The organism is Flavobacterium tegetincola DSM 22377, assembly GCF_000425485.1.
GTDB lineage: Bacteria > Bacteroidota > Bacteroidia > Flavobacteriales > Flavobacteriaceae > Flavobacterium > Flavobacterium tegetincola.
Genome location: NZ_AUDN01000015.1, coordinates 115,344 through 173,014, shown reverse-complemented (window position 1 = coordinate 173,014; position 57,671 = coordinate 115,344). Strand labels below are relative to the sequence as shown.

General features: G+C 32.6%; 64 protein-coding genes (2 of these 64 cut by a window edge). 9 read left to right on the top strand and 55 right to left on the bottom strand.

Features of this window, described 5'->3' with window-relative positions; genetic code table 11:
- The 3 genes from H602_RS0103830 to H602_RS0103820 all read left to right on the top strand — a co-directional run.
- Positions 1 to 353: the 3' portion of a hypothetical protein gene (locus tag H602_RS0103830; protein WP_211224026.1), read on the top strand. The gene continues 1,333 nt to the left of window position 1, outside the view; only the last 353 of its 1,686 coding nucleotides appear in the window; its start codon lies off the left edge, out of view; it ends in the stop codon at positions 351 to 353.
- Positions 354 to 452: 99 nt separating this feature from the next.
- Entirely contained in the window at positions 453 to 896 is a 444-nt protein-coding gene (locus H602_RS0103825) for a hypothetical protein (RefSeq protein WP_157504877.1), read from the top strand.
- 151 nt (positions 897 to 1,047) lie between these two features.
- Positions 1,048 to 1,563, top strand: a complete 516-nt coding sequence (locus H602_RS0103820; protein ID WP_026976821.1) for a pyridoxamine 5'-phosphate oxidase family protein — start codon at positions 1,048 to 1,050, stop codon at positions 1,561 to 1,563.
- Positions 1,564 to 1,764: 201 nt separating this feature from the next.
- On the opposite strand, the gene H602_RS0103810 is transcribed toward H602_RS0103820, so the two are convergent.
- From H602_RS0103810 to H602_RS0103670, 25 genes are all read right to left on the bottom strand, one after another.
- The gene (locus H602_RS0103810) at positions 1,765 to 2,211 is read right to left on the bottom strand and encodes a tetratricopeptide repeat protein (RefSeq protein WP_026976819.1); all 447 of its coding nucleotides are present in this window, start codon (positions 2,209 to 2,211) and stop codon (positions 1,765 to 1,767) included.
- Between the two features lie 170 nt (positions 2,212 to 2,381).
- A complete protein-coding gene (locus H602_RS0103805) occupies positions 2,382 to 2,987 on the bottom strand; it encodes a hypothetical protein (RefSeq protein WP_026976818.1) in 606 nt (201 codons plus the stop codon).
- Between the two features lie 149 nt (positions 2,988 to 3,136).
- On the bottom strand, positions 3,137 to 3,313 hold the full coding sequence (locus tag H602_RS19820) for a hypothetical protein (RefSeq protein WP_157504875.1): 177 nt from the start codon (positions 3,311 to 3,313) through the stop codon (positions 3,137 to 3,139).
- Between the two features lie 98 nt (positions 3,314 to 3,411).
- Positions 3,412 to 3,834 (bottom strand): hypothetical protein, encoded by a 423-nt coding sequence (locus H602_RS0103790; RefSeq protein ID WP_026976817.1) that lies wholly within the window; start codon positions 3,832 to 3,834, stop codon positions 3,412 to 3,414.
- Positions 3,835 to 4,189: 355 nt separating this feature from the next.
- Complete coding sequence (locus tag H602_RS0103780; RefSeq protein WP_026976816.1) at positions 4,190 to 4,774, bottom strand: hypothetical protein; 585 nt, start codon at positions 4,772 to 4,774, stop codon at positions 4,190 to 4,192.
- A complete protein-coding gene (locus H602_RS0103775; protein WP_026976815.1) occupies positions 4,775 to 5,521 on the bottom strand; it encodes a LytR/AlgR family response regulator transcription factor in 747 nt (248 codons plus the stop codon).
- Between the two features lie 11 nt (positions 5,522 to 5,532).
- Positions 5,533 to 7,356 (bottom strand): histidine kinase, encoded by a 1,824-nt coding sequence (locus tag H602_RS0103770; RefSeq protein WP_211224025.1) that lies wholly within the window; start codon positions 7,354 to 7,356, stop codon positions 5,533 to 5,535.
- A 279-nt stretch (positions 7,357 to 7,635) separates the two neighbouring features.
- Positions 7,636 to 8,163: an STM3941 family protein gene (locus H602_RS0103765; RefSeq protein WP_026976813.1), complete on the bottom strand. Its 528-nt coding sequence runs from the start codon at positions 8,161 to 8,163 to the stop codon at positions 7,636 to 7,638.
- 38 nt (positions 8,164 to 8,201) lie between these two features.
- Positions 8,202 to 8,495 carry a hypothetical protein gene (locus H602_RS0103760; RefSeq protein WP_026976812.1) on the bottom strand — a complete coding sequence of 98 codons (294 nt, stop codon included), beginning with the start codon at positions 8,493 to 8,495 and terminating at the stop codon, positions 8,202 to 8,204.
- A gap of 27 nt (positions 8,496 to 8,522) precedes the next feature.
- Positions 8,523 to 9,191 (bottom strand): WG repeat-containing protein, encoded by a 669-nt coding sequence (locus H602_RS0103755; RefSeq protein ID WP_026976811.1) that lies wholly within the window; start codon positions 9,189 to 9,191, stop codon positions 8,523 to 8,525.
- A gap of 11 nt (positions 9,192 to 9,202) precedes the next feature.
- Entirely contained in the window at positions 9,203 to 9,463 is a 261-nt protein-coding gene (locus tag H602_RS0103750) for a hypothetical protein (RefSeq protein WP_051224159.1), read from the bottom strand.
- Between the two features lie 24 nt (positions 9,464 to 9,487).
- Entirely contained in the window at positions 9,488 to 10,324 is an 837-nt protein-coding gene (locus tag H602_RS0103745; RefSeq protein ID WP_026976809.1) for a DKNYY domain-containing protein, read from the bottom strand.
- A gap of 32 nt (positions 10,325 to 10,356) precedes the next feature.
- On the bottom strand, positions 10,357 to 11,256 hold the full coding sequence (locus H602_RS0103740) for a WG repeat-containing protein (protein WP_026976808.1): 900 nt from the start codon (positions 11,254 to 11,256) through the stop codon (positions 10,357 to 10,359).
- An 81-nt stretch (positions 11,257 to 11,337) separates the two neighbouring features.
- Complete coding sequence (locus H602_RS0103735) at positions 11,338 to 12,294, bottom strand: hypothetical protein (protein ID WP_169516018.1); 957 nt, start codon at positions 12,292 to 12,294, stop codon at positions 11,338 to 11,340.
- A 147-nt stretch (positions 12,295 to 12,441) separates the two neighbouring features.
- Complete coding sequence (locus H602_RS0103730; protein ID WP_051224154.1) at positions 12,442 to 13,227, bottom strand: hypothetical protein; 786 nt, start codon at positions 13,225 to 13,227, stop codon at positions 12,442 to 12,444.
- Between the two features lie 42 nt (positions 13,228 to 13,269).
- Positions 13,270 to 14,232, bottom strand: a complete 963-nt coding sequence (locus H602_RS0103725) for an XAC2610-related protein (protein WP_026976805.1) — start codon at positions 14,230 to 14,232, stop codon at positions 13,270 to 13,272.
- 15 nt (positions 14,233 to 14,247) lie between these two features.
- Complete coding sequence (locus H602_RS0103720; RefSeq protein WP_211224023.1) at positions 14,248 to 14,856, bottom strand: hypothetical protein; 609 nt, start codon at positions 14,854 to 14,856, stop codon at positions 14,248 to 14,250.
- Positions 14,857 to 14,939: 83 nt separating this feature from the next.
- The gene (locus H602_RS19260) at positions 14,940 to 15,599 is read right to left on the bottom strand and encodes a leucine-rich repeat domain-containing protein (RefSeq protein WP_051224151.1); all 660 of its coding nucleotides are present in this window, start codon (positions 15,597 to 15,599) and stop codon (positions 14,940 to 14,942) included.
- A gap of 17 nt (positions 15,600 to 15,616) precedes the next feature.
- Positions 15,617 to 16,669, bottom strand: coding sequence for a leucine-rich repeat domain-containing protein (locus tag H602_RS18125; protein ID WP_084404201.1), 1,053 nt, complete (start codon positions 16,667 to 16,669; stop codon positions 15,617 to 15,619).
- 26 nt (positions 16,670 to 16,695) lie between these two features.
- Entirely contained in the window at positions 16,696 to 17,304 is a 609-nt protein-coding gene (locus H602_RS18120; protein ID WP_035758829.1) for a zinc-ribbon domain-containing protein, read from the bottom strand.
- 750 nt (positions 17,305 to 18,054) lie between these two features.
- A complete protein-coding gene (locus tag H602_RS0103690) occupies positions 18,055 to 18,393 on the bottom strand; it encodes a hypothetical protein (RefSeq protein WP_026976802.1) in 339 nt (112 codons plus the stop codon).
- 62 nt (positions 18,394 to 18,455) lie between these two features.
- Complete coding sequence (locus H602_RS0103685; RefSeq protein ID WP_026976801.1) at positions 18,456 to 19,427, bottom strand: hypothetical protein; 972 nt, start codon at positions 19,425 to 19,427, stop codon at positions 18,456 to 18,458.
- 6 nt (positions 19,428 to 19,433) lie between these two features.
- The gene (locus H602_RS0103680) at positions 19,434 to 21,224 is read right to left on the bottom strand and encodes a hypothetical protein (RefSeq protein WP_026976800.1); all 1,791 of its coding nucleotides are present in this window, start codon (positions 21,222 to 21,224) and stop codon (positions 19,434 to 19,436) included.
- 5 nt (positions 21,225 to 21,229) lie between these two features.
- Positions 21,230 to 22,780 (bottom strand): hypothetical protein, encoded by a 1,551-nt coding sequence (locus H602_RS0103675; protein WP_157504869.1) that lies wholly within the window; start codon positions 22,778 to 22,780, stop codon positions 21,230 to 21,232.
- Between the two features lie 24 nt (positions 22,781 to 22,804).
- The gene (locus H602_RS0103670; protein ID WP_026976798.1) at positions 22,805 to 23,275 is read right to left on the bottom strand and encodes a recombinase family protein; all 471 of its coding nucleotides are present in this window, start codon (positions 23,273 to 23,275) and stop codon (positions 22,805 to 22,807) included.
- Between the two features lie 365 nt (positions 23,276 to 23,640).
- Here H602_RS0103670 and H602_RS0103665 point away from each other — a divergent pair, with 365 nt between their 5' ends.
- A complete protein-coding gene (locus tag H602_RS0103665) occupies positions 23,641 to 24,063 on the top strand; it encodes a hypothetical protein (RefSeq protein WP_026976797.1) in 423 nt (140 codons plus the stop codon).
- A gap of 121 nt (positions 24,064 to 24,184) precedes the next feature.
- Positions 24,185 to 24,994 carry a hypothetical protein gene (locus tag H602_RS0103660; protein WP_157504866.1) on the top strand — a complete coding sequence of 270 codons (810 nt, stop codon included), beginning with the start codon at positions 24,185 to 24,187 and terminating at the stop codon, positions 24,992 to 24,994.
- 55 nt (positions 24,995 to 25,049) lie between these two features.
- On the opposite strand, the gene H602_RS0103655 is transcribed toward H602_RS0103660, so the two are convergent.
- From H602_RS0103655 to H602_RS0103555, 20 genes are all read right to left on the bottom strand, one after another.
- On the bottom strand, positions 25,050 to 25,451 hold the full coding sequence (locus H602_RS0103655; RefSeq protein ID WP_026976795.1) for a hypothetical protein: 402 nt from the start codon (positions 25,449 to 25,451) through the stop codon (positions 25,050 to 25,052).
- A 268-nt stretch (positions 25,452 to 25,719) separates the two neighbouring features.
- Positions 25,720 to 26,412, bottom strand: coding sequence for a hypothetical protein (locus H602_RS19255; protein ID WP_051224143.1), 693 nt, complete (start codon positions 26,410 to 26,412; stop codon positions 25,720 to 25,722).
- Positions 26,413 to 26,485: 73 nt separating this feature from the next.
- Entirely contained in the window at positions 26,486 to 27,607 is a 1,122-nt protein-coding gene (locus tag H602_RS19250) for a hypothetical protein (RefSeq protein WP_051224141.1), read from the bottom strand.
- Between the two features lie 28 nt (positions 27,608 to 27,635).
- Complete coding sequence (locus H602_RS0103640) at positions 27,636 to 28,652, bottom strand: hypothetical protein (RefSeq protein ID WP_026976794.1); 1,017 nt, start codon at positions 28,650 to 28,652, stop codon at positions 27,636 to 27,638.
- Positions 28,653 to 28,681: 29 nt separating this feature from the next.
- Positions 28,682 to 29,701: a hypothetical protein gene (locus H602_RS0103635; RefSeq protein ID WP_026976793.1), complete on the bottom strand. Its 1,020-nt coding sequence runs from the start codon at positions 29,699 to 29,701 to the stop codon at positions 28,682 to 28,684.
- On the bottom strand, positions 29,698 to 30,744 hold the full coding sequence (locus tag H602_RS0103630) for a toxin-antitoxin system YwqK family antitoxin (protein WP_169516017.1): 1,047 nt from the start codon (positions 30,742 to 30,744) through the stop codon (positions 29,698 to 29,700). Before H602_RS0103630 ends, H602_RS0103635 begins: the two co-directional genes overlap by 4 nt.
- Positions 30,745 to 30,800: 56 nt before the next feature.
- Positions 30,801 to 31,907: a hypothetical protein gene (locus H602_RS0103625; protein WP_157504860.1), complete on the bottom strand. Its 1,107-nt coding sequence runs from the start codon at positions 31,905 to 31,907 to the stop codon at positions 30,801 to 30,803.
- 55 nt (positions 31,908 to 31,962) lie between these two features.
- A complete protein-coding gene (locus tag H602_RS0103620) occupies positions 31,963 to 32,721 on the bottom strand; it encodes a toxin-antitoxin system YwqK family antitoxin (protein ID WP_211224021.1) in 759 nt (252 codons plus the stop codon).
- Between the two features lie 86 nt (positions 32,722 to 32,807).
- Complete coding sequence (locus tag H602_RS0103615) at positions 32,808 to 33,182, bottom strand: hypothetical protein (protein WP_026976789.1); 375 nt, start codon at positions 33,180 to 33,182, stop codon at positions 32,808 to 32,810.
- 147 nt (positions 33,183 to 33,329) lie between these two features.
- Complete coding sequence (locus tag H602_RS0103610) at positions 33,330 to 33,695, bottom strand: hypothetical protein (RefSeq protein WP_026976788.1); 366 nt, start codon at positions 33,693 to 33,695, stop codon at positions 33,330 to 33,332.
- Between the two features lie 24 nt (positions 33,696 to 33,719).
- Positions 33,720 to 34,391, bottom strand: a complete 672-nt coding sequence (locus H602_RS0103605; RefSeq protein WP_051224138.1) for a hypothetical protein — start codon at positions 34,389 to 34,391, stop codon at positions 33,720 to 33,722.
- 198 nt (positions 34,392 to 34,589) lie between these two features.
- Positions 34,590 to 35,792 carry a hypothetical protein gene (locus H602_RS0103595; RefSeq protein ID WP_026976786.1) on the bottom strand — a complete coding sequence of 401 codons (1,203 nt, stop codon included), beginning with the start codon at positions 35,790 to 35,792 and terminating at the stop codon, positions 34,590 to 34,592.
- Positions 35,789 to 36,790 carry a hypothetical protein gene (locus H602_RS0103590; protein WP_026976785.1) on the bottom strand — a complete coding sequence of 334 codons (1,002 nt, stop codon included), beginning with the start codon at positions 36,788 to 36,790 and terminating at the stop codon, positions 35,789 to 35,791. The genes H602_RS0103595 and H602_RS0103590 overlap by 4 nt, the downstream gene beginning before the upstream one ends.
- Positions 36,791 to 36,801: 11 nt before the next feature.
- Positions 36,802 to 37,296 carry a hypothetical protein gene (locus H602_RS0103585; protein ID WP_157504857.1) on the bottom strand — a complete coding sequence of 165 codons (495 nt, stop codon included), beginning with the start codon at positions 37,294 to 37,296 and terminating at the stop codon, positions 36,802 to 36,804.
- Between the two features lie 216 nt (positions 37,297 to 37,512).
- A complete protein-coding gene (locus tag H602_RS0103580) occupies positions 37,513 to 39,339 on the bottom strand; it encodes a DKNYY domain-containing protein (RefSeq protein WP_026976783.1) in 1,827 nt (608 codons plus the stop codon).
- Between the two features lie 68 nt (positions 39,340 to 39,407).
- Positions 39,408 to 40,691 (bottom strand): hypothetical protein, encoded by a 1,284-nt coding sequence (locus tag H602_RS0103575; RefSeq protein ID WP_157504854.1) that lies wholly within the window; start codon positions 40,689 to 40,691, stop codon positions 39,408 to 39,410.
- The gene (locus H602_RS19245; RefSeq protein ID WP_051224136.1) at positions 40,692 to 41,354 is read right to left on the bottom strand and encodes a hypothetical protein; all 663 of its coding nucleotides are present in this window, start codon (positions 41,352 to 41,354) and stop codon (positions 40,692 to 40,694) included.
- A gap of 3 nt (positions 41,355 to 41,357) precedes the next feature.
- Complete coding sequence (locus tag H602_RS0103565) at positions 41,358 to 42,656, bottom strand: outer membrane protein assembly factor BamB family protein (RefSeq protein ID WP_026976781.1); 1,299 nt, start codon at positions 42,654 to 42,656, stop codon at positions 41,358 to 41,360.
- A 222-nt stretch (positions 42,657 to 42,878) separates the two neighbouring features.
- Positions 42,879 to 43,304, bottom strand: coding sequence for a hypothetical protein (locus tag H602_RS0103560; protein WP_026976780.1), 426 nt, complete (start codon positions 43,302 to 43,304; stop codon positions 42,879 to 42,881).
- An 83-nt stretch (positions 43,305 to 43,387) separates the two neighbouring features.
- Positions 43,388 to 44,281, bottom strand: a complete 894-nt coding sequence (locus H602_RS0103555; RefSeq protein ID WP_026976779.1) for a hypothetical protein — start codon at positions 44,279 to 44,281, stop codon at positions 43,388 to 43,390.
- An 818-nt stretch (positions 44,282 to 45,099) separates the two neighbouring features.
- Here H602_RS0103555 and H602_RS0103550 point away from each other — a divergent pair.
- The 4 genes from H602_RS0103550 (at position 45,100) to H602_RS0103535 (ending at position 47,886) form a co-directional block, all read left to right on the top strand.
- Positions 45,100 to 45,684, top strand: coding sequence for a hypothetical protein (locus H602_RS0103550; RefSeq protein WP_026976778.1), 585 nt, complete (start codon positions 45,100 to 45,102; stop codon positions 45,682 to 45,684).
- 212 nt (positions 45,685 to 45,896) lie between these two features.
- Positions 45,897 to 46,853 (top strand): hypothetical protein, encoded by a 957-nt coding sequence (locus tag H602_RS0103545; protein WP_026976777.1) that lies wholly within the window; start codon positions 45,897 to 45,899, stop codon positions 46,851 to 46,853.
- Between the two features lie 64 nt (positions 46,854 to 46,917).
- A complete protein-coding gene (locus tag H602_RS0103540; RefSeq protein ID WP_026976776.1) occupies positions 46,918 to 47,388 on the top strand; it encodes a hypothetical protein in 471 nt (156 codons plus the stop codon).
- A gap of 183 nt (positions 47,389 to 47,571) precedes the next feature.
- Entirely contained in the window at positions 47,572 to 47,886 is a 315-nt protein-coding gene (locus tag H602_RS0103535; protein ID WP_026976775.1) for a hypothetical protein, read from the top strand.
- 508 nt (positions 47,887 to 48,394) lie between these two features.
- On the opposite strand, the gene H602_RS0103525 is transcribed toward H602_RS0103535, so the two are convergent.
- The 10 genes from H602_RS0103525 to thiC all read right to left on the bottom strand — a co-directional run.
- Positions 48,395 to 48,988, bottom strand: a complete 594-nt coding sequence (locus tag H602_RS0103525; protein WP_026976774.1) for a hypothetical protein — start codon at positions 48,986 to 48,988, stop codon at positions 48,395 to 48,397.
- A gap of 36 nt (positions 48,989 to 49,024) precedes the next feature.
- Positions 49,025 to 49,483, bottom strand: coding sequence for a hypothetical protein (locus tag H602_RS0103520; RefSeq protein ID WP_026976773.1), 459 nt, complete (start codon positions 49,481 to 49,483; stop codon positions 49,025 to 49,027).
- Positions 49,484 to 49,486: 3 nt separating this feature from the next.
- Entirely contained in the window at positions 49,487 to 50,482 is a 996-nt protein-coding gene (locus H602_RS0103515; RefSeq protein ID WP_157504851.1) for a hypothetical protein, read from the bottom strand.
- Positions 50,483 to 51,438: 956 nt separating this feature from the next.
- Positions 51,439 to 52,494 (bottom strand): molybdopterin-synthase adenylyltransferase MoeB, encoded by a 1,056-nt coding sequence (gene moeB, locus H602_RS0103510; RefSeq protein WP_026976771.1) that lies wholly within the window; start codon positions 52,492 to 52,494, stop codon positions 51,439 to 51,441.
- 10 nt (positions 52,495 to 52,504) lie between these two features.
- Complete coding sequence (thiH, locus tag H602_RS0103505; RefSeq protein ID WP_026976770.1) at positions 52,505 to 53,626, bottom strand: 2-iminoacetate synthase ThiH; 1,122 nt, start codon at positions 53,624 to 53,626, stop codon at positions 52,505 to 52,507.
- Positions 53,619 to 54,392 (bottom strand): thiazole synthase, encoded by a 774-nt coding sequence (locus tag H602_RS0103500; RefSeq protein WP_026976769.1) that lies wholly within the window; start codon positions 54,390 to 54,392, stop codon positions 53,619 to 53,621. Before H602_RS0103500 ends, thiH begins: the two co-directional genes overlap by 8 nt.
- A gap of 3 nt (positions 54,393 to 54,395) precedes the next feature.
- A complete protein-coding gene (thiE, locus tag H602_RS0103495) occupies positions 54,396 to 55,049 on the bottom strand; it encodes a thiamine phosphate synthase (protein WP_026976768.1) in 654 nt (217 codons plus the stop codon).
- 12 nt (positions 55,050 to 55,061) lie between these two features.
- Positions 55,062 to 55,841: a hydroxymethylpyrimidine/phosphomethylpyrimidine kinase gene (locus H602_RS0103490; protein WP_026976767.1), complete on the bottom strand. Its 780-nt coding sequence runs from the start codon at positions 55,839 to 55,841 to the stop codon at positions 55,062 to 55,064.
- Positions 55,834 to 56,421, bottom strand: coding sequence for a thiamine phosphate synthase (locus tag H602_RS0103485; protein ID WP_026976766.1), 588 nt, complete (start codon positions 56,419 to 56,421; stop codon positions 55,834 to 55,836). Before H602_RS0103485 ends, H602_RS0103490 begins: the two co-directional genes overlap by 8 nt.
- A 32-nt stretch (positions 56,422 to 56,453) precedes the next feature.
- Positions 56,454 to 57,671, bottom strand: the 3' portion of a protein-coding gene (gene thiC, locus H602_RS0103480) for a phosphomethylpyrimidine synthase ThiC (RefSeq protein WP_026976765.1). Its footprint extends 642 nt past the window's final position; 1,218 of the gene's 1,860 nt are visible here — the last part of the coding sequence; its start codon lies off the right edge, out of view — the gene reads right to left on this strand; the stop codon is at positions 56,454 to 56,456.

Below are 57,671 nucleotides of genomic sequence, written 5' to 3'. Positions count from 1 at the left end.
AAGTAATTGGCAAAATAAGTTTAGAAGTTCCCAATTATTACGATAAAACTTTCACGCCTAATAATTTACCGAAATGGATAACGATAGATAGCAATGGCAACAACTTGAAATTTTACAATAACGACCCTGATAAGATAAATTTGGTAGAGTTGTTAGTATTTGATAAGCAAGGCGGAACAAAGCCAATGGACATTATCAATCAAAAGTATGACGACGCGACCAGTCTTGTGACCAATAAATATGCTGAAAAAATAGAAAAAGTCATCATTAGGTTTATAAATACCGAGAAAGGTTTGAGTGAGGAAATTCCCTTTGAACTGGACATTCCGCAGGTAAAAAAAGATGAAGATTGATTTTTTATTGGATAGGTCTTGAAGTCTGACTAATAAAAAATTAGAGTTACGAACTCTGCCGAAAACCAAACAAAAAACACCTTAATAAAAACCAGAACAATGGAATACAAAATTTGTTTATCAAAAACAACCGTGATTTTTTACGCTTTGTTATGCCTAATTATTGTTTACGCATCAATTGCAAACCTGCTAAGTATCATCGATGGTACAGGTAACGTAATTGGGTTAGGTGCATTTAGTTTAGGTGGGTTTGTTTTGCTCCCGCTGATGGTGTTTTTCACCTATCGCAATAATCTTTGCACTGTTAAAGCCGATGGGGTTAAAATTGGAAAACACTTTTATCCGTTAGCTAGTTATCAGTTTTCGATTGTTGAATATAAGGTTGCTTTTAAAGACAGACCACTGTTCTCCTTATTAAAAAAAACAAAGGAAACATTTATAGTGAAGAGAAAAGGCGAGCAACAGGTGTATTTTCAGGAAGATTTAGCCATTTTTAACAGAGATATAAAAAAATTAAAAGAAGCAATTCAACAGTTTAACTAACGGAAAAATTAGTACTATTCGAAAATTTTAATGTTGCAATTAACTTAAAACTTATTTGGTTTTGGATTGTTTTTAGGTAAGCGAAACTGGTAGCACCTTGTAGAGAGGTTACTTAATTCCAACATCATTTAACAATTAATCATTTAAATTTATGGGACAAGCACAATCACCGCACAAAGATCTTAGCGGAAAAGAAGCAATTGAGACAATCAAAAAATTAACTGAGAAAGCTGGAGTATGTTTTTTCGTAACGAACATTGGTAAGGCTGCACACAGCATTCCGATGTCTTTGCAAGAAGTGGATGCCGAAGGTACTTTATGGTTAATAAGTTCTTCACAAAGCACTCACAATCAAAATTTGGAGAAAGACCCCACTACACAACTTTATTTTTTAAATAACGGTTCTTATGAGTACGTATTTATTCAGGGACGGGCAGTAGTTTCAAAAGATAGAGAATTGATTGAGAAATACTATAGCCATTTCGCAGATGCTTGGTTTGATGGCAAAGACGATCCGTGGATTACGGTTATCGGCATTAAGCCTGACGATGGCTATTATTATGAAACCAAAGACAACAAAATTTTTGCGATGGCAAAAATGGTTTTCGCCGCTGTAACAGGGGCTAAAATCGAAGACGGAGGCATAGAGGGTGGTTTAGAAGTTTAAGTTTAGCGCTTTTAACAAAAAAACACCTTCTATTTTAGGATGTGTTTTTTTTTGAAACTTTTTCTGAGTTTTATTTATTTTTAGCTTAGCTATTTCCTGTAGAGAGACGAAAAGTCGATTATCGATTAGCATTGGTTTTATGTTAAATTTTTTGTGTTGATTACATCCCTGACTATATTTACATCGGATATAAAACATTTTTTAGTATCCATGAGGGTCAAAATAAGATTCAATTGTCAGTTCGTTAGGTTTTAGCTTTTTAGCCATTTCAAAATATTTCTTCGCATCTTTCATTTCTGTCCCCACGTTTATTTTTGCAATTGCAATGTTGTTGTAAAGATTGGCATCGGCAGCGTTCAATTTTTCCGCTTTTAGCAATACTTTCAGTGCGTGTTTGTGTTCTCCTCTAAGCGAATATATAGCGCCAAGATTAGTCAATACTCTGGTATCATTTGGATTTACCGCTAATACTCCGTTTAAATATTTCTCAATTTTAACAACATTTTCCTTCCATTTTGTTGAGTCATTCCAAATTTCTTGATATAAATCAACAATAATTCTGAGTATTGACTCCAAGTCTTTTAAATTCAAAGTATCCATATCATTTGATTTAGTTTGAAGTTTAAATACGCTATTTAAAATCCCCATTTATCTATTGATTTTTTAAAACGCCGACTTATGTTGGGTCTCTGTAACATGGCGGATAAAGAAACCTGCAGGTTTGAAAAATTACTTATTTTTTAAGACGAGCAATATTCAGCTGAATAAAAAAACCTACATATTTCCAAACTGATTTTAGAGGTTCGTTTTCTAATTTGCTATGCTTTATAAAATATAACGAACCATAAAATTATAGTCAATAAGATGATAGACGGAAACGCAATTTTAAAAAACAAAGGGAACTTTTTTGTTTCTCCTGATTTATCAGCGAAATAGCGATAAACAATATAAACAAATAGCGTAATCAAATAGGAAAGTATCGTAAATACAATGCCGTATTTGATTGCAGAGGGGTTTCCACTGTCAAACAAGAAAATGGACGTGTATAACAAAAGAAAATAAACAGCACCTATATTACTTGCCAAAACATCCCATATTTTATCCCTTTCAAACCATTTTTTCTTTTCCTTATTGATTAACAATTCATTTCCGGTTGTCAAAAATTTGTACCTGTTGTTGTTTCTGCTCCAAAACTGCCAAGCAAATACAATTCCTAGCGGAATGCCAAGCGCAAAAATTAAAATTGAAAGTGGCGCCAACGATTCAAAGAATTTGTTTTCAGGAATGTTTCCCCAAGTATAGCCTACGATTACTGCTGTACTCACTAGGCAAGTAAATACAATTATTTTCAGATGATATTGTAACTGTCCCTTTTCAATTTCATTTTCCCAATGAGCTATAAATTTTTTATCTTTTTCAGTCATAATTTATGTTTGTGATCAACACGCTATATTTATTTCCATTCATAAGAAATTGTATTGACAATTTGTTTGATGCTTTCTTCACTTAATGCTGTATGCTCCGTTAAATATCGCTTTGCATTATTTACGACAATTATTAAATCAGGATAATTTCATAATTCAAATTTTGAAGCTTCTTGGTAGATTTTAGAAAAAGTAGTGATTTCGTTTTCCGTAATGTTCTCTCCTTTTCCAGTCCAACTATTTTCTATTTGAGCAATACAGTTTAGCTTTAGATTTGCCTTACAAGTCAACAGCCATTTTTGTAATTTCTTTACACTAATTATCATAAAATTTAATTCCCTTTTCTGTTTGTATTCTCCAACCGTCTAAACGTGTCATACTAGCTGAAACCCATTGTTTACCTGTTGTTACTTCTTTAAGCTTATTAAGAACCATATCTGCATAAAGATTTATCTTTTTCAAATTCCTTTAGTTGAATACCACTTTTGTCAGAGTTATTAAATAGCTCTAATTCACTTTTATAAATTTCAGGTTTAGTCAATCGGAAATAGTGAACTATATCTAAATGATTGTCATTAAAACTCCCATCGTTTCTTTCTTTGTTCGTCATGACAATATTGACGCATTCAATTAGATTTTGGTTAGGAATTTCAGAAATATAATTTAAACTAGATAAGTATTGAACCCGCAATAGTCTATCTATTGATTGATATTCGACAGTAATACGGTCGCACTTAGTAGATTCATCTATAACCTCAATTGTCGATTCGCTTAATGTATATCCAACATCAGCAAACCGGTTAAATGCATCTAAAATAATATTATTGCGATTTTGTATCTCAGTCATGGGTTCCTGTTTCTCTCCTTAATTAATTATTAGAATTCAAAAAGATCATTTTTATCTTGGGTTTTTCCTTTTCCAGCTCAATTATTTTCTATTTGAGCCGTACAGTTTAGCTTCAGTTTTCCTATAAAATCAAACTTTCAAAAATGTAAAATTCTGATTTGTTGTGGACATTGATAAAATCAGGTTTTTTCTGGTATGTTGATTTTATTATTTCATGGTTTATTTTTGGTTTAATGAAGCAAAATGAACTAGAATTTTATATAAATTCCATTGCTTCCAGAACCATTGCCGCACCGAATTTAACTAAATAATTAACGGTTCAATTGTTATAAATCACACTACCATACAAAAAAAGCTATCCATTCAATCTCAACTTCAACTGCTCCAATTGAACCGGATTGCTTGAAATGCTGAAATTATAATATTTAGCATCACTTGTATTAATCTCAATCTTGTACATAAAACCATTTTTTACATGCCGGATCGAAATTTTGTGCGCTGTAATTCTGTCAAACGGAATCACATATCGCTGGAGTGAAAAAACATATAAAATTTGGGATGTGATAATGAACGAAGGCATATACTTATCAACCCCATACAACGCATCATTAATTTTTTTTAAAATCTCAATTTCAGAAAGTGTGAGTTTTTGTAACACACGCTGGTAACCATTAAAAAAGTTATTTATAAAAATGAGTATAGGAATAGCAATAACCGAGACCGTTCCCATCAAAATTAGCGTGAACATAAGGGCATCTCTCATTCGTTCATCGTATCGCTCTACACCCAGATTGTCTATTCCAATCCCAATGGTTTCTAGATAGGAATGTATATAAAACCAAAGGGGTATTCCAACAAGCAACAAACATATAAAACCATAAAAGATGTTCTTGCGAATTGCCTGCTTTCGCTCAAAATTAGTAATATAATCGCTTCCCACTTAAGCAATATTATCTAAATACCGCATCACTTCTTCCTTTTTTCGGGCAGAAACTGGAATATTTTCTTTTTCCAATAATATAAGATAGCCTTCTTTATAATATTTACTAACGTACATAAAGTTAACCATATAAGACTGATGACAACGCAAAAAGCCATGTGCTGTTAATATAATTTCGTATTCCTTTAAACCTTTAGAAACTACGATCTCACGTTTATTTTTTAGAAAAAAAGACGTGTATCCCTTGTCACTTTTGCAATATACAATGTCTTCAATTGGTACTATTTCTATAAATTCCATACTTTTTAACGCAATCCGTTTAATACTAGAAACCCCATGTGTCAAATACTGTTCTTTGGCAATAGCCAATTGTTGCTGGTTGGCCGTTTCCTGCTCTCTATGATGAAAGCATTTATTCAATAAATTAGTAAGTTCAATTTCATCAATTGGCTTTAGCAAATAACCGAAAGCACCCATATTTAGAGCCTGAATAGCATACTGATCGTAGGCAGTTAAAAATATAAGCTGAAAATCCTCTACTCCTATTTTGTCAAACAATTGAAAACTATCGCCGTCTTTTAATCTGATATCTGCTAAAACCATATCGGGTTTAAGTACTGGGATTTCTAGGGCAGATTTTGCTACGCTCGCAGATGTTCCCACCAATTGGATGTAAGGAATTTTTTGTACTACTTGTATTAAATGTTCTAATATCAACACCTCATCTTCTATAATATATAGTTTCATCTGCATAATATTTAATCTTTTATTTCTGGAATTACAATTCTGACGGTATAGCCGTGACTTCCGTCTTGTTTTTTGTCCATCTGTTCGTATTTAGCTTCTTGTCCTTGAGAATTGAAAACAACGTCTAATCGTTCTTTCAAAATAATTCCTGCAAGTGATTGTTTTTTCTGATCGTTTGGAGTTTTTACTTCAATCCCTTTTCCATTATCATCAACTAAGATAATCAATTGCTGATTTTCTACTCTAAAATCAACAGTCATTAAACCTGTGTAATCTATGTTTCTAAAGCCGTGTTCAATGGCATTTTCTACAAATGGCTGAATCAGCATTGGTGGTATTAAAATACCTGGAAGATAAAGATCACTGGCGATATTTATTTTATAATCAAACATATGTTTGTAACGCATTTGCTGCAGTTTTATGTAATTTTCTAAAGTAGCTACTTCTTCGTCCAAACCAATAAAATCCTTGCGACTTTGTTCCAAAATATTTCGCAAAAGAACCGAGAAGGCAGTAAGGTAACGCACGGTATCTTTAGTATTACCTGAAGCGGCTAAACTTTGTAAATTGGCGATAGAATTGAATATAAAATGAGGATTGAGTTGCACCTGCAACAATTTTTGCTCCATATTTAATCGCTTATTCTCTGAATTCAGCAGTTTGTTTCGTTGTTTTAGCTGACGCTGACTATAGCTGAAATATAAAAAAAAGATGACGCCCAAAAAAATCAAGGACGATAACAGCATAGTTATATTTTGTTGCGCAATAATCTTCTTGCTCAAATCATTCTGGTTCTGTAGTGATAGAATATTCTTATCTTTTTTTTCAGCCTCATATTTTTCTTTAATCTCTGCAATTTTTACAGATTCAATTTCCTTGATAGTTTGCAATTCAATTGCATTTGCCTTTTCCGAAGCCACCAATGCCATTTTATAATTCCCTTGCAATTCGTATGCATCCATTAAACCTTTGTAATAAAAATATTTAGGTTTTTCAGGCGCTAGCTTTTTGTTCAATATAATGGCTTTTTTAAAGTAATATATGGCAGAATCGCCTTTGTTATCTTTAGAAAAACTAATCGCCAAATTGTAGTAGGCTACATCGTTTATATTGTTTGTTTTAATCAAATAATTGATGTGAATTTTACTGTATTTAAGTGCTTTACTGTAATCCAATTGTCTGTCGTAAATCTGAGCTTCATTATCATATGTTCGGGCAAGCGCTAAACTATCATTAATGGCAAGTGCTAACTTTCTAGCCTTGGCATTACTGACCAACATTTTATTGTAATCGCTCATTCTGGAAGCCAATAAAAACGAAATATCATAATACCTTTGTTCAATTATCGGATGATTTTTGAAGGGGTGACTCGCATAATATTTTTCTACATATTGAAACGACGTTTTATCATCGTGATTTTGGTAGTAGGCTTTTGCCAATAAGTCATAGCATCTGTAGGTTAATTTGCTGTTTTCCTTTTCTGCTTTTTCTGTTAGCTGATGAATGCTATCCATAATTTGAGCTTTGACCGCCACGCCATCATTCATTCTTTGATTGAGCAAACTGATATTTTTAAGAAAATAAATAGCATCATCTCCATGAGGTACATTAATTTTTTCAAACATCAATTTCGTGCTATCTCTATTTTTTGCCCATTTGTATTTTAGCCCCGCGAAATAATAATAGTAAGCTTTTGCCTCTTCATCGGTGTTGTTTTGAAGCAATGCCAGTTTCTCGTTCAACTTTTTCTTCATTGCAGCAGTGCTCAAGGTGTCAAATGAAATAACAGTCGACAAATCATCTTGAGATAAAACCTTATTTTGATTTTTTAACACAACAACAACTTTCTCCTTATTTTTCTGCGTACAAGATGACACCAAAAACAAGATGAGTAATAAAAAAAAAGAAAATGTAAACTCTATTTTCTTTAACACGATAGACGAAATTTTTATCATTAATATCAAAGTTAATAACTAAAGTGACAACAAAAAATTGAAATAAATATATGTAGGTTTTGACTTTATATCTGTACTTTCTTTCTAAATATTCGTAAAAAATTAGTTCAGTTTTTTCGTATCAACAAAGAAAGTTATACGCTTGTACAATCATGTAGATTACAGTCTTGGAGAACTAGCTTTACCATATTTATCTAAATATTTAGCAGTTAAGCTTATAAGTTCTTCAAAACTAATTTTAAGCTCGGTTGCATTTATGAATACGCCATTGTTGACGAGTTCAATTTCAGAAATTTCCTTGTTGTATTTTTGAGGATTTTTCAGTTTTAAGTAGAGTTGTTTAGTCCTATATACTTCCTTCCCTTCCAAATTTTCTATGTCTACCCAACATATTTGCCCCATTTTTTTAGCAGCGCCTGTGCCGTTAAAAGTAAATCCCATTGGGTTCAGCAATAATCCAACTTGATCTTCACTACTCATTTCTCTCGCAGATTTGATAAGTATGACAATCGTTGCAACCAAAATTACAATAAACATTGCGAGATAAAAGATTTTGATAACATCTGCCGCGATAATAAGTCCAATGAATAAGGCACAGAAGATGAGGACGCCAACCCCAATGAATAAAATTTTTCTTCTTTTTGAATTGTCAAAATTGATTTTAGTAGTTTCGGTTTCGTTTAGCATTTTTTCGGTTTTTTTGAATATTTAATATTAAGTGTTTTTTATGGTCCTTTTTTAAAGTTTTGTAATTTCATATTTTTTCTCCTCATACAAAACAAAATTGAAGTTGCAACTGCAATAGAAATCAATATATCCAAAAACAAATTGACGTAAGAAACTGCATACGTTATTCCACCCATTTCGCCTGTTTCTATACTCATCGTCATTTCACACACGTCTTTATAAAACCAAAATGGAAAACCAATATTACCATCATCTTTGAACAAGCTTAACAGAAACAATCCGCCAAAAACTAGTAATGTAATTAGGAATACTCTTATTAGTAACTTTATCATCTTTATATAATTTACTTTCAAAAAATATTATTGTCGTTTTATTATTTTTCCTGCTTTATCCAACCAGACTTTGTTTCCATCCACAGTCAATGCTTCTCTCCTACCATTCTTAAATTCACCGACTTCTTTAAATCTTTGACCAAATTGGTTTAAATAACCGTTTTCTGTGATATTTCCACCCCAAGTCCAATGAACATCTCCTTCACTTAAAGTTCCATCTGCGCTATTTTGTTTACGGCTTTTACCATTTTCATAAATTCTATCTCCGCCTATATAGTAGTCTGCTAGACCCTCTTTAAAAAAAGTGGCAAATGAATATTGTGCAGGAATAATTTTATTTCCGTCTAAGTCGGCGAAACCTATTTTTACATTTTCTACAAACCTGAATAAGCCTTCTTCCACATAATCGGGCCCGTTATCATAAATAAATGGAATTAAAATAACTTTTTCCTTTATATCAATTCCTACCCACTGCCAATCTTTTAATACAATTCCCATGTTGTACAATGTATCCGTATTTATGGACGAGAATTGAGCTTCTATGGCGATTTTACCACTTCGATGTTTGTAGCCAAACAACGCTCCAATATCTTGTTTAACACTGTAGGAAATCAGATAGTCGTTTTTCTGTTGCACCTTTTGCGCAAACGTAAAGCTTGAAGCTATTCCAAAAAGAAAAATTAAAATTAGTTTCATCTTGTAATCGTTTAAAATTTACACGCTAAAGTATGATTTAATTCGCCATCAAAATATTCTTCTTTCCAATAATGCGGGTCGTTAATGTGACGGTACTCGATTTTCTCCAGTTGGTATTTCTGAAAAAAAGGTTTTTCAAGAAAAACCATGATAGAATTTGCATGTGGCCAACCTTCGGAAGTTTCTACAATTTTGTTTCCAAGTGTAATTTCTTTATCCAAAATTCTTTTTAGCGTTGCACTAAAATTATTAACGTGGTCTTTTTTAATCATTTTGTAGAAAATTAATTATAGAAGCTATGGTATTTGCTGTTTTTCATTCTTTAACTTATTTAATTTTTTAATTGCTTGTTTAACAGTACTATCCTGCTGTTCTTCTTTCTCAATGATACCATCCCATTGATAATAATTGTTTTTATCTTTTGCGAAAGGTTCATCTTTTAAAACGATAAATGTTTTCACATCAGCATCTGCCATCAACCCTTGTCTACCGTCATAAACAAAGTTTTTATCTCTTGCATAATTGTCGTTCAATATCTTAAATGTTACCACATCAAGTTTGGGCTCTACCTCTTTAAAATTAGAAAACCGACCACCGCCAGACGTTCCATAATATTGGTAAATGTTATTTTTATCCCGATAAAAACTATACGTCAGCTGTTTAAAAGTTGCAGTATCTATCACAGATTTCAGTGTTGGATTTATTTCTTCATCAAAACCAAACTTGGTCATAAAACGGCTTGCTGTTAAACCCATCCGAGTATCTCCACGCAGTAGATAGTCTGATTTAAAAGCGATGTCGCCATTTTTACTTATCCATAAACCGCATTTTAGTAACCGCCAGCCGTGTAACTTGTGCAGGCTATCTATCGATTTTTCTTGGATTGTTAGTTTTGCTTTTAAAATAGTATCTAGACAGGGAACTTTATCAATACCAATATATTTTGAAAAACCACCTAATTTTTCTTGTTCAACCTCTCCTATTATGCTTGTATCTATTTTGAAAACTGAAAAGCGATATCTATACAGATTCTCATCGTGGCAACTGTTGCTGTATTTTATGGGGACAAGGATGTTGTATATGCAAAATGAAGCAATTAACGTTAAAAAAAGTCCGATAATGAATTTCTTCATGTTAAGTGAATTTTATCAGTATTGATTATATCCTAAGGTTTTTCAATCACTTTTTCTCCCTCTAACGGGTCTTTTCTCAAAAGTTCTCCAGCTAAAGTAAAATAAAAGCCTACACCTCTTGCTTCAGCATAAATTTCATCTCCATCGATATTAACAAGATATAGCGTATCGAAGTCCTCATTTAAAATTGGTTTCAAATTAAAGTCGACCAGTTTAAATTTGTTTCCTATTTTTAAACCAATAGATTTTTTTGTCACGAACTGAAAATCGTGGTTACCTAAAGCAATCACAAAATGGTTTTGCTTATCAATAATTCCACTTTTACCATCTTTAGAAACAATGAGATAAAAATTGTCGTCTGATTTTACAGATGAAAACCCATATATTTTATCATAAAGAAACGGGATAATCACTTCATTTTTTAAGTTGAGCACCCCCATTTTATTTTTCTTTTTAGCGAGAATAATTTGCTTATTTTCTACTTCCAACTCCTCATAAATCAATGGAATCATCACTTTCTTTTTCGCATCTAAAATTCCATAACGCTTATCTTTCTCTACCTTAATCAATCCGCTATCAATAATGATGTAGTTATAATTATCAGAAAAACTGATGACAAAATTACCTCTTGCATCCAATAAGGCATATTTTTCAGTATTGGGGATATGTTCCTCTTTTCTTCTCCCATCTTCATCGTATTCATGCTTCGATATACTTACCAAATAATAACCATCAATATTATAGGTTGCTGTACAAAATTGAGGTTTAACTACATTTGTTCTGTCCTCCAAATAATAGCCAATAAGTCCTACTTTTTTATCGTTAATCGGATAAAGTTCTGGGATGGTTTCTTGATTTTGTGCTGAAGCGTCAACACCTATCAATAAAAAAATCAAAATTAGAATGAAACTATTAAGCTTTTGATTTTTCATTTCGATGTTTTACGTATTCTATTTAATGTGGATGGCATGCTAATATTTCGTTTTGATTTCTTTGATCGATGAGCTATTTTCTCAGTCCACCTGAATGGTTAATTTGTTCGATTTAATTTTTAATTGTTTTGAACCATTATCTGTTATATTGTAGCTACCCTCTTCATTTTTTTGGAAACCGCTAAAATAGTCGGTGTTGCTTTTGTAAATTGAAAAATCAAATTCGCTAGGACCCACATTAAAGGTCTGTTTTGTTTTTGCCAATAATTTTAATTCTAAAATTAAAGTTTTGATGTATAATTCATCGCCTACTTTTTCCATCGATTTTCTACTCCCCAACATGTTCCAATCAACATCCGTTAACTCAAAATTTTGGTACATGATTTTCTCAAAACCATCCATTCCTACAATGCCATCCATGGTTTCTTCAACCCCTATATTTATTTGATTTTCTTTTCCGTTTAGGGAAACATTTTTTGGTGGTAAATGTCTTCTAACTACTTGTGAAAATTTAGCGTATTGGTAAAGATTGAGCTTAATGGTATCCTTCAAATTGTAATCCGTTTTGTCTGCCGACCAAATTAACTTGACAGCATTTTTTTCATCTATCTTTATTTTATCAACAACCGTGATGAAAAAAGCCTTCGTTTTATATTCCTTTCCTTTAAAGATTACCGTTAACGTAGGAAAATCAATTCTCCCTAGTTTATTAGGAGTTGCATAAGTATTAAAACTGTAAAATTTTTTAATCACTTTACCATCGTCATCGGTCAATTCACTTTCAGAAATTTTACCTAAAAATTTGTCGAAATTATCAATTAACGTTAAGCCCTTAATTTGGTTGGATGAGGAAATTAAACTGTCTGGATTTTGTAAAAACTGGATGTTTACATCAAATGATTTTCCGATTTCAACTTCGGGTTGTATCACAAACTCAACAAATTCTTTTTGATTCCTGTTTTGGCAAGAAACGGTAAAAAACTGAAACGTAGCTATTGCAAGGAAGGGTAATAAATTAGTTTTTATTTTGTTCATCATTAGTTGTTTAGTATTAAATTTTTTAAGCGTTATAAATAAAATTTCATCAAAAGACGTTGTTAAAGCTGGTTTGGATAAAAATATAATCTGTTGAGTTGAATTAAAATTTTGTTTCTAAAGCTATAAAGCGTATCCATCGCAAACAAATTATAAAGGCATAAAATCCGCTGAAAAACTTTCCTCATTCATAAACACTATTGAATAATGGACTGGTAAATACCAAGTTAAAGAGCGTGCCAAGTTTTCAAAAGTGTTTTCGTCGTTAAAGTTTTTAACTGTGAAATTGAAAACAAGGTCTTGAGAAACATTTCCCTCCTCCATGGTTCTCATCATCAACAGTATTTTTGGATTTGCGATTCCGTTTGCTTTCAAGAATTCTGAAATTATGTGTCGAGTTGGTTTTGGCAATAGCTTTTCAGAAGGTTGCCCTACCATCACTTTTTCATTTGAACTTATTTTTTCATAACCTTGTTTTTTTGAAAACGATGTTTCTGTAGGTGTATAGAATTCGTTATTCAAACTAAAGTTGACAATTGTTCCATAAGACAATACCCAATCTACCCCGCTTTCACTTGGATTAATGACGACCCCATAACCTAAATTCAGTAAAAAATCATCTTTCATATTTCTGATCACGTAGCATTGAAAACTGGTATTCGGCTCTGGTAAAAAAAGCTGGAAATATGGGTATCCATCAGGCCCAGTAATTACCTGCGGTTCGCCACAACGAAAACTTGCTTCACCTATATTTTCTAAAAATGACTTTTCCCATTTTTCATCTCTATCGTTTTTAGGAATTTGAACAAGATTTTGGATGATGCTTGTCTTCTCTAAATCTCCAAGATAAGCGTCGGTACTTTCTGTAGCCGGTTGCACCGTTTCTGTTATTTGTTTTGGTTTTTCTTTTTTATTTAAAAAGTCGAATAGGCCCATAGTAGATTGTTTTTTTAATTGTGATAGAAAATTTTGTAGTGGTTATTCTTTCTTTTTATAACTTTTGACTTCCACCGATTTTCCATTAACGATTTTATATTCTTTGTAATGGACAAAAACATCGTCTTCGTAAACGCGTTCTTCTTTGATTAAGTAAAGTTTCCCATTTTGCCATTTGTAGGTTTTGGTTCCTTCATTTCCGCTACCATCCGCATCATACGTAAAAACTGCGTTAATTGTAGGATCAAAATAGGCAACACCTATACCGTCCAACACACTATTTCTGATAAATTTTTCTTGCTTTTTATCGTAAATATAATAGAGATAACTGTAATCTCCCTTGCTCATATCAGGGTAATTAATCATGATTTTTAAATCAAGGTAGCCATCAAAATTCATATCTTCGAGTATAATTTCAGGAACTTTATCAACCAAATCGTCTTCCTTAAACCGAGTCAGTGTCTGTACCTTTCCTTTATTATTTTCTATAGTAAAAGATTGCAAGGCGTAATACGAACTGGCCGCTTGAGAAATGTCAGCATAACTGGCTTTTTTTTTGGTTACGGTATATTTAAATTTCAATGGATCGAAAACATTCAAATCTTCTTTACAGACTAAAGTCACTTTTAAAGCATCGGCTTTCATCGCCTCGGCCTTGTTTTTTCCCCAAGTCCCAGAAACGGTCATTTTTTGAGCTGCACTGATAATAAAATAACCTGATGACACGTATTGTTTCTTCTTATTAACATAAGATCTTTCATCGAGTATTAAATTTTCTTTTTTGAAAGTACCATTGACAAATATTTTATTAGCGCTTCCACTTTTCGAATAATAATATTCTCCAGAAATGCTATCTGATTTGTGAACTAAATTAAATTGCATCTCTATGGGATAAGTTCCGATTGTTCCTGTGAAATTAATATTTGCCGTCACTTTCGGCTCTTGTGCTACCGCAAATTTTGCGGATAAAAGCAGTAAATAAATAAATAGTATTTTCTTCATCATTTTTGTATAATTTATTTATTTAAATAATTGGTCAGCAAGCATTCCCATCACAAAGCCACCAATAATTCCGAATCCTCCCATTATACAGATCGGTATTCCTAAAAGTGTAAACAATTGCGATTGGCTTTCTCGTACTTGGATCAAATATTTGGACAAATCTACAGAGGCTAACGGCACCGTTTTAGAAATGAAGCTCGAAACCGAGGAAACACTAGAGCCCGATTCCAGCCGTAATTCATAAACCCCAGGCGAAGCGTCAAAAGTATAAATTTCCAATCTGCCTGTAGAAAAATCATTCGATCTCGGGCTCATTAAAGAATAATTAAGATTGATTTCCTGCTGACTTGCTTTATCATAAATGTGCGTACTAAATTGGTCGAGCGGTGTTTTTTTGAATAATTCTCCTTTTTGCCAAATTGAATAAATGCCAGTTTTTACAACAGTGAACTCGCCAATCTGCTGTAAATATTGCATTTCAAGCATTACTTTTCCGTTGAAAGATTTTCTTAAAATCTTAATCCCGTGATAAAGAAGAAATGCTCCAATTGGCATAAGGCAAAAGAAGAAAATTCTGATGTAAAGTAGGGGCATTGTTTCAAACAAGTTTTTAAATAGCGTATCCATAAATTTATAAATTTGTTCAGTTGTTTATCTGCTTAAGTAACTAAAAATATGGAGGTTTTCTGCTTTTTATTATTGCCAACCATCTATTTAGTGATAACTTCTATTTGTTTAAGCTTCAATCTAATCTCTTCAAAATTTTTGTCGGTTAAACCGAGTTTTAACAAACGTAAGGTTCCTTTATATTTTAATAAGGAAATTGACTGCATAAATAATTCTTCATCAATAGAGTTAAGACTAAAATCTACAAAATTTAGATTTTTCAGTAATGCGAGGCTTTCTGGTAAAGCTTTTAATTCATTGTCTTCAAGATTTAGATGTTCCAAATTTGAAAAATTCTCTAAACCGATAGGCTGAATTTTTAACTTGTTATGTGATAAATCAAGTTTCTTCAATTTTGTATTGATATTGGTAATTTCCGGCAATCTTTTTAGCTTACCGTAAGAAAACTTCAATACTTCTAAGTTTGGACTTCCATTTAATAGGCTGTCCAACAAACTGTCGAAATTCACTTTGCTATTATTCTCATCTGGATAGTAAAATGTAAAAGAAGTCACGCTTTTAAAATCTAGATTTGAAAGTTCTGCAACTTTACGAGCCCTAAATTTACTTCCATCCACTAAAGAAATATCTATTTGTGCTGGCGCATCAGACATTAGCATTGTCGCAGGTTCATTAGTTGTTTGTGCATAGGTTATTCCAGTCACACAAATAAAAAAAATCTGTAATAGCACTTTAATTTTCATAGTTTTTTTTAGTGTTTTTAATGATAAACATCAATCATCTTAAGTTTTTCTTGAACAGCTTCATATTCCACTTTGGTCAATTTTAAATCATATAAAGAGAATAATCCTCGCCATTTTATAGCATCTAATGATTGCATAAAAATCTTTATATCGATTGGATTATTGCTAAAATCAACTTGTTTTAATGTTTTTAAAGCCGCTGCACTTGCTGGAAATTCGGCAAACTGATTCCCATTAAGACCGATAGAATTTAACTTACTCAACGTGGCAATTGATGGTGGTAAACTAGAAATATTGGTATATTGAAGGTCTAAAGTTGTTAAATTTGGAAGCAGATTAAACTGGTCTGGTAAAGTTTTTAAATTATTTTTATATAACGTCAATGTTTCCAAAGTTGGAATCGAAAATAATTCTTCTGGAAACTTGGTAAAATGGTTTTTATCCAAAGAAATGCAGTTGAGTTTTTTCAGTTTGATAATGCTTTGCGGTAATCCTGAAAGTTGATTCGTATCTAATATCAATTTTTCTAAATTGGGAAATAATGCTAAACTTTCTGGTAGTTCAGTCAGGTTATTATAAGATAGATCAATTGCTTTTAAGTTGGTATTTAGGTTGACAATTTTCGGAATAATTTTAATCTTGCAATTTTGCAAATCTAGCTCTTCTAGGTTAGGACTATCATTTAAAAGCTTTTCTAAAAAAGCATTAAACGCAACCTCCTCAAATTCTGGCGTATATCTATTGTCTGATTTGAATTTTTTAATTTTCTTAAAATCTATATTATCCAATTCAGAAACCTTTCTAGCAGTTATCATCTCACCGTTGATGAGGTATAAGCTAATCTGCTTTGGCGCTTCAACCATTGGTGGTGCAGACATCGTCACATTACCATCTCCCGGATTTGCCAACAAAACCTCAACACGTGGTGGTTCAGGATACTTTTCTTGTTTTACAACCGGTATATGGGTTTTAGCTTTTGGGATTTTGTTATTGGGACTTTTTTTTGTTTGTCCGTTAGTTGTTGAAAATATGCAAATCATCACAGAAAATAATAGGAGTTTAGTTCTCATGTTATATGTTTGATTTTAAGACGTAATTAATCACGGGATATCCCATAAATTTTCGACTTATTGATATTTCCATTGATCTCACTTTTCAAAACTTTAAGTTCACCTTTACCATAGCTATCTTTATATTTCTTTTCAGTTTTGTTTAATTCAGTTGAACTTAGCGAAGTGTAATCATACAAAGCAAAATTGATGGTATCACCTTGTATATCTTTAATTTTAAAAAAAGTATACATGCCATTTTTTAGTTTTACTTTATACACATCCCCTACCAGCGGATTTTTAGCAAAACTGCTTTCATTTTTTTTAGTGATTACTACACTTATAATAACAAATGTAAAAAACAAAGCAATTAAAAACAATCCAGAAAAATGAGTTAAAGGTCTTTTGGCGCTTTTGCTACTTTCTTGATAAGCAGCAAATAACTTGGCCGGCATTTCTTTAGGATAAAGCGCTTGTTTGCAGTTACTGCATTGGCTGATAGCTGTTTTAGACGTCGGGAAAATAGGTATCCAAAATATATGAAAATACTTTGCATAAAAACTAATATGTACCGAACCTACTGCACCGCAATTTGGACAATCAAAAGCTTTGGATTGTTGCTTTAAATAAGTGCCTCTTGTACCGAAAATAATCATATTTGTGTTTTTTAAATTAATCCTTAACAAGTTTAATCAATTAAATTCACAAAAAAACATGAGATACTTATTCGTTGGTTTTACAAAACTATTCGTTACGATTTTTGGCATATTTGGCAATCAGTAATTTTCAGAATGATGAAATCCCCATTTTAAGGAAATGGAAATTAATTTAAATATCGCTTCACTTTTTTATTCTCCACATTTAATTTTAAAAACAGATCCGGTCTCAATGCTGTAAGTTTGATTTGGTAAAACCTTTAGCTCTATTTTTTGATACTCACAAATTATACTAGTGTTGTCATAATCCTAATCATCATCTAGCTCGTTATATTTATCTGAAAAATAATAGGTACCTGCATATTCTTCTTTTTTATATTGATCAGTATGCACATCGATTCCTTTGGTTTCAAAGAAATTATAGGCGGGATTGCAGTACTATTTTTGAGATTCCGAATAAGCTCTATTGTACATTCCCACAATGCCGTCAATTTGCTTTCTAGCAATTAAATCATTTTCTTTTTCAAGCACTTTTCCTATATAAATCAACTTGTCTTTAGTCTAATTCAAAGAAAATTTAATGTTGAAGCTTTCATTATTTTGAGGTAAATAAAATACTGCAAAATCACTATATCCTTTTGTAGTATAAATTCAGATAATTCCTTTTTCCCTTCAATTGCAAAATAGAATTTTGAGTTTTCATTTGGGTTATCCCATACATTGGGATATTCGATACAATTTGCATTTTCGTTAAAAACCACGCTTAATTTTAGTAACGAAGTTATTGTTTTCTTCGTAATTTATCAAAGTTTCTTCTTCAGAAAAACTCTGAAACATAATGGTATTGCCACCAATTCTTGAAGAACTTTTTCTGCCATATAAGAAAAACGGAACTTTTGGTACATAAGGTGTTATGCTTACAGTAGATTCATTGATGGTTACGACTCCTTTTACTAGAGCATTTTCAGCAGCCATGAGGCAAGTATTATCTGAATTTATAATTAATAATGCGCCATCTTGTTTACAGACACCGGCAATTTTATTCGAGTTTAGCGCACAAGAGCTACGTACTGTCAAATAAATTAACATGACCGAGGCATTATTTTAAATGTTGTTTATAATTCATTGTTGAAGTGTATTCTAATATTTAATTAATCATTATCTTTTTTGCAACTGAACTCATTTACCTTTAAGCCTTTAGGGGTTTTGATAATTTTAAAATTCACTGTGTACTGCTCAGGCGCTTTATTGGCTAAGGTAATCACCCAAATCTCTACGTGTTCCTCTTCTGCTGTGCGATATGTAGTGCCACCTCGAACGGAAATTAAAGCGGTTATTTTGGAAACAAAATCAGATTGCTCTAGCTGAGTTGCTACCTTGTTGGTACAGTATTTTTGGGAAATACGCTTTTCTTTATCCGCTAAGCCGTACATAAAATATTCTCCAGTTTCTTTTCCATTAAGTTTTGAAATAAAACCAACCGAATTTGGGTCGACGATAAATTTGCAAGACACGGTACCCAAATTGCTTTTAATGGTTACGTCATGAGCTCCATAAATGGCAGAAATTTTAGAAACCAACGTATCCTTTTTCTCATAATTGATAATTGTATTTATGATTGCTGTCGCTCTATTCTGTTTATCATAGCGATATATAATCGACCTTGTTTCTTTTAGTTTAGTGCTATCCCCACTTTTTGTGGTCTCGGATAATAAAAAACCTTTAGTGTTATAAATTTTCTCCCTATCAAAAAATTTAAAATTACGCCCACGATAATTATTTTGTTCGATCATTGTACTATCCGTATAACTGTATTTATAGCTTTTGATGTTATGTCTATAATTGGTTGTATCCTCTGCTAAAATAGTTTTCCAGTCTTTTTCCTGATCAAAATAATTATTTAAATCTACTTTAGAATAAAAAACGTCATTTATAGCAATCGCTAAGCTGTCTCTTCTTTTAAAATCTAGGTATTTATTTGCCCTAAAAATTGAGAAGGCATCTTTAACAAGTTGCTCATTTTTTGTTGGTGGAGCTAAACTAGGAGGTGGTGATAAATACTCCTGGGCTTTGCTGGTAAATACAGTGATTATAAGAACAAATAGGGTCAGAATATTTTTCATAGAATTTTATTTTGAATTTTGAATTTTTACATAGTGCAAATCAGTACCAACTTTTAAAAACAACCAAAACTGGTTTTCTAGTTTTGAAGCATATAAAAGGTGCACCATATTATCATCCATTGGTTCTTCTACTTGCAAAAACTGATGTACTGTTTGTTCTTGAATAGGTTTAAATTGATGGTTTATGGTGTGCATCTTAATGCCAGAATAAAATGGTAAGCTGAAAGGGAAAAATGCTTGATAATTGGCACCATCAAAAGATATTATACCGTCTTCATCGTAATATTTATCTTTAAAATCAACTACTTGAATCTCGCTTAGCTTATGGCTTAATGAAGTATCAAAGGAGATTTTCTTTAAAAAACCATCTTCTGAATTAATGATATCAAAATTATTTTTATTAAAAAATGCGGTGGCATTTTGGATCATTGATGTGGTTTCTATTGTTTTTGCTTCTGATAAATTTGCACTGATTTTTACCAAATGATATTTCTTGTTTTCGCGAATGCCAAAAATAAAACCGTCTGGAATTTCTGTGCCGTATTTTAGGTAAACAAAACTCAAATCTTTTTCTTTTACCATTGGCAAAAGTTCTGTCAACTTTTTAGCGAATAACACTTCGCCAGTAACGGTTTTTATAGCGACGATAAAGAAAGATTTAGAAATTTTATTTTTTAAGATGACATAACTCAAATCCTCGCCCATTTGAACTGAGCTGATTTCGTTTTCACCTTTTAAATTTAAACGATCTGGTATTTCTATTGTAAACTGCTTTTGGATATTGTATTGCGCTGTGTTTTTATCATATTTTAAATGAGCCCAGTTATTATATTTACCTAGTACAAATAAATCGTCAGCCATACTTTTAAAGGCATCAATCATAAACAATTGCTTTTGGTCTGTTCGGTAATAATCACTTTTCTTTGCATTATCATTATCCCAACTGATAATTTGATGGCCTTCAAAATAATCTACATTATAGCGTAAAGCTTCAACCGCTAAAATCTTTTTACCCACATCGTCTTTACCGTAAATCGCCATCTTACTTTGGTCTTGTCTAAAATTATTAGGAAAAACAAATGAATTGGTGTTTTTAAGCGTTTCGACATCCGTTTTTTCACTCATCGTTTTTTCATACCAATTTTGCCATTGCGCCTTATTCCAGTCTTCTGTATTTCCCAAATCGAATAAATTCTCAACATAATGTAAAGCGTCTTTTGCAAGCTTGTTAATTGGAGTTAAATCATAAACAGGCTCCGAAATACATTCGCCAGAACTTAAAGATATATACATAACACCTTTAACTATTATAGAATCTGTATGATCTACCACATCAATCCATTGTTTTGTTAAGCGAAAATCGCTATGGTTATAAATTGAATTATAATTTAACGTATCGGTTTTTTTTGGGTGTTTTAAGATAGCAATCAATTTTTGATTGCTAGCTATCTCTTTGTGTTTATCAATGAAAATGTAAGGCTCCAAATTGCTCAAGCTCATTGCATTTATTTTTTGGAGCTTGGTATCGCTGGGTACATAATTTTCCCCATTGGTTGCAATTACCAGAATGTCTTTTAATCCTAATTTCTCTGCATCTGCTGGAGTTAAATTCAAATAATAACCCCACTCCGGAATAATAACATCGCCTTTTGTTTTTACAAAAAGTAGGCGCTTTGCTTGGTTGCTAAGTTGTATGGTGCGGTAATTCTCCTTAAAATAACCACTAAGCTCGGTACTTTGTTGCGCAAAAGAATTGAGGGAGAAACACCACATTATTAACATGATTAATTTATTCATTGCATTTAATTTTCATTATTATTACTCCAAAAAGTGCATATGAAATTAGCTTCATTGTAACTTGATGAATCTTTATCTTTTATAACTTTTAAGCCATTATCACCAGTGTGATATTTGTACACCGCATCTTTATCTTTGAAATAATAATTGTATTCTATAATAATTTCAATTTGTCCTCTACCTCCATCGCAACCTTGCTTCACATCAACTGTAGAACCCAAAAACTCTACGCTTTTATAGTCCGCAATACTTGGGATGACTATATTTTCAATTAGCAATTTATCATCAAAAGCAAAGACTAGTTTCAAGTCTTTTACGGCTGATTTATGTTTAATTGTTCGCTCTGTATTTTGGGTATTGTAGTTGTAAAAACTAATTGTATTATTTGATAAATAAAATTGTGGTGTAGCATGTCTGTAGCTCCAAAGTGCATGGTTAAAAGTTGCTATAGCATCGTTTCCAACCGAAACCGCATTTTCTACTTTTTCAAGTATGCTACCTCCGTTTAGGTCACGCACCGTATAAATAGCCTTTCCTACGGTGTACGAATCGTCTTCATTAAGCGCAAAATCTTTTATATTTTTTAATTTGGGGAGATCTATTGGACGATGCTCATAAACTAAATTCCAAGGATCGTCATACAAAAAACCATTATGCAAAACCAATCCTGATGGTTCAAGATATCTACTATCATCTACCTTATAAAAATTCACATCGCCACCTTGCTCCAAGCTAATCCCTGCTGATACATATGACCATAAAGCGCCATCCTGAAAATCGAGATAGGTTCTAAAATTATTTGGTCTGTGAAAATTTAATTTCAAAAAACTTTGTTTTAGACCCATACTTTTAAACTGATACGTCACATCTTCTACAGTGCTAAAATTATCTTTAGTGATGTAAAAAGTATCCCCGTCATAAATGCAATATTCATCCGAGCTTTCATTTAGTGTATCAATTTTTGTGGAATTAGGATTTAGATTTTCAAGAATGGTAACTTCTGCAGTTGCCTCATCATAACTATAAACTTTACTTTTATCTTTCAATAAATTAGTAGTGTTTCTTCCGTATGGAAAACTTGAAATAAGAGTGGCATCCTTCGGCATATTTTTAACAGGAGTAAATTTTACACGCTCTGCTTTTGTGGGATAGTAAGGATTATAATCCAGCTTTTGCCAAGTATTACCTAATAAAAAACTAAAACCAATGGGCGAAAGCGTTTGTGTTTTTACATCAACGATACGGTCTATCAAAACAGTTTCCTCATCTAAAGTGTTTTTGGCAACATAATAATACCAAGTGTCGTTTTTTAAAATGATACCGTCTTGCGTTTCTTTAAAAATGACGGCGTTAGTTGGCATCACGCCTTTCAATAAAACTTTGTTATAGCTCGCTATGCTTACCTTGTTAGGGTCTTTCACAATCATCTCTAGGTATAATTTACCATCCGTATTTTTTAACTGATAGGTTTTGATGGTGTGGTAGTGATAGCACTCGCTTGCCGTAAGCAATTGGGTGGTAAGAATAAAAATGAACATTAAAACGATGTTTTTCATGAGGATATTGACAAAATGTAATTGCTAATCAATTTTAGTTTTTATATCGGGTTTGCTGTACAAAAAATACTCCAATTCATTTTCGAATTTTCCGCTGGAGGCTTTTTCTTTGATTGTTACATTGCCTTTTACATTTTCATCAGGGATAACTTTTAGCAAGGAAACGCGAACTTTAATTTTTTTTTCGGCAACTTCTTCCAATTTAACTTCCCAAATAGAGGTTATAATGGCACTAGTAGTTGGTTTGATATAATCAACTTTTAAATAATTATCAGATATGCTGGAGCCATATTTTTCGTTATAGATTTTGATAAAGAGGTCATATTTATCCACTTCGTTTGCACTGTCAATTGAATCTTCAACGGAAACCAATCGTTGAAAATCAACAAGCCTATCGATGACGACACCGAACTTTTTATAATTAGTAAAAGTCTTTTTCTGCGCAAAGCAAACGCTACAAATAAATAGAAAAATAATAAGTAAGGTAGCTTTCATGTTGATATTAAATATTGGATTTTGCTAAATTATGGTATCACTAAAATAACTTTTATTTACCGCTTATAATTCGCAATTAAATATGTGATGCATACACTCCATTATTCGATAGGTTTTACCTGATATTCGTTGATTAAACATGGGAAAATTGTATGATTGATAGCTTATTTCCGAAAATACACTAAACAGCTACGAATGCTAACACAAACAATGCAAATATAAGATTGTAATACTTTAAGCAATTTTAATTTAACATATTGTGGAGGTAAAATTATCCAACACTTAGATTTCGATTTTATTGTTAGCGCCAGAGGATTTAGCAACGACAATAATACATCAAAATCAAACCTATTATATTAAAAAATATGGAGCTCAATAGTATTTTTCTAGGAATTGTATTAGTTATTTGGGTTGTGCTTGCCATTTACCTACTCATTGACACTCGGAAAAAAGTAAAACTGCTTGGAGAAAAGTTTAATATTTTTTATCCTTTTCAATGCGGTAAATGCAATAAAATTAAAAATTATTCCTACACTGAATTTATGCAGATTGTCAAAAAACCTCGTAATAAATTCACAACTTTTAAAGGCGTACGCGACCAATATTTATTTTATTGTGAGGAATGCAATAAAAACGAATTTCAAGAAATTTTGTACCAACAGATCCCGTCTAATCCTGAATTTGTGAAAGAAAATCGGAAAATCATCCTCCTATTTTTTTTAAAAGAATTCGCAGTGGGGATTTTAGTTACTGCGATTGTGGGGTTGAGTGGGATGATGCCTCAGTAATAAAAGAATAGTAATTTTTCTTAATTAAGTGGAAATTGCATCATATTAAATTTAAATTTTATGCTCTGAAAATTCTATTTTTACTAGCTACTTCCATCCATAACAGTCACAAATTTTAAAAATGCAATCAACTAAACATAATTTCATCAGCATTAAAAGAAAGAACTTTGGAAAAGACAATAGCAAGATGTACTCATTGTTTATAGCACTTTTTTGTTGCTTGGGAATAATGGGGGTTTTCTTAAACTGGAAAGTTGGATTGTGTTCCATTGCTATACTTGGTTCTGCGTACTTTTTATTGGAAAACGATATTTTAAATATAACTGCTGTGATCTGCATTGCATTTTTAGCACTATTTGGATTTTGTTATTTCTTGGAGCTTCACTTTGTTGAGATTTTCCTCACGACTGTATCGTTATCATTTTCTTTTGGCCTAAAACCGATTTATGAATCGACAAAAGAAAATACAGATTTTGAACTGTTTTTCTTCGATGAAAAGAACTTAAAATGTTTAGCAACGGAAGATCATGATTATAAAGGTTATGCTTTAAATCCGAAAGATTATTTAAAAACCTACCAAACAAAAGATATCGACTCGTTTACTTTCCGAGGGAAAAATCTAGCGGTTAACATTGGCGGAAAAATCATCCGACCAAGGGAACTAAACGTTGAGAACTTAGCCGAAATCAATATTTTTGTAACGCAGCATTTTCCTGATTTGTTAACTAATGAAAGTGCTTTTAAGGAGAATCTAGAAGCTGAAAATAAATTTTACCTTCATAAATTCCTGATTTTCTCGCCTATATTAATTTTATCAGCGGTAATCTACTTTTTCGGGGAAAATGGCAGAAATGAAATGGTAACTTACGTGTGTATGATATTGATGGTAATACTACCGATGATTATTTATAAGATTATAAAGTCGAAGTAAATCTGATGAAATTTATTTACTAGACGATAAATGGAGGATTACTATAATAAATTTCTCATTGTCTTTTTTTATCAATTAAATCCGCCAACGCATCTACTTCTTTACAACGGTCTAATAAGATGGGCAGATAAATCACCTCATTGATCTTTGTATCGATTTTAATTAGATTACACAAAAAGGCATATTTTTTTAAGCTCACTTTTTCAATGTTAGAATACGGAAGAAAGTAGAATTTTGTATTGATATAAAATCCTAAACCTATCCCAGTGAGATTTCGGCTCGTAACATATTTACGAACGTCGCGGTAGCTTATGCCATCTTCCTTAAATTGAAGTTGTACACGAGTAACAAATAAACATTTTAAAGCAAAATAAAATGCATAGCCACTTCCAAAAATTGCTCCGATTGCAATAATCAAAACAGGAATTTCAGCATTTGATAATTTAATAAGGTCCAAATTCCCACTATTGCGCCAAATGCACCAAAACAATCATAATCGAACTTACTGTTATCAATCTGCTATTTGAAATTAGTATTGTATCCTCATTATAGCGTGGTGTTTTTCTTTTTTCCACAGCATAAACTTATATTTTTGTTATTTAAAAACTGCTCCATTCAACCCGAGTGTTTATGTTTGAAAATACCACAATTATTTTCTAATCTTTATGACACAAACCGCATAATGTCAACATATTATAAAAATATTTCTCAAAATATGAATTAAATTAATACTGATATTCATAAGGTTCGAAAGAATTAAGATTTGGCAATGGCCGAATAATTTGTTTGCTTTTTTCAATGCTTTTTACCTTATCTCCACCAATGGGTATTCGTTTGGTTATTTTATTTCCGGTGGACAAATTGAAATCGATTTCCTCAATATCTGGAGGAGAAACTCCAGCAGAACGGTAACCTATCAACTCGAATTTATTATTTTGAAAACGGAATTGATGAGAAAAGCTTCCCCTAATTAATTCGTGGTTGATAATAAAAGTACCCATTTTAATTACTATTCCTGTAAAAAGCGTTGTTGATGAAAATCCATTGTTTCCATTTGGATATTTAGCCACAATGGCAGTATCTGACGAAAGGAATAATTTTAGTTTTTTATCCGCTTGACTTAAAAAAATCTGCAGTCGATAAGGTTTGTTTTCGTTAACTGTGTCTTGCTTTACCGTTATTAAATCAGCCACACCATCTTTGTTTAAATCGCCTTTAATGTTTGAAACAACCACATTAAAGTTAGCTTTAGATTGGTGAGCAATCCGTTTTTCAGCTATCAAATTTCCTTTCACTTTTGTTTCGGAAAATGTTTGGTTTTTAGTCGTCTCGCTGATTATCTGTAAAGATTTTTCGCTTTTATTTTCATAGAAAAACAATAGCGAAACCAGTACTAATAAATGTAAATGTATTTTCATTTTATTCTAATTTAATAATGCAACCAATTTTGAAAAATGACATCAAAAATCAAAATTCCGTTACCGATTATATTTAATCCACTTTTTTTAATTTAATCCAAGTATTGTAAGTTCCTTCTCCGCCAAGACCTTTTATAAAGATTTTTTTTCCTTTCTTTTTAATAGTAAATGTCGGTTCTGACGATTTACAATTTTCTTCATTTCCGTTATAAAAAAGTTGGAGAAGATTATCTTTCTCTACCAGTCTATAATCGCCATTACACCGAATTGGTTCATGATAAGTGTTGGTGGTTAAAGTAGCATTACCCTCATTAATATTAAAATCGTAGCTAATACTTGCCATACCCGTCGTAGTTTGTTCCGTTTCAACAGACACTTTGTAGCTGCCGTCAAAACTCGTTGCTACAGTTTCTTCCTCTCCCCTAAAACCCAATCCTTCATCAGTTTCAAAAAAATAAGGTTTATGTTTTGGAATTTTTTTATGTGTGATGATACTTGGCATTTCATCCACCATGGTGTTTACGTCTTCATAACGCACACGATTTTTCAGGTAATCTACATCAACATAACTTTGTCCGCCTGCACCTGCATTGAATAAACCAACGGAAATAAGAACCAATTTGTTGTCGATAAATTTGTAAGTATTAAATTGATTTCCAGTTGGCCCACCATAACCATTTAAACTCACTTTTAATTTAGTACTATCTATTTCGACACTTTCGCTGAGGTATTGTTGGTAATCGCCTTCGTATGCGGGAGGAACGGTTCCCAAGGAAACGCCGTACAATTGGTAACCGCCAGTTTGCTGTTTTAAAAGGACTAAAGTTGGACGTACATCCGTACTGTCGTTTTTGTTTTGTAGCGTAACTACTACGTCTTTCAAATCATCATCATTCAGCAAACCTTCATCTTGCATCACGATTTTATAGGGTTCGATGATAAAATCCTCTACCGAATTACCTGTTTGTGGAAACTGCTTTTGTTCATAAATGGCTTGAGAATCTTCAGCCTGTAATTCTTCATCGTTCGACTCATAATCAAGGCTATCTATTGGTTTATTTACATCCAAACTATTAATTTCAACAGTTGTAGGTTTCATTCCGGCACCAAACCAATGTAGTTTGTAAATTAAAACGCTGCTTACTATTAAGATGACAGCTAACACCGCTAGGATGATTTTAGTTTGTTTTTTCATTTTTTTATTTTTCTGTATTGCTAATCTACTATTTTATTACTTTAGGTCTTATCAGATAGCACCTTGCGTTCTCCCTATCATTTAACAATATATAATCGCCGTTTGCTGGGTTATAAACGTTGTAAGTAAATCGATCTCTTAACGATTCATCGAAAGATGCTATTTGTACAGGTTGCTGAAAATGAAGCTTTTTCTTGGGCATTTTGATATCGAAATAACTTGTTCCAACCCATCTATCTCCCCTAGCACCACCGCCCCAGCCAAAATCTAAATGCCAGAATGAACTGCCAATCCATTGCTCTTTTTTAACAAAAACTCGTTTTATTATCCCCGGATTTTTATCTATTTGGGCCGTGGAGAATTGATACTTTACTTCTAACTTATTATAAGCGTAATTTTCTGAGCCACTCCAATCTTTATCGGTATAAAAATAGTTCCAAACCTCATTTTTGTAAACAATCAACTTAAATTTTGCTTGCTCTTTGTCGCCATCAGAGCTGATTCTTTCCGTATTCATCAACTCTTTTTCAGCAGTAATTTTTAATGCTTCTTTTGCCGTAAATATTTGATTTTTCGTTAAATTATTTAACATTCTATTGGTGGTATCTCCATTGGTTAGCCAAGTGTTATAGGTGTTTCTTTCTGTGTCCACAATATATCTGTGAAAGGTTTTATAATTGTGGTTTTCTTTTCTATTGTTATAAACGTATTTTAAACTGTCTTCTATTTGCCCTAGCCTATTGATTTTATACCAAATATATTTTTGATCTCTGCTTCTGTTCTCCGTTTCTCGGCTATCGTTCACCATAATCACAATCGTAGAATCATTTATTTGCAATACGGATTCATTGTAAGTGCTTAAAAATTCTTTAACCTCATATTGATCATCTTTGATATTATCCATTGTCGGGTAGTTCTTATAAACGTTAGGTAAGACTTCAAAATTTAATTTTAAACGTTGGTAATACAAGTTAGCATCAGGCAATAGGATAATCATCGCGACAATGCCGATTACCCATAGTATTATTTTAGTGTTTTTTTTCATTTTTGAAATCTTAAAACTTTGGCTAACGACTAAACTACTTTAGGTCTGATTATAAAATGCCTGTTATTTTGGATATCGCTTAACAATAAATAGTCTCCATTTTTTGGTTTATAAATATGATAGTTAAATCGGTCTCTTACGCCTTCCTCTGGATATTCTATTTCTACTGGGGTTTTAAAGTGGACTATTCCCTTCGGCATTTTAACATCAAAATAACTAGTACCGTACCAACCAATTCTACCCGAACCATTTCCAGAACCGAGGCTTAAAGTCCTGCTATCCCAAAAGGTATGACCAACCCACTCGTCTTTTTTTACATATTTTCTATGGATGTGAGTTGGATTTTTATCAATATCATAAGTAGAAGGTTCATATTGTAGTTGACTTTCATCTTCTTTATAAGGTTCTAATTCAATGAAGTATTTATCAGCATAGAAATAATTGAAAATACCATTTTTAAAAATCAATATTTTCTGTTTTCGTTCATTTCCGCTCCTGTCTGCAGGAATGTTTTCATTATACAGATACTCATATTTACTTAGAATTTGTTTCGCTTCGCCGTCAGAAAATATTTTATCTTCATTTAAATTTCTGATAGGTTTGCTGGTACTATCTTTATTTATGATCCAATTATTGTACGTGTTGCCTCTTACATCAACGACATAATTATTAAAAGTTTGGTAGTTATGGTCTGCTTTTCTATCATTATAAGCATAATGTAAACTGTCTGTTATTTGACCTTTCAAATTAATTTTATACCAACTGTTCTCCTCTTCTCTAGTTCCATCTTCGCTTTCCTGGCTGGAACTGTAAATAAGTAAAATTGTACTGTCATTTAGCTGAATCGCAGGATCATAAAGCCCGCCTTCAATGAATAAGACTTCGTAAGTATCATCCTTTAAACTATCTAAAGTGTTGTAATTTTTATAAATCTCGGGCAATTTATCCCCTTTTACTTTATACCGCTGATAATATAGATTAGCATCGGGTAAAATAATTAGCGCGAGAATGCCGATGATCCATAAAATTATTTTAGTGCTTTTTTTCATTTGTTATAATTATCTAAATCTCTATGATACCAACCTGCTAATTGGTCGCCACTTCCTTCACTTTCATATTCTACCCGCGTTAAATGTTTAGCATCTGGATATTTCAAATAGAAAGTCGTTTTGTCATAATTATCTTTATCGGGAGAGGTAAACGTTAGTACGTTCCGCTCTGGTTTTGTGTAGTGGTACAACTTATAACGAAGCAAACTTCTTACTTGCTCATCGGCATTGTAAGTGTCTCCATATTTCATTTCAAAATAGTAGGTGATATGCAATTTTTCATCTTCATAAATATCTACCTTGATAACTTTTCTATCGTAAGCATCTTTCACAGTCGCATCATAGTCAATCACCATTTTTAATTTTAGCTTATCGTTTTTGTAGGCTTTAAGTAAGACGGGCTTCTTTTTTTTGTTATAAAATATGGTATCAAAAACCTCTACATCGGTAGCTCTGTTGTAGTTGATGCAAAAACTGGTATCTATGCCATTAAAACATTTTCTTTCAAGCAACTCGCCATAACGATAATAATACGAAGTGTCTATGAGTTCGTCTTTCAGAAAAGTTTCTTTCGATTCTAATTCACCATTAAGGCGAAATTTAGTTGTTAAACCATTTTGATGATTAAGCTTGTAATTAATTGTTTCCGATAGCTTATTTCCACTGTAAACTTTCTCCAAGCCTTCACGCAAACCGTTTTTATAAGGTGTCACTTTCCATAATCTGCCATCCTCCCAATAAGATTTCCATTCGCCTTCTCTTAAATCTTTTTTATAAAAGCCTGTTTCTATTAATTTATTGTTTCTAAACATTTTACTTTCTCCTTCTTTTAAGCCATCGATGAAGGAACTTTTTTCCGTTTTATAGCGATTAAATTTAATTTCATAATTTCCCTCCAATGGCTTACCCGTTTTCTTAAGGAAAGCTTTTTTAGCAGGGTATAAATATTCCGTGTCTTCTAAATCAATCTTGACATATTTTTGTTGCGCAAATAATTGAATTGACAAGCAAAAATATAGGACAAAAAATAGAATGTTTTTCATAATTATATTCATGATTTATAGATTTTTAAATCCTGTTAAAAATTTAAGAATCATATTTAATTGTCTTTTCTTCGAATGACATAAACGCCTTTTTTACCGTTTTCGTGAACATTTATACTATAATCGTAGGTTAGAAAAGAGACTGTGCTCCTATCCAAAAATTTATCAGGCAGACTAAATACGTACATATCAGTCTGCACTTTTTCGCTTAATCCGATGGATTTGGTCGCGTTATTTTTGAAATTTAGAATAGCTCCGTCAAAATTCATTTCATAAAAACCTGTGCCGTAAAATAATGTGGGAATTCCAGGATTGTTATAACCATCGGAGGTGGACATTTCTTTTGAAAACGCAAGCATTTTAATAGTTCCAGTCTTTTTGAAGGTTAGCGCTTCGTCGGGGAAGAAGGTTAAGCTTGTATTATATGGCGTAATATATTCATCATTGTAGCGGTGCTCGTTAGAATAGCTCTGTTGTGCAACATCTTTTAAAAAGTGAAATTCGTGAATTTTTTCAGGAATTTCCTTTTTATTTATTTTGCATTTAATTTTTGAGCCGTCGGGATAAATAAAATTTGGACCCGAATTTGAAAAAGCATAAAGTTTGGTCCATTCACCTGCTGTCTGAAAGTAAACGCAATTAGCAGATAGTATATCGGTTACCCAACCATATAAAACAATGTCGGCCTTTTTATACTGTTTATCAAAAATTTGCACCCATTTTTCTGATGACAGCGTATTCTCTTTATTCAAAACTTCATTAAAAGGAACAGCAGTTGGCTTATTCGCAGAGAAATCATAAATCTCATTTGCGACTATAACGAAGCAGTTGATGGCATCTATAAAATCAGCATCGTTCCTTTTATACAGGTTAAGTTGGAAAACCGTATTACCAAGACTATCTATTTTTATTGGGTTGAACTCTTCTAAACTTTTATAATTACTGACTAAAAAAAAGTTCTTTTGTGGAAAATAGCGCAAGTTCACACCCGTGGATTCTGTAATTCTGTTCATCTTAAATGTTCCCCATTCCAATCCATCGCTTAATTCTGGAAATTTATTATACGTAGATTTATTAATCAGCAACTTTGGCGATAGATTAATTGTGGTGCAGCTTCCCACTATAAAAAGGATAACGACTGAAGCAACTATAAATACTAACATTTTTTTCATTTTGTTTAAAATAGTTTTCAAAGGAAAATTTAAAATTAACACCTATTTATTTCTGATAGGTAACGTATTCTTCTTTGCTAACTTTTTCGCCATTCAAATAATAATGCGTAAAAACAACCGAGCCATCGGGTTTATACATATGTCCAATTCCGTGTTTTTTACCATCTGAAAACATAAACTCCATAGTCTTTTTACTCATCGCATACATAATAGTTAAACCATCTTGCTGGTTTTTTTTGTAATTAATCTCTGAAATTGTATTTCCTTGCCAATCATATGTTTTACTTTTACCTTCTCTCAAACCATCTTTATACTCCGTTTCAGAAAGAACTTTTCCACCACTGTAGGTTATTTGTTTATCCTCTTTTTTTCCTTTTTTATATTCTGATTTAGTGGTGAGTTGCCCATTGCTGTACATTTCACTTAATCCATCCTGCTTTCCGTCTTTAAATTCTTGACGTAACCAAACTTTTCTATCAGTATCATAATTCTCTTTCAAACCATTGCGAACGCCCCGTTTATATTCCAACTTGCATTCCAGATGTCCGCCATTGGTGTACCAAAAAGCATCACCTGTAATCAATCCGTTTTTTATAGTGTACAATGCATAAGAACTTTCATCCAATGGAATTTTATACTTGCCATTTAGACTTTTTCCGTTTAAGGTTAATTGTAAAGCGGTACTATCTTTGGCGTAGGTTTTTTTTAAATGTTCCCATTTTATTTCTTCTGGAATTTGTGCGTAAAACGAGGTAGATAAAAAAATCATCATTAGAATTGCGCAAATTTTATAAGTTGTTTTCATAATCTGTTATATTTTTTTGGTCGAACATTTTAAATCCATTTCTAAATATTTATAAATTAACAAGATACATTTTAATATGAAACTATTTACTTTGCATAAAACTGATAAAATCTATTTTCTGAAAAATAAAGTAATGTATCTTGGTCGGTTTTAGGTTCGGATAATTCATCAAAATACGTTTGAGAATTGTTATATAAATAGGTTTTAAATTCTGCTTCCTTATTTTTTAATCTAATTTTGAAAAAGTAATACCGCCATTGATCAAACCAACCTTCATCTTCAGGAAAATGATTCGGATTGCCATCACCTCCCGGCGAAGAAGGTGTGCCGTAAGCAAGAAACCTTTTAAAATGGTTTGAAACTACGGTATTGTCAAAAACTTTAATATTTTTTGTATGGATTTTAGGATCTCCTGCAAAAGTAAATGAAACCGAAAAGTTGAAATTATCTACTTCTTCCATTTTGATAACTTTGCTAATTTCATTCGAAACTTCACTTTTAGCAAAATAAATCTGTCCATTAGTATCGGTGAAAAATATCCAACAATAAATGCTAACCCAAAAAAAATAAAGAGATTTCTACGCATTTGTGTTTTTTTTTAAACCATTTTAGAATTTCCCGTGAATAATTTTCTCTAAATGTTCTGACGCTTTTTCAATATAATTTTGTTCAACATCTTGATTTTCTTTTAAGACATTATAAATTAATTCTTCAGTTTCAGCTCGTAAGTCAATCCAATTTATTTCAAATCCATAATCAACAGGATGATACGAATTTGAAACTACTATTTTTTGATTTTTTTTCGGATTATTGAACTCGAATTTGTCTGCAATTATAACACCGTTTGATTGTTTAGAAAAAGTATAAATCGGTTCATCAAAATCAAATTTTGTGTTCAGAAATTCAAAATAAAGTTTGGCTTTGTAAACAAAATTGATCCTTTTATTATCATAAATTTGATTCGATTGATTCATTTTTTTTAGATTACAATTCAACGCTTAATATTTCCCATCGATACCATTTTCTGTTCTCTTCTCTTTAATTTCTGCACGATTATCACTCATATATTTTATAAATTTTTCTCTATCGTCCATAGCATTTTTTATCGCTTCTGGCAATTTAGTTTCATCAAATGTAAGGCTTGGGTACACTGTAGATAACGATTTCATATTTTTATTATCTGCAATAACTGCGTTAATTATTTCGATATTTTTATCAATTTGACCAAGTGCATAACCATTTACAAATTCGCCCAATACTGTTTTAAATGCATCTAAAGCTTGCGTCAATTCGCCTGCTTCTGTACCATGTCTATTATCTAGTACCGTTTGTTTAAGAACATTTCTTCTAAATGAAGCTGTGTAAAACCAATAAACCGCTTCGTCTTTTTTATTCAAATCATACAATCTAGTGGAAAGCACGTACATCGTCATTATATCAACCTTGTCAATGTTAGTTTTAATGGTTTGTGCCACTTCTAAAATTTCTTTTTCATCGTTCGTTTTTAGGGCTTCACTATAAGAACCCACATTTATTTTAAAAGGTTCAGAATTATAATACGGTTCTACATAAATGCCAATAGGTTCCTTTGCCGGTTTTTTATCCGATTTTGAGTTGCAAGAAAAAAGTACTAACGAAAGCAATGCGGAGATATAGATTAGATTTTTCATAATAATAAGTTTAGCTGTTTAGTTAACATATCTTAAAAATAAGTAAATCTGCTCATCTGTCATCACTTACTTTGGTATTCGTTACTCGTTTATACTTATGTGTAGCAATCGAATGATTATTCGTAGTTGTAAAAATTAAAGAAAAATCTTTAAAATCGAGAATTTCAAAAATCGGTTTTGCAAACTTTAAAATCAAATTTACTTCCAACGATAATCGGCTAAAGAGGTGCGTTTGTTAAATATTTTATCATCGGTCTTTATAACCTCATCAAACGATTTAGAAACGATGTAAACCCTAACTTTAGCTTGGTTGAACAAATTTAGATAATGTTCGAAAACTTTTTTCATCGCTTGAGGATTTTGCTCATCATAAGCGAGTATGGCATTTTCTTCTGCAAATTTTTTGTGGTCATCTGTAGAAATATCAATCGATAGTTTAATAGTTTTTTGTTCGCTGATAAAAGAAATAGTGATAAAATCGTCCAAATCGATCTTGTCTTTTTCGCTTCCATATTTAGGCAATCCATTCGTTATAATTGTAGCATTTGGCATATTGGCACTAATTGCTTTGTATAAAGATTGCAAGTCCTCTTTTTTAGCATTTTTTGTAAGCAGAATCATTGCTAATTTTTGAGCTGCACTATCACTGATTAATTCTATGCTATTAAATTCTAACTTTCTGACATTGGCTACAGCGAGCTTGATTTTTTCAGTATTTTCCAATGCAAAAACAGAATAATTTTCTTTTGGCTGTCCAGCAATTTCACTTTCAAAACTATAATCCGTGGTGATTTGAATTATCGGACCTGCGTCTTTATTCATATCAGCAAGTTCATCCGCCAATTGAACCGGATTTATAGCATTGCTTATATTTTCCTCCTTAAAGTACGATGGTATTGATACTGCCAAATCTAAATTAGAAAGATCAACAGGTTTTACTTTAGCTAATAATTGTTCCTTATCCTTTTTAAGTCGAGTAATTTCGGCATCATATTTATCTTGATTTACCTGAATTAAATTTACAGAAAACGACTTTTGATCGTCTGAAGTTCCCGCATAAATAAAATTTATCTTTAAAAGGTCGCCTTCCACTTTTACTTCAGTAATACTATCCAGCAACTCCCCTGAATCTTTGATCCGAACATTAGTCAAGGACTTGAATTCTGAAAGTTTCATATTTTTCTCATAAGGATAGTCAATGGTCACAATGTCGCCGTTTTTAGTGAGATGAATGCGCATTTCGGCAATCATATCCATATAGCTGGACGTAATTCCGTGAAAAGGTCTTCCGTCCTTTTTGGTCACGTCTTTTGTTATCCAATACGATTTATCGTTCTGCTGTTTGCAAGCCATCGTTAAGAATAATGGGTAAAAAAGAAGTATTAATTTATATTTTTTCATTTGTTACTATTATATTCAGTTAAATGATTAAAATTGAAAGCCAGCGCTAATGTTGTGAAAATTACAATGCTTAAAAAGATGCAAAATATGCGATAAAATTCGAGTTCAATGGTGTAGAACAAAATTATCAATGGAAAATTTAACAACGAGGTGAAAAAGCAAACCCCAGCTATAAACTGCAATACTTTACAAATAAAGCCTTCCTTATCTTTTGTAGCAAAAGCCAATACCACAAATATGATAGGCAAGCCAAATATAGCCACGTAAGGAAATACTTCATAGGTTGGAATGTTTAAAGACGGTGCAAAAAACAGAAAATAATTTACCGAAAAGTACATCATCACGAGCCAAGGCAAAAGTCTCGACAATAGTTGAAATCCCATTTTTACTTCCTGCACTTTCTCTTTTGTGGTGGCAAAAAACAAGGCTTTTCCCACTTTTGCAATTTCCAGTTGGCCTTTTTCATTTTTTATAACAGTACCGACAATTACAACTTCATCCTTATTTTTTAAAAGGGATTCAATGTAGGCAAGGTCATTTACATTCCGTTTTAAAGAATGCTCATTTTTTACTCTTTTTGCCAGTTCTTTGAGTATGAGTTCGGTTGCATTTACAGCAATTGACCCATAATCGGTTTCCAACCGAAAATTTTTACAGGCGAATTGTTCTACGAGAATATTTGTACTGTATCCATCATCGTTGGGAATGTATTCTTCTTCCATGTAGTGATACCCAATACATTTCGCTTTAAAAAACGGCGAAATCAATTCTCCCTCGCTAATAATGGCTTTGCCTGCCAATCTTGCTGGTCCTTCTGTCAATTCAAATACTTTCTTTTGCTTAGAAAAAATGGTGGCCTTGAATTGCGATTTCGTAAAAACGAGCAAAATAGCAATTACCAAAGGAACAATCGGCACTAAAAATTTTGCAAAAAGAAACCCTAACGAAACAAGTACGAATAATCCCAAACATCCTAAGTTAATTTGTAATCTAGTCATTTTTAAAGTTTTTATCCTGCCAAATCCACTCGCACTAAAATTAACCTTTTATCATTAACAATCTTAAAAAGATAAATGATATTGTGTTCGCCCTCGCTCACATAATCACCGTTCTCATCTTTAAAATTATTGCGTATGGCAAAGTTTAACGTTAATGTATTTTCTACTTCGCTATAATCTGCAAATAGTTGGTATGCGCCATTAATATCTTCTATTGTTTTGGTTTGCAAATGTTGTTTACTAAATAATTGATCTGATTTTATTTTAAGTAGTAAAGTCGTGAAAATTTCAGGAAAAATATTTTTATAATATTTTGCTAAATCTGACTTATAAAATAAATCTGGATTGTCGAATTGCTTTTTTCTTTCTGCCCAATCGTTATCAGTAAGATTGCATAAAACTAGAATACTCTTTCCTTTATCATCAAAAGGAAAATTGAAATAGGTTTCCAACTTTACTACATCATTGTTATAAATCGCCATGCGGAAATTCCTGAAATCATCCATCCAATTAATGACTTTTACGTATCTTGAATCATTACTTTGGGAGTCTTCTTCTACGCTATTATTGCTTTCAATACCGATGGAATCGTTCTTGACAATCTCCGTATTTTTTGGTTGTGCAGTCGATTTCTTTTCCGTTGTTCCATTTCAGCCAAATAAGCATAAAATGATAAGCAACATTATATTTAAAAGGTTTTTCATAGTGATTTGTATTGCGGTTTAATCGTTTTCATCTTCAAATGTGTTTCTCTTTTTAGTTTTAATTTCTAAGACCAATTCAGCGTTGGGTACTTCCTCAAAATATTTAGCATCGCGTTTTGATACGCTTGATCTTCCTGCTTTAAGAATTTCATCATTAAAGGATGCGAAAAATTTAATACGACGTAGCGAAGCATTCTCGCCGTTGATAGTAATATAATATTCATCATCATTTTTGTAAACCACAAATCCTTCTAAACGAGCAAAAACTACCAATTGATTGCGTTTGATTTTGGTTTTATAAATATTGGTTTGTGAACCGATAGACCCATATTTACTTGACGCTAAATTCCCTGTTTTTGTATAATAAACAAATTGACCATCGCTAAAAATAGCATCATAAAAAGGTTTTAATCCCTGTAAATTGGCACCACAAATAAACTCCTTTTTCTCATCGTCGTAATAATAAATGGCTTTGTTATCAGAGAATAAAAGATGTCGAGCATTTGCAGTTGGTATTTGTAAACTGACAAGATGATTTAAATCGACAGCGGTAGTTCCAAATAATTTATTGTTTGCAGTGGCTGGAAATTGCATTCCATTTATAAAATGCTTTTTACCATCTGAGGCATAAAAAATTTGAAAATTGGTTTTAACAGCATGAAAATTTTTCACGTTTACGTTGGGCAATAATTGAGTTCGGTAGAAAGCATTTTTCTGATCTTTTACATAATCAAAAGTATCGTCAACTGAACTTATCGTATTCGGGTTGGCATATTTAACAACCGAATCTCGATAGTAAACATGGTTTTTATCCGTACCAAATCTAAAAGCTAAAGTATTAAAACCTGCGCTATGCGTTAATGATTTAAATGTGGCAGCATCGGCACTAGGAATTTTCAAAGTTTTATAAAAAACATTTTTAGCATCCTTGATGTAACACAAACCTAAATATTCAGCGGTATTGATATCAATGCTTGCTATCTTTTGGCCATTAGCAAATACGCTATTTTTATCTTTCCCGATGTTGGTTCCGTATTCTTGGCCAAAAACAAATGGTTTAAAAGTATGGAAATCTGCTCCTTTTAATTCAAAATAACCGTCTCCAACTTTTAACGCATAAACTTTACCCTGATACCTTGTAAATACGCTGGAACCAATATCTTGTTCATTATGTAATGAAACTCCATCCCCACTTTTAGAATAAATAACAATGGATATTGCAATAATAATAACGGCAAAAACGCTGGCAAGACCTAAAGAAAGTTTCAAAATCAACTTCCTACGTTCTTTGCCAGGTTCGAGTTTAGAGATGGTAAAGGAATGGTTGTTTGCCACAGCCGTATTTGCTGTATAATAATACTGCTGGTTTTTGGTTAAAACATTCTTGAGTCGAGCTAAGATTTGGTCAATTTCAGGAATTGTAATTCCGCTAAAAATAATTCCAATATTAATGTGGGTAATTTTATCGGTCTTTATCGTGATACGGTCCCAACGTTCGCTTCTTTTGAAAAATATAATCTCGTTAATTTCTTGTAACGGAATGTTGACTTTGGTGGTACCGAATTCTATTTTAAAATCCTCGTCACTTAATGAAATCTGAACTTGTTTTGGAAAAAATAGCGATGCCAATGACGAGGAAATATATAGGCTTAACAAAATTGGCGGAATCACTATGATCATCAAAGAAAATGGACTAGTCAAGGCAAATCCGAAAAGTTGAAATAACCATTCGTAAACCTTAAAATAGTATAAAGCAAAAACCAATGAGAAAGTGACAACCGATATCAATACATATATGAAAACGTAGTTTTTAGTAAGTAATTGACCTTTGAAAGTAATTGTCATTTTTTTTATAATTATTCAATTTGAAATACCATTAACAACCAAAATTGTTATTATAAAATATTAAAAATTTATTTTTTTCTGGTGCTAATTTTTAAAACTAAGCTTGGGTCTTTAATAGTTACAAAGCCTTTGTATTCATTGATAGGTGTTAAGTTATTGTCAATCACATTCTTTTTAAAGAGTGAGAAATTATCAATCTTGTAAAGAGAAATAGGGTCGTCATTTATCGAAATGTAGTACTCATTTTCATTTTGATAAACCGTTGCATCTCTTAATTGATGTAAAATAATCATTCCACTTTTTTGAAGATTTGTTTTATAAAGGATGGTCTGGTAACCATAAATCCCATTTGCCCGTGTTTTTAGTGGTTTTGTTTCTGTGTAATAAATAAGTTTATTATCGGTAAAAACACCCTCACCATATGGTATTAAATCAGCTATGTTTCCTGCACTTACAAAACTTTTGCGCTGTTCATCGTAATAGTAGATTGTCTTTTTATCTGAAAATAAAATGTGACGTCTATTATCTGATGGTTTTTGTAAAACTTGAAGATGATTTAAATTGACTGTTCTTGTGCCCCAAAATATATGATCGACTTTTAAGGGGAACTTTATACCATTTACATACTGGTTTTTGCCATCTGTTGTATAAATATTTTGATAATTTGAGGAGTTGTAATTATTGTTGAAACCTTTATTATCAGTGTAAAAATTGCTAATGATAAATATCATAATTATGGCAACGATCAAGCTACCGAATACTACTTTTAGAAACTTAAGGGTATGTTTATTTTGTTGGCCGTTGGTAAATTTTAACATTTGCTTGCCCTTATATGAGTGACCAGCCTCATAATTTAGATTGTATTTTTGAACTAAAGTAGATTTTATTAACGCAAAAAAGTCATCCACCTCTGGATTGTAAATCCCTAAAAATACATTGCCAAGATTTATATTTATGTTTTGTTGATCGGTTTGAACAGTAATTTTAGACCAAGCTTGCAATTTTTTATAAAAAAATAAATGAGTGATATTTTTAATTTTAATGATGACCTTCTCGTTATTATAACTTACTTCTAAATCTTCATCATTTAGCGATAACTTAACGGTATTTTTAAAATATGAAATAGTAAAGCGGTATGCGATATACATACTTATAATTGCAGAGAATACTACAAAGAACATAATTGACACTTCTCTGCTGATACTACCTGAAAAAAGATGGAAAACTAAATCGTACCCTTTAAAATAATAGAGCGAACATAAAACTCCAAAAACAATTACTGAAACCAATATAAAGCTTGAGAGGTATTTTGCTGTAAGTAATTGACCTTTAAAAGTAAAAGTACTTTCCATTTATTTCTTGATTAGAAATTCTTTTTCGGCTATACTTTCAAAAACTTTTTGCTCCTCATTCCACACGTAAGCGATATAATTGGCTACTTTGCTGTCTTCATTTTCTTTGCAAATGGCCGAGATAAATAACCGGCTATCCGGATTACTAATCGCTTTGTCTATATCCCAAAAGCACATATTTTGCTCGCCTAAAGGCAAATCATAAATTTTACCGTCTCTCACATCCATTATAAATCCCATAATACAACTTGCGCCACATCCAAAAATAGTCCCAACATAATGTCCGCCAAAAACTACGCTTGTGTCTTCATTATAAGCTTCCGTTATGCGGGTTTTGAAAAATTTAGCATCTGGATAACTGCTAAAATCGAGCGGTGCTTTCTTGTTTACTTCTTGAACATCAACCGAATATTTATCGAAATTGATGCTGTCTTTAGCCGTAATATCTTCTTCCGGTTCTTCGTTAGTATTAGTTATTCCACTTTCATAACTATCGCTTTCTAAAACCGTTTCTGAAGTATCAGGTTCGATTTCTGTAATTTCTAGCGGAGCCATCTTTACTGCTGTGCTATCTTGTTTATCGGCAACCGCTTCTTGCTTCTTTGTCTCGTTACAAGCAAAAAGTGAAACCAGCATTGTTAAGATTAGTATTGCTTTTTTCATGATTTATTTACCAATATATTTGATCTGCAAATTATTATGAGAATTTACTCTAAACGCCTTCGCAAAAGTCACGGTTGTTTTTTTGGTTTTGATGTCCAACGTTTCAATCCCTCTTTCGTTTACGTAAATTAAATGCGTTTTATCCACCAAATCTATATTGGATAAAACTTTATTTTTTGTTGGCATTTCGGTATAATTCTCGCCGTCTGTATTTAACCAAAAAATACTATTTTCGGTACTACCCATAATTTTACCGTCTTTCAAATTCCAAATATTGATGCTTCCTTTAACCACCTTTTTCCATTTCACTTTTCCGTTATCGGCATCCAATGCAAAAATGCAAGATTGATCGGATAAGCCTGTTTTCATCTCCACAAAAAGCGTATTATCATCTAAAAAAGTAATTCCGTTTTCTTGAAAATCAAACTGCGCATCACTAAAAGTCCATTTAAAAACTTTAGGATTTTTGATAAAAGTACTGTTGGGATCCATCATATCTATATCCGGCAAACTTGCATTTTTATCAAGTTTCAAACAGTAAAATTTCCCGCTTTCATCGCCGATAAAAATACTTTCATCATTGGCTTGCATTTGGGTGTAAATCGGTTTTTCAAATTGGTTGGTTTGATTATACGTCGGAGCTTCTCCCGATACTTCCGCACCTTCAAACATACCATAACTGGTTGATGTGCCTGGTTCTGGTGTAAACATTTCTAAATAAACGGCAGAGTTTACAAAGTAATTATTCCTGTATTTTATTGGTGCAAAAAAATTAAAAACCGTTGGTAAGTCGCTACGCCATTTTTCTTTTCCATTGGCTCTATCAAAATTAAATAGGTAACCCACACCTTGGGTAGGTTGCACTGTTCTTGCAATTACTACCTGCTGACCATCAATCATTGGCTTGGTCATCAATAATGGCATTAATTCCTTTAATCGCTCCGCTTCGGCATTTTCATCGTTACTACCCTCTTTTATTTCACTATCGCTTTCTGAAACTTGCTTTTTCCAGATTATTTTACCCGTATTAACATCGAAGTTGATGAAGTCGCCACTCTCAAAAGGCATGAATAGATTCTCGGCATCTACCACAAAATAATTTCTGTTACCGGCAGCGTCAATTATACTCGTGTATTCCCAAGCTATTTTATGTTCATCGATATCAAAATTTAAGACTTTTCCTTCTGTTGCTACCAATAATGTATTGTGGTTCACCTTAGTATTTTCTATTGTGTCGCCAGAATTTTTACAGGAAAAAAAACTCAAAATGAGTGCAATGTATAAGCTGAAATATTTTTTCATTGGATTTTTATATAATGTATTTAGAAGAAATTTTAGCGTCGGCCTAAAATAAGTTTTGTGGTTAAAAAATTGCCTCCAATATCGGTGCTAGTAGGGTTTTTTAATTTATAATTGGCTAAATTATATTTTGCCTTAAACTGATTAAATATCTCTTAACCAACGAAATATCGAATTTTCTACGCCTGGATCTACAAAAAAGCTAGACTCGCCCACGCCATTTTCCTAATCTGGAACGCTAAAACTTAAATCCCCAAATCCAAAACCGCAGATACCTTCTATAGCAAGTCTGTTATTAGCATAAATTTCATGACTGTATTGTAAAGATATTTGAACACCTGAATAACCATTTTTTTCTATAATCTGCTCGTCACTTTTTTTTTTGTATAATAGTTCAGTTTTGCCCAAATTTCCAAAAAAATCAAAATTGAATCCCAATCCGCTTTTTTCACTTTTTAGCTCCAGCAACAAACCGCCCATAATGGCATCTCCTAAAACAGCATTTTTGCCGGTACCAAACCAAGTACCTGAATACGCACCAAGATAAACTCCGTTTTTTTTAAAGTTTAGTTGTTTTACTTGAGCAGGTATTTCTTGTGAAAATCCAAAGAAAATTATATAAGTAAGAACAATTTTATTGAAATTTTTCATAAAGTAAGGTTAAATCTACTGATGAATTAATTTATAAAATAATGATTTTGAAATTAGATATGACAAAGCAATTTTATGTGAATTTAATCGGTAAGTTGTAGTTCGTCTAATGTTCCCTTTTTCTCTTTTAATTCTTTGATTGTTGTTTCTAGTACTGCAATTTGTTGCTCGAGATTGTTATTAGTTTTAGTCCTTATATACTTTCCTTTTTTAGTGATCATCATTGCTAAAAAAACTTTTATCTTCAAATTATAGCTTGAGAGATTTGTTATAGGATATTTTGCGTTTTTCAAAAATTCACTTGTTGAGTCAATTCCGTTCAAAACTTCGGTAGTCGAATATTCTTCATCTGGCTTTATTCCTTCAATGTTGTCATCAGCGTCGATTTCTTCGCCAGTTCCCCGTGAACCTGACGCAACTAGCTGACCAGTTTTGGCATCGAACACATCCATTTGGATGGTATATCTCAAAATTTCTTGCCCGGTTTTATTAATCAATGTATAATCAACATAAGGTACTTTCTCAGACATGAACTCGCCCTCAACCAAACTGATTTTCGTTAATTTAAATCCATCTAATTCTTTGTTTTGTAAAGAAATTTTCTCGTTATCTTTTTTTAAACTATCAATTTCTTTGGTGTGCTCTGCGATATTTTTATCCCTATCTTCTTTCAAAAAATTTTCTGCATAGCTCACCAAACCCGAAAAAGTTTTACCGTCCACCATCACCATAGAAATAGCGTCAAATGATTTACCCTTAAACCTAACATCATCTGGCTTGTCCCATTTTTCTTTCATGGCTTTCATAACTACCACTCTTAAAGCAATCTCTAGCTTTTCTTTATCGGCTTCATCTAATGTTTCTTCCATTTTGGCTTTAGATGCTTTGAAAGATTCTTCATCTTTGCCCGATAGTTTCGGACCGCAGCTTGTAAAAAGCACTGTTACAAGTATTAGTATTGTGAATTTAGTTTTCATAATTGGTTTTTTATTTTTTAATCTCTCCGAAAATTAGAAGGCATTTGATAATTAATTTCGCTTTCTAGAAACTGCTTTTCCTCATTTAAAAAAGCTCGAATACATATTAACACAAATGCGTTATCACAATCTGGCAAATGATTTGGGGTGGATATAATTTTATTTTCTCTGTACCCAAACCTAAAAAGCTTATACTGTTTTTCTCTGTTGGCCTTTCATAAATTAGGTTAAACAGTGGCACTGATTTTTCCAATGTTTAAAGTCATCCATGTAAGGCCTTCCGTTTGGATCGTTGTTAGTGGCAATATTGTCAGCGTTCATGCTATTAAATATTTCAAACTGTTGGCTAACGTAATTTTGATAAAAGTAAAATACGCCAATCATAACAACTAAGAAAATCCCCATTAGCCAAATTACTACTGATTTTCCTCGACCCGTTTTAACTTTTATTCTGTAATTATTTCTTCTTTTGGTTTCATATCAGTTATTTATTTTGCAAGTATTACTTAAAAGTAGACCTAAAATAGGTAATAATTTACACTCCAAACTTATAAATTGTTATGCGTGTACATTAAGGGTTTATTTGTAGCATCTGTATAAATATTCGTTTTATGGATTTGTAGAACAGGAAATAACATGTATCTGAATGGCCTTTATTTTTAAGTACGTTAGGATTTCCGCAGGCAAATTCTTAATTTGGTAGTACTAAAATTTAAACATTATTCCTTCTTTTTTAATTATGTTTAAAATAAATCAATTTCACTAACATGTATATCAAACACCTATTTAACCTATCCATTTTAATTTTATTTCTATTTATGAGTGAATCAAGTAATGCGCAAGATGAATTTGACATCATAAGACAATATAAAAAAGCATTGGTTAAATCCGACTCATTATTGGCTAATGGAACTATTGCTACAATAAATTCAAAGGAATTGCTAGCCATTACCAAGAAACTAGATCATAAACACCCTGAAGGATACATTTTACAAGCAATGTCATATTTTAAAGAAGGTAATTTCAATGAAAGTGACTTTTTGTATAATGTAGCAAAATTGAGGTTAGCGGATTGGAACAAAAATAATGTAGGTGCTTTTTACAACTTTTCTGGAGACCAAAAAATGCAGTTAGAAGAAGGTTTATTTTTATATATGAGCGCGGACATTGACAATTATAAAAGGGTTTTAGAACTAGCACTTAACTATTATAAAGACAACGACTATCTTTATATCAGTAAAAATAAAAAGTATCATAAAGCAGCAATTCCTGAGGAATATAGTGCAATGCTCAAAGAGTTTGACGAAAATAGAGAAACCGTGAAGCAAGGTTTATTCGAAACCAGAGAAGATATGCGAAAAAAAGTAGAAGAGTATTATTTGATGCTGAATTTAAAAGAGTAATTTAATACCCAATTTACCAAACATAAAATTATCCTCTATTAAAACTAATTTACCATTCACCACTTATGCAAGCATTTTTAAAGACAAATATTATAGTATTGCTGCTTTTTGCATTATTTGGATGTAAAAATGAAAAATAAGACTATAGCACTAGTAATAGTGCAGCTGTCGCACCAATAGTAACTGAAAAATCTAATAGTCCAGAATCTAAAATGAGTAGTTTTGACTATGATGCTACCAAAAATATAGGACAAGTTTTTGTTACAAATAAGAAAGGAACCGCCCTTAAAGAAGCAAGTAATGAGCAATCAAAAATTTTAGATTATAGCGAATACGGCTCAAAATTAGACGTAATAGAAGAATTGGGCAATTGGCTTGCTATTAGAGAAAGAATAGGTAGAAATCATGTAAGGGATGATGGAACTAGAGTAGAAAGTTCTGGTTGGGAAAGAGTTTACGTAGCAAAAAACGACACAGGTGCTTTAGATGAAATACAGCTTACTGATGGTGATCTAAACATCATAACTTCTTTAAATGATAACGAAAACTCAGAATCTTTTGAAAAAGGGAAACCATTAAAAAAGTACCTCAAATTGGAGTTGATTGATCAATCGACTTTTGAAAGAATGAAAAATAATGCGGTAAGTTTTCTAAAAGCAGATACTACTACTTTTATCAAAAAGAATGGCATAATCATTTTACCCACTGCCAAAAAATCTATAAAAATTGTAGATAATCCAAGTGATAGCGACTCCAGAGAAGAATATAAATATAGAGGTCAAGTTGAATTTTTGAATCAATATTTAATTGAGGGTTCGTATTACGAAAGTTCAGATTTCACCTTTTTCGATAAAACAAATGGGAAAAGAAAGCAAACTTTTGATGAATATCCCTATATATCAGCAGATAAAAAAAACATCATCTGTATTTTTGGTAATCCGTACGATTCTACTTCAGATTTAGAACTTTACGCCATTACTAATCAGGAGATAAAACTAGTGATGGCGGCAAGCTTTATGAATTGGTTTCCTGATGCTATAAAGGTTAGTGATATTTTCTGGAGTACTGATGGGTACTTGTATATGCAAGTGATACATGCACAAGCAATGTGGGGAGAAACCAGCGACGAAAAACCTAAAAAGCAATATCTTAGAATTAAATTGATTTAAAAGTAATTAAAATGTTTAAAAAATTGACTTCTACCTCCTATTCCTACCTTTTCTAGCAATAGTAATGGCGCAAGTAAAAATACCGAAAGGCTATGCAGAATTAGAAGAAAGCCCAGCCAGTGGAAAAAAGATGAAGAAAATCTCGCTGATTTTTGATGACGATTTAAAAAAAGATGAGGTAGTAATTGTTAAGAATCAATCTGAGTTGTCAAATTACAAATTACTTCTTTTTCTCAGCAGTTTAAACAAAAAAGTTGAGATAGATTTGCCATCAGCAAACGATTATCAAATTTATTCAATTCCGTTAACGTATATAAATAATGTGCTACAATTCGGTTATTTCGAAAATGGAACTGCTGTTTTTGGGCGTTTTATAAAATTACGTTATGATTTATCATCAAAAAAAATTAAAGTGATTGGTTACGATTCGGGATATAAAGTTTCGCCAACGGAACATATTGACAAATCCTATAATCTGATCACTGGAAGTTATGCTGTGAAAAGAACTTACTATAAATCAGATGGTAAAACGTAAACGGAAAGTTTTACAGGGAAAGATCACCATTTTATAACTAAGGTATTTATTAATAATTTAGATTTAGAAATGTTTTCTAATTTAGACGATGTAGGGACTAAATATGAATAAGATTAAAGTAGAAAATATTTATTTTCAGGCACTAATTAATAAGAGTTCCTTCTCTTCAATTTTACTTTATATATGAAACTTATACAAATCATTTGCCTACTCCCTGTAACATCTTTATTAAGTATTTGCTCTAAACCAGAACAAATAGCAAAACAGCAAGTCGGTATTAGGTTGATAAATGCGAACACCTCTTCAACGATTTATTTGTATCAAAATGAAATTGATGCGAAACCTATAGACTCCATTAGCTTAAAAGTTAAAAATAATGGAAGCACTAAAATCGTGACTGCAATAGATTTAGAATCATACACTTTTTTGAAGGTAATTCTGATGATGAAGGAAATAAAAATATCAAAATGGGTTTGGTTCACTTTGGTCCAACCTTAAAATTTAGGGTGATTGATTCTACAAAAAATGCGGTTAAAATTATGATCAATCAGAAAACCTATGAATTTCATTTCTTAAAAAGAGATATTGAAAATTCCTATTACACTACCGAACAGCAACTTGAGAATAATAGTTGTACGGGTTGCCCGAATTTTAAATGCAACCTAAAATAGTACGTTTTGAGACTTGGGAGCTCTATTTAAAAAGAGTCTTATACCCCACACAGTAACAATTGAAACTTTATAATGATCCAAACGGTAAAATATTTTTCACAGAACCTACAAATAATTCGATTCCCTTCCGCATTTCTGAATTAAAGGGAGATTGCATAAAACTTGTAGAACCTTATGTTACTGCTGATAAAGTTTCTAAAATTAAAGGTTGAACGCAGTGGAAAAATAAAATAAATTGTTAATTGAAATTACAGCACAGTTATACGATTAATTTCTGACTTGGAAGTTTTTTGTAGCAGTGAACACAAGATTTATAAGCGTGTATCTTTTAGACTTTATCCCGGGTCTTCGCTTCCATATTGAAGTTTAAAGATTAGGTGATTTTCATCATAATACAATTTTAAATAATCAGATTCGCCTTTCCCAAGAACATAAACTACATTTTTTTCTGTTTGCTCATAATTTGGGATTTGAAATCTATCCCAAGATTTAACCATTTTTTTCAGGTTGAAATTCAATTCGAAAGTTTTAGGTAAAGTTTTCTCACAAGCCCAACCTTCTCCATCATTTTTAACGGTTAACTTTATGGTTTTATCTATGTGCGATTGGTTTAAATTGTTGATTTCCCCGTCTGTTGAACCGTCGCAACGGTTATCTTCGTGGTACACGAAAACCCACTCTTTAGCAAAAAACAAACTCAAGTCTTTTCCGTTTTCCAATTTTTCAACAAAGCGATGAGATAATGAATCAATAGAAATATCGCTCAATGAAACTGCATCATCTGTTTCTTTTAAATTAGATAACTTTTCTACTGCAATTTCTTTTGAGATACTATGCTGTTTAGTTTTATTATTTGTTTCTTTCTGTGTAGGATTTTGGCAGGAGAACAAAAATATTGAAAATACCACAATAAGACAGCTACATTTCATATTCATCATCATTTATTTAAAACCTTATTAATCATTTTATTTTTTCGTGATATACCTCTGTTTTTGCTGGTCATCATCTAAATTAATGAACCAATGGTAATGGAAAGAATCTAGATAATATTTAACTTTTTTGATGATTTTATAATCGGATGAAACCCAATACTCAAAACCAACACTATTTTTATCGCCCGCCGTTCTAACTAAATAATCGTCAACTTGATCGCCTGTAAAGTCAATCGTCTCTACACTATCAATAGTTTCCTTAATCATGTTCCGAAGCCGAGTGTCTATCGGAATACCTTTGGCTTTATTAAATGCAACAGCAGTAAAAAGGGGAACTGCCTCCGTTAATGCAGTATCAGTTTTAGTGTCCAAATCGTTTGTAGCAGTATCCGCCAATTCTATTTTGTCTTGTTTTTTATCCGTTTGTTTACATGATAAAATAGAAATGGAAAATAACAGACCGAGTACTAATAATTTTAAAGAAATTCGCACACGCTAAATAATAGTTAAGCCCAAAGTAATTAAATAAGCTTTCGGTAAATAGATAACGCCGGTTTTAGGATCAAAACTAAATCTGCTGTTTTCTTCTTCTTTTGGTATAATAGTCAATGTATGTTCTTTATCATTTAAATATAATCTTACACCAGCTTCCAACTCTAAAATTTGTTTGCTAATTTCTTCCGTCTCTTGTAATGCAAAAAGAGTTTTTCCATTTCCTAACTTTTCCGTGTAAAAAAATGGTTTAAATGGCTTTTTCTCTATTCTACTTGGCTCACCCGACCGTGTACTTACACCGGTTGGAGAACCCATTACCATTGGTGGTGCTGAATAATTATCATTAAAAGAAGAAGCTAAATTTTGCTTAACAATTTTAATACAATCATCTAGCAATTGTTCCTCAGTAGCTTTTGCCAGAACGAAAGTTTTTATCAAAACCAATTTACCGTCATATAAATTATGGGTATTGCCCTTTGTTAAAACTATAAAATCGAAGGGTGTTGGTTTATTAAAATCTTCTAAATTAATCAATTGAACATGTACTAAACCATCTTCCTTTTTTTGCTCTGGCTTTTTATACATCGTAATAAAGCTGTCGAAACTGTTTTTTACTAAACGTTTTAAACTTTCATTGTTCGCTAAAATAGTAGAAGTTTTTTTCGGCATTTCCTCTATTTTTGGTGGCAAAGGATTTCCTTTTTTATCATAAGAAGTACTTTTAGAAGAGGGCCTTTTTGGGTAATATTCTGCAATGATATAATTCCCAATATTTTTGAAATTCCAATATTCTTCGTCAAGGTTTATAATTTTGATTGATTCCTCGCTCAATAAAAATCTCTTTCCATTATTAAAAACTAAGCTATAAGGCACATCCTTAATTTTAACTTGATTGCTGAAAACATACTTAAAAAATTGTTTGTCGCCAGTTTTTGCATCGACAATAACGCTAGGTTTAGCTTCTAAACCCGTCAAATAAATTTGATTTTTAGCCACGATAATCGTCGAATTATCATAAATAGGCTTGATAATTTCATTTCCAGAAATATCTGTTACACCATGTTTTCCGCTGATGCTAAACGGGAAATAATTCTGTTGGGCATTCATTGAATAGAAGCCGATAATTAAGAGGATACAAAAAAAATATTTTTTCATCTAAAAGAAGGTTTATGACTCTGTTTATAAGTTTAACAAACATAAACTATTATATCTTTTCAAATGTTTACCAATTATTATTTGTACTGATTTTGTCAAAAACCGTTACAAATTTTGAATTATCTATTTAAAGGTTACTACTATTTTTAAAAAAATAAAGGTTAAAATATTGAAAGTGCATATCAAAATTTGAATTTAAGTTAAGTGATATTCTTGTAATTAAATTAATTATCAAATTCATATATTGCCTTTGAATACTGCTCTCCCTATTATGATAAGTAGCTAAAAAGAAAAGAAATTTCATTGTTGGAGTAGAATTTTAAATAATTAATCAGCCAGTTCATTTTCTTGAGCGAAAGTCTTAATATTCAATCAATTATTCTTATATTTGAGTACTTTGAATTTAAGTTATTGTATCCTATTAGAGAGGTGTCAGTCGAGGTGTCACTTGAATAAAGTACGTTGTCAAATATTGATTTTATTGGTATATTTTGAAGTAGACAAATCCCTTTTTCTCCGCACAAAAAATCCTAAACGGTAATAAAACCCTATAAATCTTATGACTTAAAGGTTTTTTCTTTTGCGGAAGTACCAAATAATGCAATCAATCTTAATTAATACGATGTTAAATCGAGACCCTAAAAAAGGATCAATGGATCAATCTTATAAATTGCGGATTCGGTACAGTATAGGACAATATGAATGGAACGAGAATGACCTTTCTTATTTGGTAGCCTGTCTCCGTTGATTATTAATTGATCCAAAACAAAAGTCAACTTGATTTTTTCAAATTTATCCTACACCAAGCCGTTCTTCAAATTAAATAACGCTCTTTCAAAGCCGTTCTCACGCAAAATTTCAATCGCTTTCTGACTTCGTACACCGGATTTACAAAACACCAAAAGGTTTTTATCCATAGGTAATTCCGTCCATCTTTCTTCTAATTCATCTAATGGGATGTGAATACTGTCTATTTTAATAACTTCTCGTTCTAGATAAGTACGCACGTCAAGCACATTGAAGTCAGCTGCATTTACTTTGTACTCTTCCAAACTTAATTCTATAACTTCTTTAGGCATACCACAAAAATGTTCGTAATCATCTGATAAAGCTGCAATTAATAGCTCCGTATTTTTCTCAAAATTAAACAGATTTTGTTTCATCGTAAGTGCATCAAAAGTCAACAACCTTCCCGATAAAACGTTGCCTATTCCTAAAATCATTTTCAAAACTTCATTTGCTTGAAAACAGCCTATAATTCCAGGTAAAACGCCTAAAACACCCACTTCAGCGCAATTCGGCATTGCATTTGGCTTGGGCGGATTTGGATACAAACAACGAAACGTCGGTCCTTGATTGTAATTAAAAACCGTTACTTGTCCGGTAAACGTGTAAATAGAACCAAATACGATGGGCTTATTCGTTAAAACCGCAGCGTCATTGATTAAATAACGTGTAGCAAAATTATCCGTTCCATCAGCAATGATGTCGTACTTTTCGAAAAGTGAAATGGCATTTTGTACAGACAAGCGTTCGGGATATATTTCAAAACAAACATGCGGATTCAAAAGTTCGAGTCGCCTAGCAGCTGATTCTGCTTTATTTCTGCCAATATCATTTTGCGTATAGAGAATTTGCCGTTGTAAATTGCTTTTTTCAACGGAATCATCATCTACGATTCCAAGCGTTCCTACTCCTGCCGCTGTCAGATACTGAAGTAATGGACAACCTAATCCGCCAGCTCCAATTACCAAGACTTTAGCGTTCTTAAGTTTTAATTGACCTAAACTACCTATTTCATCTAGCAGTAAATGACGGCTGTATTGCTCATGTTCTTCCTTTGATAAATTCATATTGGGTGATTTAAAATCCGATTGTAAAATTGCGGTCCCAATCTTTCCAAATCACATCGTAACCTTGTGAATGGATCATTTCCGTAATTTCAGCGGTACTTCGCTCATCGCAAATCTCAAATTGCTCAAGCGATTCTTTTTCCACCGTATAACCTCCTGGATTTGTTTTAGATTCGGCACTAATCGATGTAATACCTAATGGAATAATATGGTTTCTGAACACTTCACTTTCCCGAGTGGACATCGATAATTCAACATCTTCATCTAAAATGCGGTATGCACAAATGAGTTGAACTAAGTCGGCATCCGTCATTTCGACTTTGGGCTGTAATTCGCCTTCATGAGGCCGAAGTCGTGGGAATGAAATTGCATATTTTGTTTTCCAATACGTTTTCTGTAGGTACTTCAAATGCAAAGCCGTAAAAAAACTGTCCACGCGCCAGTCTTCCAAACCAAACAGCGCGCCAATTCCAATTTTGTGAATACCTGCTCTTCCCAATCGGTCTGGCGTTTCCAAACGGTAATCAAAATTCGATTTTTTACCTTTTGGATGATGCATTTTGTACGTCGCTTTATGGTAAGTTTCTTGATACACCAAAACGGCGTATAAACCCGCTTGCCTTAAAACTTCGTACTCCTCCTGTTCCAACGGTTGCACTTCTATACTAATGTTTGAAAAATAAGGTCGAATTAGAGCAATTGCATTTTTTAGGTAATCTATACCCACACTACGATTGGCTTCGCCCGTTACCAATAAAACATGGTCGTAGCCTAAACTTTTAATATGTTCGACTTCCTTCAAAATCTCGACATCCGTCAACGTTTTTCTCTTTATTTTATTATCCATACTAAAACCACAATATGTACAGATATTCTGACATTCGTTTGACAAATAAAGCGGAATATACATTTGGATCGTAGTTCCAAAGCGTTTCTTAGTAAGTGCATTACTTCGTTGAGCCATTTCCTCAATAAAAGGTTTGGCAGCTGGAGCAATTAGCACTTTAAAATCTTCTAACGCAACTTTTTCTTTATCCAGAACAGCACGAACCTGTTCCGCTTCTACTGCATAAATCTCTTGTTCCAACGTATTCCAATCGTAACTTTCGAATACATTTTTAAAACTAGACATTTAGAAAAGAGGTTAGTGGACTACTTGCTTCAGCTTGTTTCCGAACTGGGGCTAGCTTGGCTAAATAAGCCATTCTTCCCGCTTCCACAGCTTTCTTAAAAGCAATTGCCATGGCAACTGGATTTTGAGAAACTGCAATTGCCGTATTGACCAACACAGCATCAGCACCTAATTCCATTGCAAAAGCTGCATGAGAGGGTGCGCCAATTCCCGCATCAACAATTACCGGCACGTTACTTTGTTCAATTATAATTTCTAAAAAATCCACCGTTCGCAGACCTTTGTTACTCCCAATTGGAGCTCCCAACGGCATCACACATTGGACACCAACGTCTTCCAATCGCTTGCAGATCACAGGATCAGCATGGATGTACGGCATTACTACAAAACCCAATTGGATCAATTCCTCTGCAGCTTTTAACGTTTCAATTGGATCGGGTAGTAAATACCGCGGATCTGGATGGATTTCTAATTTTATCCAATTTGTTTCCAAAGCTTCCCGAGCCAGCTGTGCTGCAAAAACAGCTTCTTTTGCCGTTCGTACACCAGAAGTATTGGGTAATAACTGAATATGATTTGCTGATAAGTGCGTCAAAATAGCATCTGAATCATCCTTCAGTTCAACGCGTTTTAAAGCGACAGTGACCAACTCACTTTCCGAAGCGATCAATGCGTTGCGCATCATTACTGAATTGCTGAATTTTCCCGTGCCGGTAAACAACCTGGATTGAAAGGTTTTATCGGCAATTTTCAGTACGTCTTCCATAGCTTATTCAGGTTTATTATTTTTCCAAACTTCTTCCATATACTCATTGCCTTTCAACAGTTGATGCAGCTTGCTAACATTATTAAAGTTGGACGTTAGCATCGTTGAAGTGGCGATTCCGTAAATTCCCGTACGCACCAATTCGGATACATTTTCCAAGGTAATTCCGCCGATAGCAAAAATTGGTGTCTCCGTTTTTAATTCATCTAAAATTGCTTCATAGCCTTCCAATCCTAAAAGAGGTCCTAAATTCTGTTTCGTCGTGGTGAATTCAAAAGGGCCGAGACCAATGTAATCTACCCCTTTTTCTATTAATTTCTGGCATTCCTCTAAGGTATTTGCAGTTCCTCCTATTATGTAAAAGTCACCCAAATGAGATCGTGCTTCCAATGGATCACTGTCAGATTGACCTAAATGCACGCCGTCCGCTTTTACTTCTTTGGCAATTTTATAATTGTCATTAATAATTAAACGAGTTTGAAAATGTCCCGTAATTGTCCGTGCTTCTTTTGCAGCCGCTAAAAAAGATGCTTCCGAAACATCCTTCAAACGCAATTGAACTAATTCCGCACCCGCACTACAGGCTTTTTGAATGTTTTCTAAATGTTCTTTAATCGTAGTTCCTTGCGAAATGTATTGTAATTTGGGTATTGTCATTGTTGTGTTTTTTTATAGCATTGCCTTCTTTGGGAACGCTGGATAAGTATGAACTCCTAGTAAACTCAAATCTGAATTTAAGAAGCCTTCTGTATATTTTTTTGCATGAAAAGCTCCTTCTTCTATCGTTAATCCTAACGCAATTGCACTTGCCAAACTAGAGGATAGCACGCAACCACTGCCGTGCTTTTCACTTACGACTTCCGCCAAAGGTGGAATATTGAGTTGAATTATTTTATTGAAATATAAGAAATCCCAGCCTTTTTTATAAGTTCGATGACCTCCTTTTAAATAGATATTTGTTCTATCCGAAATGTATGCTATGGTTTCATCCACTGATTTATCTGGATATAAAGATTGTATTTCTTCATAGTTAGGTGTAACCATATAACAATCAGACAATACTTTGTCCAAAAAATCCAGTGATTCGCTATGATGAAAATCAAAACCTGAGCTTGCCTTCAAAACAGGGTCTAAAATAATTTTAATTTCAGAATTGAGTTTCCGCAATTGTTTGGTAATAATCGACAAGTTTTGCCAACTTTCAACGATACCTATTTTAACCACATCAAGCGGAAATCGTTCAAAAAGCAAATTTATTTGTGCGAGAATGACTTCTATAGAAATCCAGTCGCACTGTACAAAAGCAATGTCATTTTGAACCGTAATCGCTGTGCAAACTGAAAGTCCGTACAACCCATGCGCTTCAAAAGTTTTAATATCTGAAGTCAAACCTGCGCCACCACTTGGATCATGCCCGCCAATAGTAAGTATGTAATTTAACTTATTCAAAATACGTTTTCATTAGTTTAAATGTTTCCACAGGCGATTCTGAATGCCAAATACCGCCTAAAACGCCCACTCCCTTATAACCCAATGCTGTAAATTTGGATAAATTTTCTGCAGTGACACCTCCCATTCCAACAATTGTTTTTCTAATACCATTTACATCAAAGCCTTTTCCTTCATAGCCTACTTTTGAAATGGATGAAAAAATTGGACTCAACAAGTGGTAATCAAACTCAAACGTTGCATTTTCTATATCTTGTGGGTGATGAAAGGACGAACTAATTGTTTTGCCAAACATATTTAACTTCATAAAATAAACACTCGGAACTTCTAAATGCAACGCTCTAGCAGCTTCTTGGAAATGAATCCCTTTTAATGGAAAAACATTGATCAATTCATGAAAATAATGCACTACAATTCGGGTGTGAAATTGCGGATCAATTTGATTTAAAAAAGCCACATGTTCATCATATTTCTTATTTGGTTTTCTCAAATGATAATACTCTAAACCTTCTTCAAATAGTTGGTGCAGGAGTTCAATTTCATTGGGAATATCATTTTCGGGCGAAAGGACTACTATCATTTTAGTTTATTTTAAAAATATTTAGTTATGTGTTACAAATATACTTCGGAACCTTTGTCCTTAAACTCTTTTGATTTACTTTGCATGCCTTTTTGAATCACCTCATTGTCCACGATATCATTTGCAGCAGCAAAGTCCCTTACTTCTTGTGAAATTTTCATCGAGCAGAATTTGGGCCCACACATCGAACAAAAATGCGCAACTTTAGCACCATCAGCTGGCAAAGTTTCGTCATGATACTCTAGAGCGCGTTCTGGATCCAATCCTAAATTAAATTGATCTTCCCATCTAAATTCAAACCGAGCCATACTCAAAGCATTATCACGATGTTGAGATCCCGGATGTCCTTTTGCTAGATCTGCGGCATGGGCGGCTAATTTATAGGTCACCACACCTACCCGAACATCTTCTTTATTGGGCAATCCCAGATGTTCTTTGGGAGTTACGTAACACAACATCGCGCAACCGTACCAACCAATCATCGCTGCTCCAATTCCGGATGTAATGTGGTCGTAACCCGGTGCGATATCTGTGGTCAGTGGTCCTAAAGTATAGAAAGGTGCTTCGTCGCAGACTTCCATTTGGCGTTCCATATTTTCTTTGATCATGTGCATCGGAACGTGACCTGGACCTTCAATAAAACACTGCACTTCATGTTTGCGTGCAATTTTTGTCAATTCGCCTAAAGTTTCCAGTTCGGCAAACTGCGCTTCATCATTGGCATCCGCTACAGAACCCGGTCGTAAACCATCACCTAGCGAAAAAGCCACATCGTATTGCTTTAGAATTTCGCAAATGTCCTCAAAATGCGTGTATAAAAAACTTTCCTTATGGTGTGCCAAACACCATTTGGCCATAATAGAACCGCCACGCGACACAATTCCCGTTACTCTATTTGCCGTCATCGGAATATAGCGCAATAAAACTCCCGCATGAATGGTAAAATAATCCACCCCTTGTTCTGCTTGTTCGATTAAGGTATCGCGAAAAATTTCCCACGTCAAATCTTCAGCAACTCCGTTTACCTTTTCTAATGCTTGATAAATAGGAACAGTTCCAACCGGCACGGGCGAATTTCGAATAATCCACTCGCGCGTTTCGTGAATATTCTGTCCAGTGGATAAATCCATAATATTGTCGGCTCCCCATCGGCATGCCCAGACTGCTTTTTCAACTTCTTCTTCGATGGAAGACATTACCGCCGAATTACCTATATTAGCATTGATTTTCACTAAAAAATTCCGACCTAG

Bases quoted from the DNA above. Each gene is read 5' to 3' on its own strand.
- H602_RS0103615 (WP_026976789.1), bottom strand. From the start codon at position 33,182: ATGGAAGAAGTAGATAATTTCAACTTTTCGGTTTCATTTACTTTTGCA.
- H602_RS0103825 (WP_157504877.1), top strand. From the start codon at position 453: ATGGAATACAAAATTTGTTTATCAAAAACAACCGTGATTTTTTACGCT.
- H602_RS0103485 (WP_026976766.1), bottom strand. From the start codon at position 56,421: ATGATAGTAGTCCTTTCGCCCGAAAATGATATTCCCAATGAAATTGAA.
- H602_RS0103735 (WP_169516018.1), bottom strand. From the start codon at position 12,294: ATGATGAACAAAATAAAAACTAATTTATTACCCTTCCTTGCAATAGCT.
- H602_RS0103630 (WP_169516017.1), bottom strand. From the start codon at position 30,744: ATGAAAAACATTCTATTTTTTGTCCTATATTTTTGCTTGTCAATTCAA.
- H602_RS0103620 (WP_211224021.1), bottom strand. From the start codon at position 32,721: ATGAAAACAACTTATAAAATTTGCGCAATTCTAATGATGATTTTTTTA.
- H602_RS0103805 (WP_026976818.1), bottom strand. From the start codon at position 2,987: ATGACTGAAAAAGATAAAAAATTTATAGCTCATTGGGAAAATGAAATT.
- H602_RS0103740 (WP_026976808.1), bottom strand. From the start codon at position 11,256: ATGAAAAATCAAAAGCTTAATAGTTTCATTCTAATTTTGATTTTTTTA.
- H602_RS0103760 (WP_026976812.1), bottom strand. From the start codon at position 8,495: ATGATAAAGTTACTAATAAGAGTATTCCTAATTACATTACTAGTTTTT.
- H602_RS19820 (WP_157504875.1), bottom strand. From the start codon at position 3,313: ATGATAATTAGTGTAAAGAAATTACAAAAATGGCTGTTGACTTGTAAG.
- H602_RS19245 (WP_051224136.1), bottom strand. From the start codon at position 41,354: ATGAAAAAAGCAATACTAATCTTAACAATGCTGGTTTCACTTTTTGCT.
- H602_RS0103755 (WP_026976811.1), bottom strand. From the start codon at position 9,191: ATGAAACTAATTTTAATTTTTCTTTTTGGAATAGCTTCAAGCTTTACG.
- H602_RS0103640 (WP_026976794.1), bottom strand. From the start codon at position 28,652: ATGAAAAAAAACACTAAAATAATACTATGGGTAATCGGCATTGTCGCG.
- H602_RS0103555 (WP_026976779.1), bottom strand. From the start codon at position 44,281: ATGAAAACTAAATTCACAATACTAATACTTGTAACAGTGCTTTTTACA.
- H602_RS0103730 (WP_051224154.1), bottom strand. From the start codon at position 13,227: ATGGGCCTATTCGACTTTTTAAATAAAAAAGAAAAACCAAAACAAATA.
- H602_RS0103775 (WP_026976815.1), bottom strand. From the start codon at position 5,521: ATGAAACTATATATTATAGAAGATGAGGTGTTGATATTAGAACATTTA.
- H602_RS0103720 (WP_211224023.1), bottom strand. From the start codon at position 14,856: ATGGATACGCTATTTAAAAACTTGTTTGAAACAATGCCCCTACTTTAC.
- H602_RS0103820 (WP_026976821.1), top strand. From the start codon at position 1,048: ATGGGACAAGCACAATCACCGCACAAAGATCTTAGCGGAAAAGAAGCA.
- H602_RS0103750 (WP_051224159.1), bottom strand. From the start codon at position 9,463: ATGATTAAAAAAGACCACGTTAATAATTTTAGTGCAACGCTAAAAAGA.
- H602_RS18125 (WP_084404201.1), bottom strand. From the start codon at position 16,669: ATGAGAACTAAACTCCTATTATTTTCTGTGATGATTTGCATATTTTCA.
- H602_RS0103595 (WP_026976786.1), bottom strand. From the start codon at position 35,792: ATGAAAAAATATAAATTAATACTTCTTTTTTACCCATTATTCTTAACG.
- H602_RS0103500 (WP_026976769.1), bottom strand. From the start codon at position 54,392: ATGGAAGACGTACTGAAAATTGCCGATAAAACCTTTCAATCCAGGTTG.
- H602_RS0103585 (WP_157504857.1), bottom strand. From the start codon at position 37,296: ATGGATGATTTCAGGAATTTCCGCATGGCGATTTATAACAATGATGTA.
- H602_RS0103685 (WP_026976801.1), bottom strand. From the start codon at position 19,427: ATGAAAAATATTCTGACCCTATTTGTTCTTATAATCACTGTATTTACC.
- H602_RS0103525 (WP_026976774.1), bottom strand. From the start codon at position 48,988: ATGAAATGTAGCTGTCTTATTGTGGTATTTTCAATATTTTTGTTCTCC.
- moeB (WP_026976771.1), bottom strand. From the start codon at position 52,494: ATGAATTTATCAAAGGAAGAACATGAGCAATACAGCCGTCATTTACTG.
- H602_RS19250 (WP_051224141.1), bottom strand. From the start codon at position 27,607: ATGAAAAAACAAACTAAAATCATCCTAGCGGTGTTAGCTGTCATCTTA.
- H602_RS0103680 (WP_026976800.1), bottom strand. From the start codon at position 21,224: ATGAATAAATTAATCATGTTAATAATGTGGTGTTTCTCCCTCAATTCT.
- H602_RS0103590 (WP_026976785.1), bottom strand. From the start codon at position 36,790: ATGACTAGATTACAAATTAACTTAGGATGTTTGGGATTATTCGTACTT.
- H602_RS0103605 (WP_051224138.1), bottom strand. From the start codon at position 34,391: ATGAAAAATCTAATCTATATCTCCGCATTGCTTTCGTTAGTACTTTTT.
- H602_RS0103725 (WP_026976805.1), bottom strand. From the start codon at position 14,232: ATGATGAAGAAAATACTATTTATTTATTTACTGCTTTTATCCGCAAAA.
- H602_RS19255 (WP_051224143.1), bottom strand. From the start codon at position 26,412: ATGAAAATACATTTACATTTATTAGTACTGGTTTCGCTATTGTTTTTC.
- thiE (WP_026976768.1), bottom strand. From the start codon at position 55,049: ATGACAATACCCAAATTACAATACATTTCGCAAGGAACTACGATTAAA.
- H602_RS0103745 (WP_026976809.1), bottom strand. From the start codon at position 10,324: ATGAAGAAATTCATTATCGGACTTTTTTTAACGTTAATTGCTTCATTT.
- H602_RS0103810 (WP_026976819.1), bottom strand. From the start codon at position 2,211: ATGGGGATTTTAAATAGCGTATTTAAACTTCAAACTAAATCAAATGAT.
- H602_RS0103660 (WP_157504866.1), top strand. From the start codon at position 24,185: ATGCAATCAACTAAACATAATTTCATCAGCATTAAAAGAAAGAACTTT.
- H602_RS0103690 (WP_026976802.1), bottom strand. From the start codon at position 18,393: ATGTTAATTTATTTGACAGTACGTAGCTCTTGTGCGCTAAACTCGAAT.
- H602_RS18120 (WP_035758829.1), bottom strand. From the start codon at position 17,304: ATGATTATTTTCGGTACAAGAGGCACTTATTTAAAGCAACAATCCAAA.
- H602_RS0103665 (WP_026976797.1), top strand. From the start codon at position 23,641: ATGGAGCTCAATAGTATTTTTCTAGGAATTGTATTAGTTATTTGGGTT.
- H602_RS0103545 (WP_026976777.1), top strand. From the start codon at position 45,897: ATGAGTAGTTTTGACTATGATGCTACCAAAAATATAGGACAAGTTTTT.
- H602_RS0103765 (WP_026976813.1), bottom strand. From the start codon at position 8,163: ATGCTAAACGAAACCGAAACTACTAAAATCAATTTTGACAATTCAAAA.
- H602_RS0103575 (WP_157504854.1), bottom strand. From the start codon at position 40,691: ATGGAAAGTACTTTTACTTTTAAAGGTCAATTACTTACAGCAAAATAC.
- H602_RS0103550 (WP_026976778.1), top strand. From the start codon at position 45,100: ATGAGTGAATCAAGTAATGCGCAAGATGAATTTGACATCATAAGACAA.
- H602_RS0103610 (WP_026976788.1), bottom strand. From the start codon at position 33,695: ATGAATCAATCGAATCAAATTTATGATAATAAAAGGATCAATTTTGTT.
- thiH (WP_026976770.1), bottom strand. From the start codon at position 53,626: ATGTCTAGTTTTAAAAATGTATTCGAAAGTTACGATTGGAATACGTTG.
- H602_RS0103635 (WP_026976793.1), bottom strand. From the start codon at position 29,701: ATGAAAAAAAGCACTAAAATAATTTTATGGATCATCGGCATTCTCGCG.
- H602_RS0103670 (WP_026976798.1), bottom strand. From the start codon at position 23,275: ATGAAAGCTACCTTACTTATTATTTTTCTATTTATTTGTAGCGTTTGC.
- H602_RS0103790 (WP_026976817.1), bottom strand. From the start codon at position 3,834: ATGACTGAGATACAAAATCGCAATAATATTATTTTAGATGCATTTAAC.
- H602_RS0103540 (WP_026976776.1), top strand. From the start codon at position 46,918: ATGGCGCAAGTAAAAATACCGAAAGGCTATGCAGAATTAGAAGAAAGC.
- H602_RS0103675 (WP_157504869.1), bottom strand. From the start codon at position 22,780: ATGAAAAACATCGTTTTAATGTTCATTTTTATTCTTACCACCCAATTG.
- H602_RS0103625 (WP_157504860.1), bottom strand. From the start codon at position 31,907: ATGTTAGTATTTATAGTTGCTTCAGTCGTTATCCTTTTTATAGTGGGA.
- H602_RS0103580 (WP_026976783.1), bottom strand. From the start codon at position 39,339: ATGACAATTACTTTCAAAGGTCAATTACTTACTAAAAACTACGTTTTC.
- H602_RS0103535 (WP_026976775.1), top strand. From the start codon at position 47,572: ATGAAACTTATACAAATCATTTGCCTACTCCCTGTAACATCTTTATTA.
- H602_RS0103560 (WP_026976780.1), bottom strand. From the start codon at position 43,304: ATGAAAAATTTCAATAAAATTGTTCTTACTTATATAATTTTCTTTGGA.
- H602_RS0103565 (WP_026976781.1), bottom strand. From the start codon at position 42,656: ATGAAAAAATATTTCAGCTTATACATTGCACTCATTTTGAGTTTTTTT.
- H602_RS19260 (WP_051224151.1), bottom strand. From the start codon at position 15,599: ATGAAAATTAAAGTGCTATTACAGATTTTTTTTATTTGTGTGACTGGA.